Raw genomic sequence first — 57,671 nt, 5'->3', positions numbered from 1 at the left:
TGAGCAGCGCCCCGCCCACGACGGGGCCGACGGCCACGCCCAGGCCGCTGGACGAGCTCCAGATCGCGATGGCCCGGGTGCGTTTCTCCGGCGGAGTGCTCTGCACGATGACCGAGAGGGTCGCGGGCATCAGCAGGGCGCTGCCGGCGCCCATGAAGGCGCGCGCCACGATCAGCCAGGCCGCGTTCCCGGCGAACGCGCCGGCCCCGGAGGCGGCGCCGAACAGCGCCAGACCGGCGAGGAGCGTGGTCCGTGGGCCGAAGCGGTCGGCGAGCGCGCCGCCCGCGAAGAGGGTGCCGGCGAAGACCAGGGTGTAGGCGCTGGCCACCCACTCCAGCTCGGCCGGGGTCGCGCCCAGTCCGTCGGCCGGGTCGGCCAGCGTGGTGACCGCCACGTTGAGGATCGAGGTGTCCAGCCAGATCAGCATCTGGGCGCAGACGACGACCACAAGGACGGGCCAGGAGCGGGGGGCCGTCGCCGGCGGCGTGGTCGGTTCGGCGCGGCTGACGGCGCTCATCGGGCGCTCCCGTCGCGCGTCGGGACGGCGGTGCCGGCATCCCCGTATCTGCGCAGCGCCCGCTCGACGAGGGCGTCGGCCGCGCCTGTGTACCGGACCGGGTCGAGGAGGTTCGCGAGCCGGTCCGGGGGGAGCCCGGCCGACAGGTCGGGATGGGCGGACAGCACCTCGGCGAGGGGGCGTCCGCCGGCCTCGGCCTCGGCCGTGGCGGCGGACAGCAGCTTCTTCGCCCGTGTCCTGCCGAGCGTCGGGGCGAGCGCCACCGTGAGGCGTTCGGTGACGAGGGCGCCGCCGGTCAGTTCCAGGTTGGCGAGCATCCGGTTCGGATGGACGACCAGCCCTTCCGCGAGCTCCACGGCGGTGTGCGCGGCCCCGCCCGTCAGGCGCAGGGCCTCCCGCAGCGGCTGCCACTCGGCGTGCCAAGCCCCGGCGGGCCGCTCGTCCTCGGCGAGCATGCTCTGGGCCAGGACGAGGGCGTGCGCGGGGACCTGTCGGGCGGCCGACACGATGAGCGTGGCGAGCGCGGGATTGCGCTTCTGCGGCATCGCCGAGGAGGCGCCGCGGCCGGCCGCGGCCGGCTCGGACACCTCGCCGATCTCGGTGCGCGACAGCGTCTGCACGTCGAGCGCGAACTTCCCGAGCGCCCCGGTGACCAGTTGGAGCGCCGCCCCCAGGTCCGCGACGGGCGTGCGCGCGGTGTGCCAGGGGAGCACCGGTTCGGCCAGGTCGAGCGCCCGCGCGAACGGCCCCAGCAGGTCCACGGCGTCCTCGCTCTTCCCGCCGTCCAGCGCCGCGTACTCGCCGTACGCGGCGAGGGTGCCGGCCGCGCCTCCGAGCTGGGCCGGCAGTGCGGACGCCAGCGCCCGTACCCGGGCCAGGGCGTCGGCGACCAGCTGGAGCCAGCCGGCGGCCTTCAGGCCCAGGGTGGTGGGCACGGCGTGCTGGGTCAGGGTGCGCCCGGCCAGCACGGTGTGGCGGTGGGTGTCGGCCAGGGCGGCGAGGGCGGCGCGGACGCGTTCGAGGTCGGCGGCGATCAGGGCGAGCACCCGGCGGGCGACCAGCATGGCCGCCGAGTCGAGGATGTCCTGGCTGGTGGATCCGCGGTGCACATACTCGGCCGCGGCCGGGTCCTGCGCGGCGACCACCTCCGTGAAGGCGGTGACCAGGGCGACCACCGGGTTGGCCGCGGCCCGCGCCGCACGGGCCAGGGCGACCGGGTCCAGCCGGTACGTACGGGCCGCTGCGGCGATCGCCTCCACCGCGGCGGCGGGGGTGAGCCCGACGGCGTACTGGGCCCGGGCCAGGGCCACTTCGGCGTCCAGCATGGCCTGCAGCCACGCCTCGTCGGTCGCCTCGGCCGCGGCCGGCGTGTCCGCCCAGGTGGGGGCGAGCAGGCCCGCGTCGGTGCCCACGGACAGCGCGTTCACGCTCATCGACTCCCCAGCTCCCTGTGTTCCTGGTGTTCCCTGCGTTCCTTGTATTCCTTGTGTTCCTTGCATTCCTTGGGGCTTGCTTCGGCCTCCGGGAGTTGCAGTGCCGCGCGGGCGATCGCGTCGGAGTCCTCCAGCGTCACCGAGCCCACGCCGGGCCTGACGCCGACGGCCGTCACCCAGCGCACGCCCTCCGTCGGCACGCCGAACGCGAAGCGACGCGGGTGCGCCCGGCCGGCCGCGTCCACCAGCCGGGGCGGGCCCCCGGTCACGGCCAGCCCGCCCGTCTCATGACCGTCCAAGCGGTAGGGGACGCACCCGCCGGCCGCGAGGAGCGTCCTGAGCAGGGGGTTGGCGCTGCGCCGCAGGTCGATCTCGGGCAGCCGTGCCTCGATCAGCGCGCCGACGCGTACCGGCGGCTCGGACACCCGTTCCGCGTCCACCAGGAACCCGCCCTCGCGCGCGCAGGGCCGTACCCGCATCCCCGGACCGACGACGTGCAGGGTCCCGGCCTCGAGGAGCGCGATCAGCTGCTCGATGCGGAAGGCCGGGGGGCCGATGGAGGTGAAGGCGTTCAACGGCGTGTACCAGCCGTCCAGTTCGCCGGCGTACGACTCCCCGGAGACTCCTCCGTGATCGACCACGAGCCTGATCTCGTTGCGCAGATCCCGCAGGGCGTCCAGTGCCGCCTTCAACGGGCCGCTCACATTGCCCAGCCGGGCCTCGGCGAGATCGCGCCGCAGATACTCCAGCAGCCAGTGCCGGAAGTCCTCGCGGCCGGCGAAGGCACGCTCGCCGTGCGGGCGCTCGATCCGCCGCCAGTCCCACCGCTCGCCGCGCGGCACGGCGTACCGGTCCAGCAGGTCGGTCTCCGGACCGCGGCCCGCGAGCGTGAGCCGTACGAACTCGTCCGCGGCCCAGGCGCCTCGGGCGGCGCGGATCCACGCCTCGTGGTAGACGGTGCGCACCTCGCGGTCGATCAGCGGCCAGATCCCCTCGCGGAAGGTGACGGGCCGTCCGCCGTCCGCGCGCCGCCGCAGCCCGGCGATGACCTCCGGGGTGAGGAAGCGGGGATGGTGGCGGCCGAGCGCGCCCTTCTCGTTCTCACCCCGCGCGTGGTACGGCACTCCGCGCCGCGAACCGGCGTACAGCCTCGGCTCGTTGCCGCTCGGGAGGTATACGAGGCCGGTCTCGCCCTCCTTGAACGTGCCGCCGCGGCCCTCGGTGAGCAGGGCCAGGTGGTCGAAGAAGTTCAGCCCGAGGCCGCGCAGGGCGACCGGTGTGCCCGGCGCGATGCCGTCCAGTGCGGCGTCGGCCGGGTTCCCGGGCCCGACGTAGGTCAGACCGTGCCGGTCCGCGAAGTCGGTCAGCTCGCGTTCCTCCCGGTCGGGTACCAGTTGTCCGTGGCCGAGGGCCAGCACCACGGCGTCCATCCCGGACAGCCGGCCGCCGTCCTGCAGCGTCACCGTCTGCCGTCCGTCGCGGGCGTCGTCCAGCGCGAGGGCGGTCGTCCGGTGCGTGTGGACCGTCACCTCCTCGGGCGCGGTGCGTGACAGGCGCCGGAACACCCACTCGAGGTAGTGACCGTGGAACGCCCGGGTCGGATAGGTGTCCGGGCCGAGCCGCCGGGCCTCGGACACGACCTGTTCCGGGTATCCCTCGGGGAGGGTCCGCGCCCACTCGTGCAAGCTGGGCCCCGGTACGGACGGGCCCGCGCAGTCCACGCTGTCGTCGGTGAACAGGGTCACCTGGGAGGCGACCGTGTTCATCAGCAGCTCGCCCGGCTGCCCGGTGCGCCACACCGCGCCCGGGCCGGGCGGGTACGGATCGACGAGGTGCACCGTGACCGGTCGGCCGGTGCCTGCCGCGTTGGCGCAGATCCGCTCCAGGACGGAGAGCCCGCGCGGACCGGCCCCGATCACGCACACGGCCAGCGGGCCAGGGGGTTCGGTCATTCCCGGCCCAGCCCGTCGCGCCAGTCCGGCCGCTGCGGCTTCCAGCCCAGCGTGGCCCGGGCGCGGTCGCCCGCGGCTCCGCGTGCCGTGGTGAGCTGATGGGTCATGAACCACCCCAGCAGCCGGGGTGCGAGGGCCGCCGGGATGGTGCGCGGGGGCGGGGCGCCGAGGGTGCGGGCATAGTGCGGCAGCCATCGGGCGGCCGGGGCCGGTTCGTCGTCCGTCACATGGAAGACGCCGGTGGCCTGCGACTCGACGGCGGCCACGGCCGCCCCCACGGCGTCCTCCACATGCAGGAAGGACGTGATGCCCGCGCCGCCCTCGGGCAGCGGGAGTTTCCCGGCCAGCACCCGCTGCCCGGTCCCGCCGTCACGGGCGTACGCGGTGCCGGGACCGTAGAGGGCGCCGTACCGCAGCACCACGCCCGCGAGGCCAAAGGCGTCGGACAGGACCAGCCGCTCCAGTTCGGCGACGGCCCGTACGGTGGCGGCCCAGCCCGGGTCCGGGGCGTCCATGTACAGCGGCGCGTCCTCGTCGAGGACCGCGGGCCCGGCGGGGGCGGCGGCGAAGGCGATGGACTGGGCGACCAGCCGCCGGGCGCCGGCCGCGTGGGCCGCCTCGACCAGATGGGCGGTGCCCTCGGTGCGCAGCCGCGCGGTCTGTGCGAAGGCTTCCGGAGGGTCGTCGCGCAGCAGACGCAACGCCGACAGCTGATGGACGACCACCTCGGGCCGGGCGGCCGACACCGCCGTCCGGACGGCGTCGCGGTCGAGGGCGTCGGCGACCAGAACCTCGTCGGCCTCCGGCGCCCGCGCCTCCTCCCGCACCAGCGCGCCGACGTGGTGGCCGCGTGCCCGCAGGGCGTCCACCAGCGGACGTCCGACCACTCCGGTGGCTCCGGCGACGAGTATCCGCACGGCTCAGCCCTCCGTCGTGGACGGGCCGGGGGCAGCGACCCGCATCAGCAGGCGGCACGCCTTGTCGCCGTCGCGCAGACAGCTCTCGGCCCGGTTCTCCGTCAGGGTCACCCCGAGTCCCTCGGACCAGCCGGCGTGGATGTCGGTGCAGGGGCACCGGTAGCCGTCCAGCGAGCCGGACATGCGCACCATGGTGACGGCGAAGTTCCGGCGCAGCGTGAGCACGATCAGGTCGTCGCCCTCCACCTCGGTGGAGGCGTTGCGCAGTTCCGGCGGGAACATCCGATCCCCGCACTGGTCGTAGCGGCGGCGCAGTTCCTCCAGGTCCTTTCCGGTGTCCCCGCTGTCGGGGAGCCCGCCGGAGAGGCGGGTCACGCGCTGGGCCACGTGCAGGGCCACCTTGCGCAGCGCCTCGGCGTTGATCTCGTTCGCGGCCTCCTGTCCGAACCGGGCGGCCACGCCCTGGTACCAGTGGGCGTCGTGCTGCCACCACAGCCGGTACGCCTCCCCCGCCCGGGCCCGGTGGTTGACGCCGTCCGTGTCCGTGTCCGTATTGGTGTTCGTGCTCATGCGTGCTGCTCCTTGGCGGCGAACCTGTCGCGCATCACTCGCTTGAGAACCTTGCCGGTGGCGCCCTTGGCGACGTCGTCCGGCTTCATCCGCAGGGCCCGGGTCACCGGGGGGAATCCGGCGTCCGTCAGGACGGCGTTGACCCGCCGGGTCCACACCTCGTCCCTGCCGTCGCCGTCGCCGTCGTCCGTGCCCTCGCCGCGGCCTTCCTCGTCGGCGAGTTGGAGCAGCGCGTAGGCCTCGGCCTCTCCGTCGCCGTCCCAGTCCGCCCGGACGCCGTCCGGGGCGACGCCGACGACCGTGCAGTCGGCGAGTTCGGGCAGCTCGGCCAGGAGGAGTTCCTCGGTGCGGGTGCTGAAGACGATCCCGTCGCGGGTGCGGACGGCGTCCGGCGCCCGGTCGAGGTGGTAGAAGTTGCCGTCCTCGTCCTGGTGGGCCAGGTCCCCGGTGAGCCAGTAGCCGCCGAGTCGCATCCTGTTCCAGGTCAGCGAGTCGTTCCAGTAACCGGGCGTCAGGGTCGGCGATTTGAGGCCGAGGCGGCCGATCTGTCCCGGCGGCAGCGGGGTGCCGTCCTCGGCGAGCACGGCGGCCTCGGCGAAGCTGATCGGCTTGCCGACGCAGCGCGAGTAGGCCGAGGTGTCCTTGGTGTGCCGGTTGTGGAAGACGGAGTAGCCGGCTTCCGAGGAGCCGAGCCCGTCCACGAACACCGAGCCGTCCACCCGGGCGCGGCTCAGGTCACGCCGGATCTCCAGATGGCTGCCGTGCCGGACGAGCGCCCTGATGTGCGCCTCGTGCGCCGCGTCCCCGGTGTTGAACCACACCTGCACGCTGGACAGGTGACGCCTCGTCAGGTCCTCGGCGGCCATCTCGCCGAACGTGCCGGCGAAGGCCAGCACGGTGGTCGGCCGGAACTCCTCGACGGCGTCGAGCACGTCGGCGCCGCGTTGGCTGGACAGGAGCTTGATGTCGGTGCGCAGCAGCAGGCAGTAGAGCAGCGTGGCCACCATGGCGTTGTGCGCGCCGGGCAGTCCGACGAGGGTGCGCTCCATGTCGGTGCCGGTGGAGTAGCGCAGCCGGTGCAGTTGCGCGTACATCAGCGTGCGGTGGGTGTGCGGGACGCCCTTGGGCATGCCGGTGGTGCCGGAGGAGTGCGAGATGAGCACCGGGTCGGTCGGGTCGTGCCGGTAGGGGTGGGCCGGCGGCAGCGACGCGCGGTGCTCGGGGCGGATGTCGTCGGCGGTGACGCGGAAGCCGAGCCCGGAGTCGGCCAGCGCCTGCCGATGGGCCTGGTCGGTGAACGCGCCGACCGCGCCCTGCCGGCGGACGTACTCGCCGGCGATCTCCGGGGCCAGATTGCCGTTGACGAACGACGGAATCGCGCCGAGGGAGGTCAGCGCCAGGAAGTTCACGGCGAATTCGGCGCTGGAGGCGGAGTGGACGGCGACCGGGTCGCGGGGCCGCACGCCCTGCGCGGCGTACCAGCCCGCGTATGTCTCGACGACCTCCCGCAGCCGGCCGAACGTGAGCACCTCGGGCCGGCTGCCGTCCGGGGCCCGCCAGCCGCCGTCCGTGCGCAGCACGGCTTCGTCGAGCGGACGGCCGTACGCCGTCAGGCGCTCCAGGACGTTGCCGGCGCCCAGTTCGGGGTCGGAGCAGATCCGGGCCCGCTCCTGCCTACTGATGAGCATGGGAGTCGCTCTCGTTTCTGTCGGCGGTGAGAAGGAAGGCGGAGGGCTGGAGGCGGTGGCTGCCGCCGTCCCGCAGCAGCAGCCGGTGGGCGGCGGCCAGCTCGAACAGGCCCTGGATGCTTCCGGGATGCCGGAGGTCGTCGCCGGGCGGGGGCAGCCGGTCGGCGGTGACGGTCACGGGCGCGCCGGCGTCGGCACGGCCGAGCAGCACCGCCGCCGCGAGGCCCGCGGACGCGGGAAGGCCGGGCACGGGACGGCCGCTGCCGGCGGTCAGCTCCCGGTGCACGGCTGCCGTCCGGGCGCCGCCGCCCAGCTCCACGCCCACCGCCAGGACGCGGTCCAGCTCCGGGTCCTCCAGCAACAGGTCGGCCAGGGCGAGGAGTTCGGCCACCGGGTCGTCGAAGGTGGAGACGCTGAACATCTGCCCCGTGATCCCGAACTCCCGACTGGTGTGGCCCAGCACGGAGTTGGGGGTGGCCTGCATGAACAGCAGCGGGTTGTGGACCTTCCCGGAGACCATGCGGCTGCTGGCCAGATCGGCGGTGGTGGTGTCACCGGTCAGGCTCGCCAGCGCCACCGCGGTGCGGGCGCCGTCGCCGGGCCGCTCGGTCAGACACCGGCTGATCACCTCGTACGTCAGCGGGCTGAAGGCGGACTCCACGAAGCCGGGCAGCCTCGGCAGCGCGATGTCGTCGCCGCGGCCGGTGCCGTGGGTGGCGGTGGCCGTGGCGAGGACGCCGAGCGCGGAACGCAACAGGGGCTTGGTCGTCACGGCCGCTCCAGGACGAGTGCGGTGTTGGCGCCCCCGAAGGCGGCGTTGATCGTGAGGGCGCGGCGCAGATCGGCCTGGCGCGGCCGGTTCGGCACGTAGTCGAGGTCGCATTCCGGGTCCGCCGCGGTGTACCCGGCGGTCGGCGGCAGAACGCCGTCCGTCAGGGCCAGCAGCGTGATCACGAACTCCACGACGCCCGCGGCCTCCAGGAGGTGGCCGGTGGTGCTCTTGGTGGAGCTGACCGGGATCGACTCCGCCCGTTCGCGGAACGCGGCCCGCAGCCCGCGGGTCTCGGCCCCGTCGTTGTACTTGGTGCCGGTGCCATGGGCGTTGACGTAGCCGAGGGCCGCTCCCTCCGGGTCACCGGCGAGCCGCATCGCCTGCCGTGCCGCCCGGGCGAGGCCTACGCCCTCCGGGTGGGGCTGGGCGATGTGGTGGGCGTCCGTCGCCGCGCCCCAGCCCACCACGGACGCCAGTGACCGGGCGCCGCGTCGCCGGGCGTGCTCGGCAGACTCGAGCACGACGACCGCGACCCCGTCGCCCAGCAGCAGCCCGCTGCGGTCGGCGCTGAACGGGCGGACCATGCCGTCCCGGGACAGCGCCCGCCCGGAGTCGAACTTCCCGAAGGTCTCCTCCTCCACGAGGTAACCGCCCGCGCAGACCGCCACATCGGTGCGCCCGGAGGAGATCAGCCGACAGGCGTGGATGATCGCGGCGGCGGAGGCGACACAGGCGTTGGTGAAGGTCAGCCGGGGTCCGCTCAGCGCGAAGTCCGCGGCGAGCAGTTCGGCCAGCCGGGCGGGGACGGCGTCGGACAACGGCACCTGCCCGGCGGCCGGCGCACCTGCCTCGGCCCGCCAGTACCGGGTGACGGCGGTGTGGTCGCCGGCGACGCCGAGCAGGACCGCGGCTTCCGTGCCCGGGCGCAGGCCCGCCATGTCGAGGGCCTGCGCGCCGCACCTGGCGAGCGCGTGGCGCAGCGCCCAGTCCTCGACCGCGTCGGGACCGTCGGGGGCGGCGGCCGCCATCGGCGTACGGTACGGGCCGGTGTCGAATCTCGTGGTGGGCGCGAACGAGGGGACTCCCGCGAAGACTTTGCGCCGCAGCGCCTCGGCGCCGTCGCCGAACGCGGTGCGTACGCCGAATCCGGTCACCGTGACCTCACCGCTCATCGCGGTCGCCCCCCTTCGGTCGGGGCCGGCACGGCGGCGCTGAGGTACTGGGTGAGCCGCCGGAGCGAGGTCAGCCCGGCGATGTCCTCGTCGCTGGGCTCCACGACCAGGCCGTGACGTTCCTCCACCACATGGAGCAGCCACACCAACCCGAGGGAGTCCAGGACCAGTTCGGCGTCCTCGTCGAGGTCGTCGGGCAGGCCGGGGAAGACGTTGCGGTCCGACAGCAGTTCCCGGACGCTGTCGGTGGTGAAGGTGCTCGTGCTCATGCCTTCGCACCGCGTCGGACGACCTCGGCGACGAGCCCGCCGAGCGTCAGCGAGGCCAGGGGCTCGATGTCGGTGTCCGGGATCTCCACGCCGAATCGCGACTCCAGCCGCAGCGTGAGCTCGATCAGGCTGAGTGAGTCCACGTCCAGCCCGCCGACGGTCACGGGGCTCTCGTCCGTGATGCCGTCGCGGCTCGTGAGGATGTTCATCTCGTCGATGACCGCGGTCAGGACGAACTCGCGGATCTCGTCTTCCAGGGTCGACGTACTCATGATCGGCGTCTCCATTGAGTGGTTTCAGGGGAAGGTGCAGCACCCCGGGGGCGCGGGGCTGTGACATCGTGCGGCTCCGCCGCGTGGGCGCGACGAACCACGGACGGCCCGCGGACAACCCGTGGACAACGGACGTCCGGCGTCGCCCCGGTTCAACCCGCGGAGCGCAACGCCGCCGCCTGGCGCAGCAGCTTCCCGTTGGACGTGCGGGGCAGGGTCTCCAGCAGCCGGATCACCCGCGGCAGCTTGTAGTCGGCCAGCCGCTGCCGGCACCAGCGCAGCAGTTCCTCCGCGGTCGGCTGTCCGGCCCCGGCGGCCAGCGAGACGTACGCCTCGGTCACGTCCTCGTGGACCAGGACCGCCTGCTCGACGGCCGGATGCTCGCGGAGCACGTTCTCGACCTCGACGAGGTCCACCTTGAGGCCGCCGATCACGACGAGGGAGTCCGCCCGGCCGTGCACCGTCACCGCCCCGGAGCCGTCCACGGTGGCCCGGTCCCGGGTGTGCAGCCAGCCGTCGGTGTACTGGGCGCCGCCGGTGCCGAAGAGGTACGGCGACTCCTCCAGGGCGACGTCGAGTTCGCCCCGGTGCTCCCGGAGCACGACGCCCGGGGCGGCCCGGCCGACCGCCGGCCGCAGGGCGCCGCCGGTGTCCATGGCGACCACGCCGGTCTCGGTGGTCCCGTAGGACTCGCCGACGGGCACCCCGTAGCGGTCGGCGAAGTGCGCCGCGACCGGTGGGGGCATCAGCTCGCCGCCCGAGACCGCGACCCGCAGGTCGCCAGTTGCGGGGGGATCGAGGGCGGCGGCGAGCAGTTCGTAGTGCATCGGCACCCCGAACAGGGCGGTCACGTGATGGTCGGCGGCGGTGCGCAGGATGTCGCGGGCGGAGATCCGGGGGGCGAAGACCACCGAGACCCCGGCCGCGAGGGAGTGCAGCAGCCCCGCGACGAGGCCGAAGCTGTGCGCGGTCGAGCTGAGCAGCAGCAGCCGGTCGCCCGGGCCCGGCATGCCGGGGATCCCGGCGAACCGGTCCACCTCGGCGGCGAGCGACCGGGCGGTCCTGCCGATCACTTTCGGCCGCCCGGTGGATCCCGAGCTGAACTGGACCAGTCGGTGGTCGGTGGCCGCCGGCCGGCCGCCGCTCTGTCGCTCGGTGACGACCTCGTACGCGGACCGGAAGCCGAAGGTGGCCTGGACGTTGATGCCGGCGCTCACCATGAACTGCGGCCGGCAGACGGCGCAGAGCCCGGCGACCTCGGCCGGTTTGAGCCGGAAGTCGAAGAGCAGCACCTGCGCGCCGAGCCGCCACAGCGCGAGCAGCACCTCGACCTGCGTGAAGCTGGGCGGGGTGCGCAGCCCCACCGTGCCGCCGGGGCCGATGCCGTAACCGGCGAAGACCGCGGCCTGTTTGGCCACTCGCTCGCGTAACTCGCCCCGAGTGACGATCTCTTGACGGTGGATCAGGTAGGGAAGGCCCTCGTCCTGCGCCTCGAAGAGACGCCGGACGAGCGGTCTCATCCCGTCGTCGCGGTCGTCCGCGCCGGCCGGTGACAGGTGCTCGCCCATCGGCCCTCAGACCTCCTTGCAGAACTCGCCGATGGGCAGGCCCACATGGCGCTTGTCCGCGGCCAGGTAGCCGAGCAGTTCGTCACCCGCCTGCAGCTCGGTGACGTTGAGGACCTTGCCGCCCGGGCCGAGCACCCGTACGTGCCAGTCGTCCTGCACGGTCAGGCTGACCAGGCGGCCGTCCTCGGCGTGGGTGCGGATCTCGAGGAGCGGGCGGGACTCGAGTTTCGCCCGGCCGACCACCACCCGTCGGGTGCGTCCGTCGGCGCCGACGGCCAGCAGGGCGCTGCCGGAGCCGACCTCGCTGAGGTAGTTGGTGCGGTTGTCGGGCCCGAGCGTGTACGAGTGCAGGGCGCCGGCGTTGACCCGGAACGGCCTGGTCGGCATGTAGGGCAGCGGGTGGGTCTCGCTGCAGCACAGCACGAACCCGGAGGAGTAGGAGCCGACGAGGATGCCCTCGTCCTCCTCGAAGTGCGAGCAGGTGTCCACGCAGACCCGGTCGCCGAGTCCGACGTGCCGGATGCTCTCCACGGTCAGCGTGGACAGCTCCAGCTGGGGCGTGGTGGCCTCCAGCAGCCGGGCCAGCGCGAAGACGTCGTCGGCGCTGCGGGGCGTGAACAGGATGCCGTCCGAGCCGCGTTCGAGCACGTCGAAGACGATCGCGGCCTCTTCCAGACCGTCGACGACGGTCACCAGCTTGCCCTCGGCGGACTCGGCGGCGGCGAGCACGATCTCCAGGGGGATCTTGGTCGGGTCGGCGAAGTGGATGACGGTGTAGGGCAGTGCCATGGCGCCCGAGCACGACAGCCGCAGGGTGCGGTCGTCCCGTACGCCGATGAAGCCGGCGACGGGGGTGGTGGCGGCGCTGCCGCCGGTGGCGCGGTTCGCCGTGGCGAGGGCGTCCAGCTCGTCCTGGGCGGCGAACTTCCGCAGCAGGACGTCGATTCCGGCGGGCTTCGACTCCTTGGCGCCCTTCGTGCCCGCCGCGTCCTTCGTGCTCGTGGCGTCCTTCGTCGCCTTGTCGTCGGGTTTCTTCCCGGCCAGCGTCGTCACCGCCACGACCGGACCGTCGGCGGCCAGGACCCGGGTGATGGTCGGGGGCAGCGTTGCGAGCAGCTCCGCGTCGGCGGAGAGCACACCCGCCATGCGGGCGTGGACGGCGGCGTCCACCACCGCCTGGAGCTGCGGACGGGGGACTTCACGGAGATCGATCCACGCAAACCTCATGCGACACCTGCCACGATCGTCGAGTAGTTGCTGGTTGTGGGGGTCATGCTCATCTCGGCAGCGATCCCTCCCCCGCCGTGCACGACCGCGGAGAGCCGGGACACCAGTGCGTAGGGAGAGGGCGAGGAGAAGATCCGGCGGCCGACGGCCAGTCCGCGGCAGCCGGCGGCCATCACCGCGGCGCCGTACTCGACCAGGTCGGAGTCGTCCGGCGGGCCGCCGGCCGCCAGGACCGGTATGGGGCTGTTGGCCACGACCTCGGCCATCCGCTCCAGCGGCAGCGCGACGGAGGTCTTCACCATGTCCGCGCCCAGGTCAGCGGCGACATTGGCCACATGGGCGAGGAGGGCCGGGTCGCGCGGGTCGTCGATCCGCGGGCCGCGAGGGTAGACCATCGCGATCAGCGGCATGCCCCACGCGTCGCAGGATCCGGCCACCGCCCCCAGGTCGGCGAGCTGCTGGGGCTCGGTGTCCGAGCCGATGTTCACATGGACGCTCACCGCGTCCGCGCCGAGCCGCAGTGCCTCTTCGACGTCGGCGACCAGCACCTTGGCGTGGACGTCGGCGGCACAGGAGGTGCTGGCGCTCAGATGCACCACGAGGGCGCAGCGTTTGAGGATGTCCGGCGCGAAGGCGCGGGCCCGTCCCTTGTGGACGATGATTCCGTCGGCCCCACCGTCCACCAGTGCGCGCATCAGGTCGTCCCACTTGTCGGCGGGGACGATCGGACCGTCCGAAACACTGTGGTCGAGCGGCACGAACAGATGCCGGCCATCCCCCGCCAGCGAAAGTCTTCTTAAGCGCAATAACTTGCCGGTTTTCAGCATGGGTAATACGCCTTCCCAGCCTGGAGACAGCATTTCAGGGAATCCGGACCGGAGCAGCCTGATGCAGTCGCCATGTCTGAAAAACGATGGTCGTAGAACTTTCAAGTTCCCCCGCCGCCAGCATTCCGTGCGTGATCAGCCGTTGGCAAGGTGTGATCGCCTGCAAATATTCATACAAGGTAACGCATGAGTATTTGACAGCGGGTTGACAGGTCAGGCGGGTTGACGCGGTCGGAGGGTGGTGTTCAGGGTAGTTTCTTCGCTTTGTGCCGATGTCACGTGTAAATCAGCTCTCATTTCGATGGAGAAGCCTTCCGGGTCGAAATTGAATTCGCGGAGGAGGGTGACAGGGGCGCTCTTGTTCGTGTTACATGCGAGGCCTTCCCTCCCCATTCGGTCCCGGCCCGTGCGACCGTACGGACCGGGCGTATCGGAAGTGACTCCCCATGCCTGAATTACCGCCCAATACCGCCCTCAAGCCCATTTCCCCGACGGCGCCGCGGACCACCGGGACCGCCGGAAACGCCAAAGTCACCGGGACCGACGCGCCGCGGGTCGCCGTCGCGAGCCTGGTAGGCACGACCATCGAGTACTACGACTTCACGGTGTACGGGACCGCCTCGGCACTCGTCCTCGGTCCCGCCTTCTTCCCCTCCGGCAACGCGGCCCTCTCCTCCCTGGCCGCCTTCCTCACCTTCGCCGCGGCCTTCCTCTCCCGCCCCCTCGGCGTCGTCGTGTTCGGCACGATCGGCGACCGGCTCGGCCGAAGACGAGCCCTGGTCATCTCGCTGCTGATGATGGGCGTGGCGACGGTCGGCGTCGGGCTGCTGCCCACGTACGAGACCGCCGGACTCCTCGCCCCCGTCCTGCTGGTGGCACTGCGTCTGCTCCAGGGCGTCAGCATGGGCGGCGAGTGGGGCGGGGCGGTGCTGCTCGCCGCCGAACACGCGCCGCCCGGCCGCCGCGCGCTGTACGCGTCCATTCCGCAGGCCGGCCCCTCACTCGGCTTCCTGCTCTCCACGGCCGTCATCCTGCCGACCATGAACATCGTGGGCATGGACGGCTTCACCGACTGGGCCTGGCGCATCCCGTTCCTGCTCAGCACCGTCCTGGTCGTGGTCGGCCTGTGGGTGCGCACGACGGTCTCCGAGTCCCCGGTCTTCACGACCACGGCACGGACACCGGAGTCGAAGGCGGCGCCCCGATTCCCGCTGGGCACGATCCTCAGGCAGTACCCCGGCCGGCTGCTGCTCGGCACCGGCGCGGCGCTCGGCGGCTCGGCCGTGTACTACCTGACGATCGTCTACAGCCTCTCCTACGGCCCGCAGGAACTCGGCATCCCCCGGAACACGATGCTCACCGCCGCGAGCATCGGCGCGGCGGCCGGAATCGCCGTCACCCTACCGGCGGCGAGGCTGTCCGACCGGATCGGCCGCCGCCCGCTGATGTTGGCCGGAGCCGTCGGCTGCGTGGTGTGGGCCGTCCCCATGTACGCCTCGCTGAGCTCACGCAACGGCCTGGTGATCACCGGCGCCTACACGGTCGGCCTGATGTTGCTCGCGCTCATGTTCTCCCCCGTGGCGGCCTTCCTGCCGGAACTGTTCCCGGCGCGGCTGCGCTACACCGGCGCCTCCGCGGCCTTCATCCTCGCCAACACCCTCGGCGGCGGCTTCGCCCCGCTCGTCGCCACCTGGCTGAACAGCCACTGGGGGTCGCCGCTCGTCCTCGGGTTCTACACCGGCGGACTCTGCCTGGTGAGCCTCCTGTGCCTGCTGGCCCTGCCGGAGACCCGCGACCACGAGTTCGACGTCTGACGCTCGCGGGCCTCCGTGACGACGCCCTCTTCACCACCGGCCCGGGCGATGCCCGTTCCACCGGGCCATGGGTACAGTCGGCGCTGATCACGCACGCACGGGGATGCCGAGGAGGCCGGGGTCATGGCCGTGGACGAGTTGGACACCCGCATCCTGCGCCTGCTGCTGGAGCAGCCGCGCACGAGCGTGCGGGAGTACGCCCGGCTTCTCGGCGTCGCGCGCGGCACCCTGCAGGCCCGCCTCGACCGGCTGGAGCGGGACGGCGTGATCACCGGCACGGGGCCGTCCCTCTCCCCCGCCGCGCTGGGCCACCCGGTGCTCGCGTTCGTGCACATCGAGGTCACCCAGGGCCATCTGGACGAGGTGGGCGACGCGCTGGCCGCCGTACCGGAGATCGTCGAGGCGTTCTCCATCACCGGTGGCGGCGACCTCGTGACGCGGGTCGTGGCGCGCGACAACGAGCATCTGGAGGACGTGATCCAGAAGCTCATCAGCGTGCCCGGCGTGGTCCGCACCCGCACCGAGGTGGCCCTGCGGGAACGGGTGCCGCACCGGCTGCTGCCGCTGGTGGAGTCGATCGGGCGCGCTGCCGCGAAGTAGCTCCCGGTCCGCAACTCTCAGTCTCGTCAGGACCGTTGACGCACTCCCGTCCCCCCTCTAACGTCTGGTCGACCATCCGCACATTGTTCGCAATGTCGAACAAGCGAGGGGGAGCGACCCCCACGTGGACCGGAGGAGCAGCACATGGCACCGCCCCTCAGCAGACGGATCCTTCTCCAGAGCGCGATGCTCGCGGCGGCCGTCCCCGCACTCTCCGCCACGGCGGCCACCAGAGCCTCCGCGGCCGCCGTCCCGCCGTCGGCGGCCTGGTCCCTGCAGCCCTTCCCGCTCGAGGACGTCGCCCTGGGCCCCGGAGTCTTCGCCGCCAAACGGCAGTTGATGCTCGACCACGCCCGTGGCTACGACGTGAACCGGCTGCTGCAGGTCTTCCGCGCCAACGCCGGCCGCTCCACGCTCGGCGCGGTCGCCCCCGGCGGCTGGGAGGGCCTGGACGGGGAGGCGAACGGCAACCTGCGCGGCCACTACACCGGGCACTTCCTCACCATGCTGTCCCAGGCGTACACGAGCACCGGCGAGAAGGTGTTCGCGGACAAGATCCGCACGGCGATCGGCGCGCTGACGGAGGTGCGCGAGTCGCTGCGGCACGACCCCACCGTGCTGAGCGTCGACGGCAGGTTCGGTACGGCCGTGGAGCACGTGCGCGGCTCCTACCAGTACGTCGAGCTGCCGTCCGGCGTCCTCGGCGGCGCCGCGGAGGTCACCCTCGCCGCCTGGGTGAGGCCCGCCCATGACGCCGGCTGGACCCGGATCTTCGACTTCGGCAACGACACCACCCGCTATCTCTACCTGGCCGCACGCAACGCGAGCGGCGTGCCCCGGTTCGCCGTCACCACCGGCGGGGCGGGCGGGGAGCAGGGCATCAACGGCACCGCCGCGCTGCCCCTGAACCAGTGGAGCCACCTCGCGGTGACGGTCGCCGCGGGCACCGGAACCCTGTACGTCAACGGCACGGCCGTGGCCCGGAACACCGCCATGTCGCTCACCCCGGCCGCCCTCGGCACGCTCGCCCACCACTGGCTCGGCCGGTCCCACTACGCGTCCGACCCCGTCTTCGCGGGCGCCTTCGGCGGCTTCGACGTGTGGTCGCGGGCGCTGACCGCCGACGAGGTGACGCAGTTGCAGAGCGGCCGGACGGCCGGCGACCTCGCCTCCTACGCGTTCGACGAGACCACGGGAAGCACGTTCGCGGACGCCTCCGGGCACGGCCTGACCGCCACCCTGCGCCGCACCTGGGGCGGGCCCAGCCATCCGGGCTTCCTCGCGGCCTACCCGGAGACCCAGTTCATCCAGCTGGAGTCGATGACCGGCAGCGACTACACCAAGGTGTGGGCGCCCTACTACACCGCCCACAAGATCCTCAGAGGGCTGCTGGACGCCTACCTCGCCACCGACGACGACCGCGCGCTCGACCTGGCCTCCGGGATGTGCGACTGGATGTACTCCCGGCTGTCGAAGCTGCCCGGGGCCACGCTCCAGCGCATGTGGGGCATCTTCTCCAGCGGGGAGTTCGGCGGCATCGTCGAGGCGATCTGCGATCTGCACGCGCTCTCCGGCAAGGCCGAACATCTCGCGCTGGCCCGGCTGTTCGACCTCGACAAGCTCATCGACGCCTGCGCCGCGAACACCGACACGCTCGACGGGCTGCACGCCAACCAGCACATCCCGATCTTCACCGGCCTCGTGCGGCTGTACGACGCGACGGGCGAGACGCGCTACCTCACCGCCGCGAAGAACTTCTGGACCATGGTCGTACCGCACCGCATGTACGGCATCGGCGGCACCAGCACGGGCGAGTTCTGGAAGGCGCGGGACGTCATCGCGGGGACGATCGGCGCGACGAACGCCGAGACGTGCTGCGCGTACAACCTGCTGAAGCTGAGCCGGACGCTGTTCTTCCACGAGCAGGACCCGGCCTACATGGACTACTACGAGCGGGCCCTGTACAACCAGGTCCTCGGCTCCAAGCAGGACACCGCCGACGCGGAGAAGCCGCTGGTCACGTACTTCATCGGGCTCACCCCTGGCCATGTGCGCGACTACACGCCCAAGCAGGGCACGACCTGCTGCGAGGGCACCGGCATGGAGAGCGCCACCAAGTACCAGGACTCGGTGTACTTCAAGGCCGCCGACGGCAGCGCGCTCTACGTCAACCTCTACAGTCCGTCCACGCTCACCTGGGCCGAGAAGGGCGTCACTCTCGCGCAGAGCACCGACTTCGCGCGCGAGCAGGGCAGCACGCTGACGGTGCGCGGGCGGACCGCTGCCTTCGCGTTGCGGCTGCGGGTGCCGTCCTGGGCCACGGCCGGGTTCCGGGTGACGGTCAACGGGCGGAAGGTCAACGGGACGCCGACGCCCGGCAGTTACTTCACGGTGTCCCGGACCTGGCGGGACGGGGACGTCGTCCGGGTGGCGATGCCGTTCCGGCTGCGCGTGGAGCAGGCGCTCGACGACCCGTCCCTGCAGACCTTGTTCTACGGCCCGTTCAACCTGGTGGCCCGCGACCCCTCCACGCAGTACCTGGAGTTCGGGCTCTACCGCAACGCGGCCCTCTCCGGCGACCTGCTGCCCTCCCTCACTCCGGTGAGCGGGAAGCCGCTGCACTTCACGCTCGACGGCACCGAGTTCGCCCCCTTCTTCGAGGGCACCGAGGATCCCGCGCACGCGTATGTGCGCAGGACCGAACCCCGGGTGGTGTTCGGGAACAGCGACTCGGGCGTGGCCAACCCGGCGAAGGCGGACGGCACGACCCTGCTCGACGAGGTGTGGGCCGCGGCGCCGTTCCGTGGGAAGCCGGCGCTGGTGACGCGGGTGCGGACCGTGGTGGACGCATGGGTGGCCGCCGGGCTGCTCACGCAGGCCGACGGGGAGACGGTGGTGCGTACGGCACGCGGGGCGACCTTCGTGCCGTAGGACCGGCGGACCGGGGCGCGAGGGCCGGCGGGCCGGGGGTGTGAGGTCCGGCGGGTCGCTACGACCGGCGGCGGGGCTTGCCGCCGCCGGTTCCACGACGGCCGCCACCGCTCTTCGTCCCCCCGCTCTTCGCGCCGCCGCTCTTCATGCCCCCGGCCCGGCCGCCGACGCTCTTACGGGGCGCGCCGCCGCCCGGCTGCGCCTTGCGCGGCTGGCGCTCCTTCGCCGGGGGCTGCTGGGCACGGCCCCGGGTGCTGTTGACCGTGCGGCCGCGGACGATGCCGATGAAGTCCTCGACCAGGTCGGTGGTCGCCTCCTCCGGCCAGGAGAGCGCGACCTCCGACTGCGGGGCGTCGACGACCGTGCGGTAGGTGAGATCGCGGCGGTGGTGCAGGCGCGCCAGGGACTGGGGCACGACCAGGACGCCGATGTTCGCCGCGACCAGCTCGATCGCGTCCTCGGTGGTCGCGGGGCGCTCGAAGGCGGGCTCGCCGGGCGGCTGCTCCCAGCCGAGGACGTCGTCGACGGGGTGCAGGACCACCTCGTCGGCGAGGTCGTCCAGGGTGATCTCCTCGGCCGCCGTGATCACGTGGTCCTTGGGGACCACGACCACGGTCGTCTCGGTGTAGAGGGGGATCGCGCTGAACACCGTACGGTCGACCGGGAGGCGCACGAAGGCCGCGTCGGCGGCACCCTCGCGCAAGACGTCGGAGGCTTCGGCGGGGGTCACCTGGAGGAGGGTGAGGGGCGTGTCGGGCAGGCGCTCCTGCCAGATCCGCGCCCACTTGGCGGGCGTCACTCCGGGGACGTACGCGAGCCGGAACGAGGGGGAATCCGCCGAGTCGGTCATCCCGCCAGGCTACCGGCTGTGGTCGGAGGTCTCGTCAACGGCCGATACCCTGGGATGTATGAGTTCGCAGCAGAGCACCCAGACGATGAAGCCCGCCACCGCGGCGAAGAAGCTGGGTGTGTACCTCCCCGCCACGCCCGCCGAGTTCCAGGAGGGCGTCGTCTCGCGCGCCGAGCTGAACGAGCTCCAGGCGAACCCGCCCGAGTGGCTGCGGACACTGCGCGAGACCGGCCCGCACCCCCGTCCGGTGGTCGCGGCCAAGCTGGGCGTCTCCATCGCGGGTCTGGCCCGCGGCGGGGTGACCGAGGCGCTCACCACCGAGCAGATCGAGGCTCTCAAGGACGCCCGGCCACAGTGGCTGGAGAAGGAGCGCGCCACCCAGGCCGAGGTCCGCAAGGAGACCGTCCGCATCAAGAAGCGCGACGCGGAGCGCACCGAGTCCTGAGGCACCCGGCGTCCTGACGCCCGCGAGTCGCCCTGGGGCAGTCGCTTTGACTACGATCTGGGCAGGTTCACCGACGTGGGTGTTTCGAGGTTGCTGGGGGTTGGGATGGTTGCTGGTCGTGTGGTGCGCTTCGACAGCCAGCGCGGTTACGGGTTCATCGCGCCCGACGACGGCGGGGAGGATGTATTCCTGCACGTCAACGACATGCTGATGCCGGAGTCGCAGGTGCGCCGGGGCATCGTGGTGGAGTTCGAGATCGAGGACGGCGAACGCGGTCCGAAGGCGTCCGGGGTACGGCTCGCGCGCGGCGCGGACGGCAAGCCCCTCGCCGCCGACGACGACGTCCTGTGCGATGTGCTCAGCACGGAGGAGTTCACCCGGGACGTCACGGAGGCGCTGCTGACGTCGGCGCCCTCGCTCACCGGCGAGCAGATCGTCCAGGTGCGGGCCGGGCTGGCGCAGTTCGCGAAGAACCACGGCTGGGTCGAGGGCTGACCTGCCGCCCGGCGCCCGACGCCGGGTCCGAGGCGGCCCGGGCCGGGCCGCCTCCTCCGCCGCCCGCGCCTGTCCCCGGGCCGGTTCCCGGGCGTGTTCCCGGCCCTGTCCCAGCCTCCGAACCGGCGCCTCAGGAAGGGCCTGACCAGTCCTGATCGGCTGTCGGACCCCGTTGTCAGTGGCCTGTTCTACAGTTCCCGTCACTTGATCACTGCGGGTGCGGGAGGCACACATGGGGTGGGTGTCGGCCGGCGACTACGAAGTCGCTCTCGACGACGGCAAGGTGGTGTGCCGCAACGCGGCCGGGCGACGGCTGAAGTCCGTGCCGCCCAAGATCGCCGACGATCCGGCGGTGGTGGGCCTGCGTCAGCTCACCGAGTGGCTGGAGCGGCACGAACGCCAGTGCCTGGCCGACGTGGAGCGCTGGATGGTGCGCTCGCTGCCGGTGCCGCTCGCCGTCCTCGCGCGGGTGTGGCCCGACCCCGCGTGGCAGGCCGCCCTGCGCGACCTCGTGGTCACCGGGGCCGACGGCGAGGTGGCCGGGTTCCTGCGGGACGCCGACGCCGAGCGCGGCCTCGGCCTGGTCGACCTCGACGGCGACACCGTCCGCATCGCCCCGGACCTCGTCCGCCTCCCGCACCCCGTGCTCCTCGAAGACCTGGAGGAGCTGCGGGAGTTCGCCGTGGAACTCGACGTGGAGCAGCGCGCCCAACAGCTCTTCCGCGAGGTGTGGCGGCGGCCCGCCGCGCTCGACGCCGAGAGCACCGCCGTCGAGGAGTACGCCGGCGGGGTGTTCAAGGAACAGCGGTTCCTGCACGGCCGGGTCACCCAGCTCGGCCACCGCGTGCGCGGCGGCCACGCCGTCACCTCCGTCCTGGAGGACGGCCGCACCGTCGAGGCCCGCGTGTGGGTCGGCGACTACGAGGGTTACGAGCAGGCGGAGACCGGCCCCCTGGTGTTCACCGACTCCGCAGGGCGGGTGCTGAAGCTCGGTCAGATCGGGCCGGTGGCCTGGTCGGAGGGCATGCGCATGGCCGCCGCGCTGTACGCCGGGCGGGACGTCGAGGACGAGGAGCGGGCGGCATGACGACCTACGACGAGACCACGGCGGCCACCCTGCTCGACGCGGGCGCCGTCCTGCCCCCGGGCAGCACAGCCCGTGAGGACGCCGACACGCTCACCGTCCGCACGTACCGCCATCCCGCGCTGGACGACCGGCGGATCGTGCGGCTGGTGCCGGCCACCCTGGGCGAGGCCGAGGACCTCGCGCTGGACTTCCTCGGGCTGGCCCGGGAGACGGAGACCCCCGAGGTCGGTCAGGTGCGCCGGGAGACGCTCGGCTTCCCTGCCTGGGCGCTGGTCCACGACCCGGCGAACGGCCATCACGCGCTGGCGCTGGTCAAGGACGTCGAACGGCTCGCCCGGCAGGCCAAGTCCCGCCCCGGCAACGCCAAGGACGGCTTCGAGGAGCTCGGCACCCGGCTCGGCCGGGCCGTGCCGCACTTCCTGCCCACGTTCTACGAGCAGGCCGCCCGCGTCTTCCTCCAGCACGAGAACACGACGTACGCGTCCGCGTTCTTCGGCAAGGCCCGCGAGGCCGAGCGGGTGCACGCGCTGGCGGTGGACGAGGAGCGGCAGCGGGCCGTGTTCCTGGAGTTCGCCTTCGCCGGGGCGCTGACGGTCAAGGCACTCAAGGAACACGTCAGGGCCCTCACCACGCGGCTCGACCCGGCCGCGGCCTGGGCGCAGTTCCGGCAGCTGACCGTGGAGCGCTGCGCCGCCGGGATGCCGCCGTACGCCTCGCTGCCGCAGGACGCGCGCGGGCTGATCAAGGCCGCAGGCCTCGACCGGGTCAGCGAGGAGTGCGCCCTGGTCGCCGATCTGCTCGCGTCGCCCGCCGCGGTCCGGGCCCCCGCGTCCTTCTGGAACTCCTACCGGTCGACGCTGGCCGTCCTCGCGGAGCAGCGACCGGGGGTGCGGGAGCGGCTGTTGGAGATCATGCCGGCCGGCCTGGGCGGTTCCGTCGAGGACGACGAGTTCTGGCTGGCGCTGCTCACGGAGTGCGGTGCGGACCTGCTCCTCACCGGTGAGACGGCCTCCGCGGCGGACCCGGCGGACTGGCTGGGCCGGTGGGCCCTGCACCGCAAGCACGGCGGCAACGTCAGCGACCGTTCCCCGGCCACCCTCGCCCTCGTGGAGCGGATGGCGCCCCGCCTGCGGGAGCGGGGCCGTCCCGTCGACCTGTGCACGGGCCGCTGGCACGCCGGCGCCGACCTCGACCTGCTGGACCTGTGCGTGGCCGAGCGCGTGCCGCTGACGCTGCCCGGCCCCGACCAGGTCGTGTACCTCTCCCTGGACCGCTGGCTGCGCGAGCCCCGGCCCGGCCGGCGCGACCTGACGGCGACCGCCGCCGATCCGCGCTTCCGGCGCCTGCTGTACGCCGACATCGGCACCGTCAGCAGCTTCCGTCCCGCAGCCGAGGTGCTGGAGGGCCTGGCCGCCCACCCCGTGCTCAGTGATGTGCTGCGCGGATGGTTGGACGACGCGGCCGGGGAGCTGGCCTCGGCGGTCGGCCTGCCCGCCGCGCGGGCTGCGCTGGAACGGCTGCGCCCGTTCCGCGCGGTGGCCGCCCGGGTCAGCCCGGCCGCCGTCGCGAAGGTCGCCGCGCACGAGGTCGCGCCCCTGCTCGGGCACACCCTGCGCGCCGGGATCCTGGACGAACTGGGCTGGCCCGCGCTCGAGGAGGCGCTGCGCCGGATCGACGCCGAGACCAAGCCCGGCCGCGACCAGGACAACCCGCTGACCGTCCAGGAGGCGTGGCCCGCGCTGATCGTCTCCCGCAAGCACAAGGTGCTCGTGGTCGGCCCGGAGGAGATCCTGCTGGAGCACGACCTTCGGCTGCCCGTGTCCCCGAGCCGCTGGCAGCTTCCGTCGTTCCGCTACACCGACGGCGAACTGCTGGTGATGTGGCGGGAGGACGGCAAGCAGTTCGGCTACTGGTCCGCCCGCCCCGCCGACGTGTTCCCGCTCACCGGCGACCAGATTCCCCACTACTGGTACGGCGGCAGCGAGGCGGGCACCCCTTCGATCCCGCTGCCCGACGGCGGCCGCGCGGGCGGCGGGCGCACCCTGCACGCGGGCGACACCGTCCTGCCCGCCGGCCGGCGCGTCCTCGGCGACGGCACCTCGTACTGGCGTCAGGGCAGGCAGGGCCGGCTCCACGTCTGGCTGGAGTACGACCCGGCCACCGGCACGCACGGGCGCGCCTCACTGCCCGCGTTCCTGCAGTCCGGCATCCATGAGGACGCGACGCTGCTCCAGCAGCACTGCGAGCTGCTGCCGCTCCAACCGGGCCTGGAACAGAGCCCGTTCGGCACGGACGGCACGGTCCTCGGGCGCTGGGTGCGCACTGAGGGCGAGGGCGCCGAGGCCCGGACGGTCGTCGGTACGCCGGACGGCCGGACCGTCGCCCTGCCATGGGCCGGCGGCCGGGCGCCGGGCGTGCCGCTCGGCTCGCTGCGGCTGCCCGGCGGGGCCGAGCCCGTCGCCGTCCGGCTCCACCGGCAGATCGCCCTGTACGCGCGGGACGACGCATCCGCCGCCGGGGAACTGGGCCGGGTGACGCCGATGGAGCGTGGCAGCGAGTTCGCCGCCGGTACCCGGTTCGTCCCGCCGGTGGAGTTCTGGCACGCCCTTCGCCCGCGCGACGAGCGCGCGTCGGCCGTCCTGCGCGCGCTGACCGACGAGCAGGCGGCCGGACTGCTGCGCACGGCGGCGCAGGCGCTGGATGAGCGCCAGGCGAAGTTGGCGGCGGCCAGGGCGGTCGACGGGACGTCGCAGAGCAAGGCCGTCGTCCCGGCCGCGGACGAGGTGGTCCAGGAGATCGTCTCCCGCGCCCTGCCCGCGCTCGGCGACTCCAGGCTCGTCACGGGTGTCGCCGCGCTCGTGCGCGCGATGCTGCGGCTCACGGAGTCGGCCGCCTCGTTCGTGGCGCCGCCGGTCGAGCGGCCGAAGGCGGAACGCGGCCGCGTCGACGGCATGTTCGCCGACTTCGAGCCCGAGCACGGCGACGACGAGACGCTCCGCGAGGCCACCACCGGCCTCGTCGAGGTGCAGGGCTGGTGGGGCAACGAGACGCGGTGGACCACGCTGCGGCAGATCCGCGCCGTCAACCACGTGCTGTCCGGGAAGCAGGCCGACGGCAAGCCCTTGGCCGAGGCCTCCCGGTCCGCCGGCGTCGCCGACGGCTGGCGCAGCGACGAGTTCACCGTTCCGGGCATCGGCCTGCTGTGGACACCCGTGCTGGACGTGCTGCGCCCACTCGCGTACCGCGCAGCCGGCCCGACGGTGACCGACGCTCGGCGCGAGGCGCTGCTCCTGCTGTTCGAGGCGATCGCCGACGGGCCGCTGGCCGCGCCGGCGGGCGCGCTGCGCGAGGTCGTGCTGAGCGAGCCGCACGAGAAGCAGGAGCGGGTCGGCCAGGTGCTGCGCCGGGACGGCCGTACCGTCGTCGTCCTCGGCTGCCAGCGCCTCGACCCGCAGGCCGGGCGGGTGCACTGGCTCGCCCTGGACCACGACCCGGCCGGCGTGTTCGGCGCGATCGCCCACTTCACGCTGGAACGGGAGACCGCGCACCCGGCGGTGTTCCCCGCCGACGCGCTGGCCGCCGTCACCGGACTCGTCCGGGACAAGGGACCGGCGCCCTGGCAGCCGGAGGCGCCCGCCGCGCTCGCCGCCGCCTCGCGCGGCGGGCTGGGGCCCGTGCAGGCGGCGCTGCTGCTCGCGGCCAGGCCGAAACAGCTCACCGCCGAGGTGATCGCCGCGACCGGGCTGAAGCCTCGTCAGAAAGAGCTCGGCGACGCCCTGTTCTCGTCGGTCGGGCACGACGACCGGGCGGCGCTCGTCGGCGCGCTGCTGCCGCACCGCCCCGGCGACCTGTGGACGGCCGGTCCGGACATCGAGGCGGCGGCCCGGGCGTGGGCCGAGCGGCTCGGCGCGGTCGTCCGGCTGCCCGAGGACCTCGCCGGGGAGCTCTCCCTCGGCGGCCTGCCCACCGGCTCGGCCGAGGAGGTCCTCAACCCCGGGCTCACCCCGTGGATCAGCCGCACCACCGTCCAACGGCCGGACAAGGACGGCAACCTGGTCGCGGAGGACCCGCGGGCGCTGCCCGGCCGGTACGACCTGACGCGTGCCGTGGCCGCCCTGGCCGGGCTCGCCTACTCCCTGCCGTACGGGCACCCGCTGCGGGCCGTCCTGCCGGAGAGCCTGGCCGCGTTGCGCCGCCGCGTCACCGACCCGGGGCTGCTGGTCGACCTGGACGTCGCGTGGACGGACAAGGGCTCCTCGACCGCCGTCGAGCTGCGCAAGGCGTACGGGCTGCCCGCTGCCGGGGGCGCCGGCTCGGACGGTCTGACGCACGTGGGCGAGGCGCTGGTGCTGCGCCCGTGGTACGGCGACCAGGAGACCGTCCTGGTCCGGCCGGGCGCGCTCGGCTCCCCCGACGACCCGGTGTTCGGGCTCCTCGAAGGGCTCGTGGGGCTCGGACGGGGCCATGGCGTGTGGGCGCTGCGGACGATCCTCGACGAGGAACTCGCCCGCGCGCTCGCGGCCGGAACCGACGCCGAGGGGCCCGCCGGGTACGCCCAGGACCCGACCTTCAGCGTGCCGGAACTCGTGGTCGAGGTCGCCGCGGAGCACGGCTTGAGCGAGGACGCGGCGGCGCTCTACCTCCAGTTGCTGGCCCTCCCGGACCCCACGGACCGCAACTGCGTGCGCTGGACCGGCTGGAAGCCCGCCCGGACGAAGAAGGCCCGCGTGGAACTCGCGGCGACCCGCCTGGTCGTCGAGGCCAAGCGGCCGCGTGCCGCGCGCACCCTCTTCCTGCCGGGCGGCTGGCTGGACCTGAAATCTCCCGCGCTGCCGGTGGAGACCTGGAAGGAGAGCCTCTACCCGGTGCGCGCCCAGGCGCGCGCGGTGCCCCTGGTGCCGGTGCCCGAGCTGTTCACACGCGCGTGGGACCGCGTCCGCGCCGGTGACGCCCCGGCCTACGAGCAGCTCACCACTCGGACCACCCGTAAGGGCCGCCGATGACCGCCCTCCCGCCCCGCCTGGAAGAACGCGCGCCGATGACCACCACCGCCCTGTCCGACACCGCCCCCTCCGCCGGCCCCGTCCGCCAGATCGTCCCGCCCGAGGACCGGTACGCCACCGAGCTGGCCTTCCTCGCCGCGTACGACGACGGGCCGCGCCCGCCCGCCTGGCGGCTCACCCCGCGTGCCGTCGTCACGTTCGTCATGGGCAGCGACGGCCGCGCCCTGAAGCTGCCCGACGGCGTCGACGCCCCCGACGGGGTGCCGCGCCGCCTGGCGGTGGAGGGCAAGTTCGTCGGCGACCGGGCGCTGGTGGAGCGGTGCGTGGTCACGCTGGCCGGGGAACGCGGGCTGCTGCTCGTCGGCGAGCCCGGTACCGCCAAGTCGATGCTGTCGGAGCTGCTGTCCACCGCCGTGTGCGGCACCAGCGGCCTGGTCGTGCAGGGCACGGCGGGCACGACGGAGGACCAGCTCAAGTACGGCTGGAACTACGCCCTGTTGCTCGCGCAGGGGCCGAGCCGGCAGGCGCTGGTGCCCTCGCCGGTGCTGACCGCCATGTCCCGGGGCGCCATCGCCCGGGTCGAGGAGGTCACCCGCTGTCTGCCCGAGGTGCAGGACTCGTTGGTCTCGCTGCTGTCGGAGCGGCGCATCGCCGTACCCGAACTGGCGGGCAGCGACGACGCGTTGGCGCATGCCGCGCCGGGCTTCAACCTGATCGCCACGGCCAACCTGCGCGACAAGGGTGTCTCGGAGATGTCCGCGGCCCTCAAACGCCGCTTCAACTTCGAGACGGTCGGCCCGATTCCGGACCTCGACGCGGAGACCGCGCTGGTGCGCAGTCAGGCGCGGGCGTCGGTGGAGCGGGCCGGGGCGCCCTTCCAGGTCGACGACGCCGTGCTGGAGGCTCTGGTCACCGCCTTCCGCGATCTGCGGGAGGGCCGGTCGGCGGAGGGCTGGGAGGTGGAGCGGCCGTCCACGGTGATGAGCACCGCGGAGGCCGTGTCCGTCGCGGGCGCGCTGGCGCTCGCGGCGGCGTACTTCCCGGGGGACCGTGACGTCCTGGGCCTGCTGCCGGGCCATCTGCTCGGCGTCGTCCGCAAGGACGATCCCGCCGACGCGGCCCGGCTGCGCGGCTACTGGGACGGTCCCGTCCGTCGCCGCGCGGAACAGGGCTCGGCCACCTGGCGCACCCTGTGGGATCTGCGCACGGTCCTGGAGGGCTGACGGCGTGTCCCTCCACCCCACCGCACCGGGCGCCCCGGACGAGGCGCTCGCCGCTCTCACCGACCCGGCCGCGCCCTACCTCATCGGCGTACGGCACCACGCGCCCTCGCTGGCCGCCGCCGTGCCCGCGCTGCTGGACGAGGCGAAGCCCGACGTGGTGCTCGTCGAGCTGCCGGCCGAGATGCAGGAGTGGCTGCCCTGGCTCGGGCACGAGGGGACCCGGGCTCCGGTGGCGCTCGCCGCGGCGCCCGGTGACAGCAGGGGCGGCGGGGGCGGCGGGGGTCCGGCGTTCTATCCGTTCGCCGACTTCTCGCCCGAGCTGGCCGCGGTGCGCTGGGCCGCCCGGCGCGGTGTCCCGGTGATCGCCTGCGACCTGCCCCTCACGGACCGGGCGTGGGCCGAGAGCCGCGACGGCGGCACGGCGCCAGGGGGTGCGCGGGGGCTCACCGACGCGCTCCGTGCCCGGCTCACCGGCCGCCCCGGCGACGATCTGTGGGACCGGCTGGTCGAGGCGACCGCTCCGGGCTCCCCGCCCGAGGCCCTGCGCCGGGCGGCCCTGCTGACGGGGTGGGCGCTGCGCGAGGACGCGGCCGCCTGCGGCGGGGTGCCCGAGCTGGATCTGCGGCGCGAACGGTGGATGCGGTCCCGTATCACCGAGGCCACCGCCGACGGCGCCCGGGCCGCGGTGATCATCGGCGCCTTCCACGCCCCGGCGCTGACGGGGTCGGCCCTCGCCGAACGCGGCACCGTCGCCGAACCAAGCATCGTCGCCGAGCGTCCCGGACAGGAGCGGCCCGGGGCCTGCCCCCCTGGCGGTGACGGGCGGGCAGTGACGTCCGGCTCTGCCCTGCCCGAGCAGGGCAGAGCTTCCGTCCCGGCCGGCGGCGAGCGGGCCGAAGCCGGCGCCCCGGGGCGGGGCTCGTGGACCACCTCCCTGATCCCCTACTCCTATGCGCTCCTGGACGAGCGCTCCGGCTATCCGGCCGGGATCCGGGACCCGGAGTGGCAGGACATGGTGTGGCGGGCGGCAGGGGATCCGGCCGCGTTGGAGGAGGCGCTGACGCGGGCGGCCGTGCGGGTCTGCGCGGAGTTGCGGGGGCTCGGGCATCCGTCCGGGCCCGCCGACGCGCGGGAGATCATCCGGCTGGCCTCGGATCTGGCCCGGCTGCGCGGGCTGCCCGCGGCGGGCCGTGGCGAGTTGGCCGAGGCCGTGCAGACGGTCCTCGCGCAGGGCGAGCCGTACGGGAGGGGACGGGCCGTGGCACGGGCGATGGAGCGGGTGCTCGTCGGCACGCGCACCGGCCGGCCCGCGCCGGACACGCCACGCAGTGGTCTCGCCCCGGCGGTCGAGGACGAGGTGGCGGGGCTGCGCCTGCCCGGACCGGAGAGCTCCTTGGGCCCGGCCCGGGAGCTGCGGCTGGACCCGCTGCGCTCGGATCTCGACCGGCGTCGTGAGCTGCTGTTGCGGCGGCTCACCGTGTGCGGGGTGCCGTACGGGGAGGCGAAGGAGGTCGTCGGCGCGGGCGGCGCCGAGGCCCTCACCTCGCGTTGGGAGGTGCGCTGGACGCCGGCGACGGCGGCCATGCTCACCGCGGCCGGCATGCGGGGGGTCACCGCCGCCCAGGCCGCCGAGGGCGTGCTGCGTGAACGGCGGCGCGCGGAGCGGGACGAGGGCGGTTCGACGGCCGCCCAGGTGCTGCAAGGGCTCGTGGAAGCCGCCGAGTGCGGGCTGCCGCTGCTCGCCGACGAGCGGCTCGACGACGTCGCCGAGGTGCTGCCGCACGCCGGCACGCTGCCCGAACTCCTCGCCGCACTGGCCCTGTTGGACCGGCTGCGGGCCGGTCACGTGCCGGGGCTCGGCGCCGACGAGGACCGTACGGCGCGTGCGGCCGGCGTCGCCGAGCTGCTCACCGCGGCGGCGGTGCGGCAGGTGGACGGCCTGACCGGCTCCGAGGACCCCGCCGACGCCCGCGCCCTGCTCGAACTCGCCCACCGGGCCGATCTGTTGGGCGGAATCCGGCTCACCGACGCCCTCGCCCGGCTGGCCGCCGCCGGCTCTCCGCTGATGCGCGGTGCCGCCGGAGCCGTCCGGGTGCTGCTCGGGCAGGAGGACGCCCGGGCCTTCGGCGACCGTGTCGCCTCCTGGGTCGACGGAGCGGTCGACCCCGACGCGCGGTCGGCCCTGACGGCCCGGCTGAGCGGGCTGCTCACCGCCGCGGGCCCGCTGCTGGAAGCCGCCGCGCCCGCGCTGGAGCCCCTGCTCGACCGGATCTCCGAGCTGTCCGACGGGGAGTTCCTCGACCGGCTTCCCGCGCTGCGGGGCGGATTCGACACGCTGAGTCCCGCCGCCCGCGACCGGCTCCTCGCGGCCGTCGAGGAACGCCTCGACACCAGGTACGTCGCCGACACCGACGGCGTCGACCCGGCCGCGCTCGCCGCCTGGACCGGAGCGGACCTCGCGGCCCGTGCCACCCTTCGATCGCTGGGGCTGCTGCCCGCGCCACGCGGCGACGCACAGCCGCCGACCCCCGAGGCCGTCACCCCCGCAACCGCCCCCGACACCGGTACCCGCACCGTCGTGGGCTCCGTCGTGGGCTCTGTCGTGGGCGCTGTCGTGGGCGCTGTCGAGGAGGATCGCCGCCTCGCTCCCGCCGACCGCTGGCGGCTCGTCCTGGGCCGCCGCAGCGACCGGCTCCCTTCGTCCGCCCGCTCGTTGGCGACGGCGCTGGACGAGCTGTACGGCAGCGGGCGCGGCGAGGGCAGCCGTGGGAACCTGACGGGGCCGGGGTCCGGCGGCGGCCGGGACGTACCGTATCCCGGGGTGCGGGAGTGGTCGGAAGAACTGGCGGCGCTGTTCGGGCCGGGCATCCGCGAGGAGGTGCTGGCTGCGGCCGCCGCGTCGGGGCGCAACGACGTGCTCATGGAGCTGGACGCGGACAGCGTGCGCCCCTCGGTCGATCTGCTGCGCACGGTGCTGCGGCACGCGGGCGGGCTGCCCGAGGCGCGGCTGGCCGCGCTGCGTCCGCTCGTCCGGCGGCTGGTCGACGCGCTGACCCGGCAGCTCGCCACCCGGCTGCGGCCCGCTCTGCACGGCACGACGCTGCCGCGCCCCAGCCGGCGTCCGGGCGGCGGGCTCGACCTGCCCCGTACGCTGCGCGCCAACCTGGCGACCGCGCGGCGCGGCCCCGACGGCACGGTGCACGTCATCCCCGAGCGCCCGGTGTTCCGCACGCGGGCGCGACGGGCCGCCGACTGGCGGCTGATCCTCGTCACGGACGTGTCGGGGTCCATGGAGGCGTCCACGGTGTGGGCCGCGCTCACGGCCTCGGTGCTGGCCGGGGTGCCGACGCTGTCCACGCACTTCCTGGCGTTCTCCACGGAGGTCATCGACCTCACCGGCCAGGTCGACGACCCCTTGTCGCTGCTGCTGGAGGTCAGCGTCGGCGGCGGCACGCACATCGCCGCAGGGCTGCGGCACGCGCGTGAGCTGGTCACTGTGCCGTCGCGGACCCTCGTCGTGGTCGTGAGCGACTTCGAGGAGGGCTACCCGCTCGGCGGGCTGCTCGCCGAGGTGCGCGCGCTGGTCGGGGCGGGCTGTCACGTCCTGGGCTGTGCGAGCCTCGACGACACCGGCCGGCCCCGCTACTCCACGGGCGTCGCCGGTCAGCTCGTCGCCGCGGGGATGCCCGTCGCCGCCCTCAGCCCGCTCGAACTCGCCCGCTGGGTAGGGGAGAAGATCGCATGAGCTCGAGTCCGGAGCTGCCTCCGGTCGCCCCGTCCGTCACCGCCGAACTCGTCGAGGCGCTCTCGCCCCGGCTGCGCAAGCGGCTGGACGCGGGCATCGCCAAGCTGACGGCTCGTCCGGTCGTCCGCGAGGGCGACACCGTACGGATCGCCGTCGACGACGACACCGACCTCGAACTGCACGCACCGGGCGGCACGGTGGCCGACGCGGACGCGATCCGCTGCGGCTGTCTGCTCGCCCCCGACTGTCTGCACCGCGCGGCGGCGGCCTCGGCCGCGCCGGTCGCCGACCCCACGCCAGACACGGCACCCACGTCCTCACCGCAAGCGCAGACGCAAGCAAAGAAGAAGGCGGAGGAGGACGCGGCGGCGGCGCAGGAAGAGGCGGCGGCGCAGGGCACGGAGCCGGAGCCGGAGACCGCCGGCCCGGCCCAGCTCGCCGCCGCACAGGCCGTGTACGACGCGTCGGCCGCCGTTCTGGAAGCCGGTACGGACGGGTCCGGCGCCGTGCTCCAGGCGGAGCTCCTGCGCGCCGCGCACACCGCCCGGCTCGCGGGACTCCCCCGTGCCGCCGCCTCGGCGGTCTCCGCGGTCACCGGGATACGCGCGGCCCGCTCCGCCGATCCCGGGTACCGGCAGTCCGACCTCGTGGACGCCCTGCGCACCGTCCTCGGCGTGGCCCACCGGCTGCCCTTCGCGAACGGCCCGGACCTGGCCGAACTGCGCGGCGCCGTACGGCAGCCGTACGCCCCGGACGGCTCGCTGCGCCTGTACGGCGTCTTCTCCGAGCCGGTGTCGACGGCGACCGGGTACGCGGGCGCGGTCACCTGGACCGCCGACGCCGGGGGCCGTCTGTACACGGTGTCCGACGTGGCTCCGGGCGGACCGAGCCGGGCGATCGGCGCCGCCGACCGTGCCGTCCGGATCGGGGACACCGCCCTGACCCACCGTGAGCTGTCGCGGGCGGGGCTCGCGGTCTTGGGGGCGACCGTCTCGCCGACGGGGCGGCTCGGCGCGGGGGCGGGGGTGCGGGCGGTGCGCGCGTCCGGTGCCGCCTGGGACGCGGAGCCGCTGGAGCGGCTGTGGGCGGTGCCCGTGGCCGAGCAGGTCGCCCGTGCTCTGAGCGGCGGCCATGGCCTGCTCTTCCTCGACGTCACCCTGGCGGGCACGGTCCGCGAGGCGGCCGGCGACTGTCTGCTGGCCGACTGCGACGGCCTCCCCGTCCGGCTGGCCACGGCCCACGAGGATCCGGCGCTGCCGTACCGCGACAACCTCCGCCTGCTGGCCGCCGCCCGGGGCAGCCGGCTGCGGGTCGTCGCGCGGCTCGTGCCGGGGCCGCTCCCGCGCGCGCTGCTGCTCGCCGCCGAACATCCCGCCCAGCCGGACGCCCGGGTGGATGTGGGCCTCGACCGCCTCCAACACGCGGACCTGCCCACGTCCAGGGCGGCCTCCGCCCCCGTCCCCGCTCCCGTGGTGGACGAGGCGCCGCTGCATCTCCTGAGCCGCCGTGTGCACCAGGCGGTCTCCGGCGGCCGTCGGGTTCTTGCGTTCCCGGACAGCGGGGCGGGCGACGGCGGGCGGCTGCGGCGCGTCGGTCTCGCCACCGCGGGCGACCTCCTCGACGACCTGCGGGCCGCCGCCGCGGACCGCTCCCGGGACGCCTTCGGCCGGCTGCTCCCCGCCGACACCGGCCGCTTCGCCCGCGCCTGGCTGGCCGCGGCCGTCTACACCGCCGAGGTCGAGCGGACCCTGTGCGCGGCGGCCTGGGGTGCGCGGACGGAGGCGGTGACGGCGATGCTGTGAGGACGCAGGCCGACGCCCGTCCCTTTAGGTCAGGATCTGACCTCTATGGCTTCTAACGTGGTCCTCGACCGCGGAACAGCCTTCACGGCAGTCACGGAAGAAGAGGACCATGAGCGACTCCACCCCCCTCGCCCAGACCGTCACCGGCGAGCGCGCCGACCTGCTGGAGGCGCTCGCCAAGCAGCGGCACTTCCTGCGCTTCACGACCCGCGACCTCACCGACGAGCAGCTCGGGCAGCGGACCACGGCCAGCGAGCTGTGTCTCGGCGGCCTGATCAAACACGTCACGTCGGTCGAACGGTCTTGGGCGGCGTTCATTCTTAAGGGCCCGTCGGCGATGCCCGACTTCAGCAGCATGACCCAGGAGGACTTCGCCAAGCGGGCCGACGAGTTCCGTATGCTCCCGGGCGAGACGCTGGCAGGAGTGTTGAAGGACTACGACGAGGTCGCGCACCGTACCGACGAGCTGGTCGCGACCCTGCCCGACCTCAACGCGGACCACCCCCTGCCGTCGGCCCCGTGGTTCGAGCCGGGCCTGCGCTGGTCGGCCCGCCGGGTCCTGCTGCACATCGTCGCCGAGACCGCGCAGCACGCCGGTCACGCCGACATCATCCGCGAGTCCCTGGACGGGTCGAAGAGCATGGGCTGACCTCAGCCGCTCCCGAAGACCTCCGCGACCTCCAGGACGTGGGTCTGCCAGGGCTCCAGGGCGACGAACAGGCCGGGGTCGGCCAGTTCGTCGCCGTCGCGGTCGTACGACTGTGAGGTGAGCAGGTCGGTCAGGCGGTGCGGGCGACCGCGCAGGTCGTCCCAGGGCAGGGGCAGCCGGGCCTGGGACGGCTGGTCGCAGTCGTTGACGACGACCAGGTGGCGGGCGTCGCCGTCCGTCCAGGTCCAGGCCAGCAGGTTGCGGCGGGTGTCGTTGTCCGGCCAGCCCGTCGGGGCGAGCGGCCGCCATGCGCCCCGTCGGACGGCGGCCGCGGCCGGCAGCAGCCGGCGGTGGAAGTCGCGCAGCGGCTCGTCGACGGGCTCGTGCGGTCTGCGGGCGAGGAACACCGGTGGACGCACCCGGCGTCCCTCGAACTGGCCCTCGTGCCAGAGGGTCGCTCCGGGCAGGGTGGCGACGGCGACGGCCGCCGCCCGTTCCCGCGCGCCGGGCAGGGTGGCGGCGGCCCGTGGCTCGTCGTGGTTCTCCAGGAAGCGGACCAGGCGTCGCTGGTAGGCGAGGTCGGCTCCCAGGTGGGCGCGGACGGAGTCGGCGTCCTCGTGCAGGAGGCGGTCGCGCAGCCGCTTGTCGTAGCAGTGGTCGAAGCCCTGCTGCTGAAGGGCCCATTCCAGGTCCCAGTAGGCCTCCGCGACGAGGAGGAGATCCGGGTGGCGCTCGCGGACGCGCGAGACGACGTACGGCCAGAAGTCCTCGGTGGGAGCCGGTCCCGCCCGGTCGCCCCAGGTCTTCGCGAAGACGTCGTTCATCAGCAGCATCGCCATGTCGCAGCGCACGCCGTCCGCCTGGTCGCCGATCGCCACCAGGGTGTCCACGGTCGCCGCGCGCAGGTGTTCGCTGAAGGCGTTCAACTGGACGACGTCCGGCCAGGACGGGAAGAACGGGTCACGGCCCCGGGCGTAGACCCGGCCGGCGGCCTCGATGTACTCGCCGGGGGCTCGGGCCAGGTCGTCCGCGGTGCCCTGGATCAGGCGGTCGGGGTGCGCGGTGAGCCAGGGGTGGTCGGGGGCGATGTGGTTGGGGACGAAGTCGAGGATCAACCGCAGTCCGCGGGCGGCGAGTTGGGCCCGGGCCGCGGCCAGTGCGTCCGGTCCGCCGAGCGAGGCGTCGACGACGTAGTCCCGTACGCAGTACGGGGATCCGGCGATGTCCGCCTCGGTGAGGTCGGGCAGGGCTTCGCGCAGCGACGTCAGCAGGGCCTCGTCGCGCAGCGCGATCCGCAGACCGGCCGGGCTGCGCTCCCAGACACCCATCAGCCAGACGGTGTCGATACCGGACAGCGCGACCTCGTCCCAGGCCTTGCCGGGCACGTCGCCCAGGGTGACGCGGCGCCCGTACCGCGCACTCAACTCGCCCAGCCAGACAAGGGTGTTGATCTCGTAGAGCACCGTCATGACAGGGGCTCCGCACGGTCGCCGTCGCTCTTCGGGCGCAGGGACTCCCGGCCGCCGCGATGCCACTCGTCGGGGGTGAGGGTGTGGAACAGCGTCGTGGTGGCCGCGACCAGGCCCGTCCAGCCGGTCTGGTGGGAGGCGCCGAGGCCCGTGCCGTCGTCGCCGTGGAAGTACTCGTAGAACAGGATCAGGTCCTTCCAGTGCGGGTCCTTGGCGAACTGGGGCTGTGCGCCGTGCACGGGGCGGTGACCTTCGCCGTCCGGCAGGAAGGTCGAGGTGAGCCGGTCGGAGATCTCCCGGGCGACCTCGTAGAGGTTCATCAGCCGTCCGGAGCCGGTCGGGCACTCCACGCGGAAGTCGGGGCCGTGGTAGCCGTGCAGGTTGAGCAGCGCGCGGATCAGAAGCAGGTTGATCGGGAACCACACCGGCCCGCGCCAGTTGGAGTTGCCGCCGAACATCCCCGAGTCGGACTCAGCCGGCAGATAGCCGACGCCGTACGTCTGGCCGTGGACATCGAAGGTGTACGGATGGTCGGCGTGGTGGCGGGAGAGGGAGCGGATGCCGTGCGGGCCGAGGAACTCGGCCTCGTCGAGCATGCGGGCCAGGATGCGGCGCAGCCGGTCCTCGCCGAACAGGGCGAACAGATAGCGGCCGTCGGCGCCCGGCTCGGCGGTCGCCTGCCGGGAGACGAAGGCCTCGACGGCCGGGTGCCGTTTGATGAACTCCTGGGCTCCCTGGACCAGTTCGGGAAAGCTCTGGTCCGCCCGGCCGCCGATGACGCTGGTCGCCGCCAGCGGGATCAAGCCGACCAGCGAGCGCACCTTCAGCGGGGTGGCGGTGCCGTCGGGCAGGCGCAGGACGTCGTAGAAGAAGCCGTCCTCCTCGTCCCAGAGGCTGGCGTTGTCCTTGCCGACGCGGTTCATGGCGACGGCGATCCACGCGAAGTGCTCGAAGAGCATCTGCGCCTGCTCGACGTAGACGGGGTTGTCGACGGCGAGTTCGATGGCGATGTCGAGGAGGTTCTGGCAGTACAGGGCCATCCATGCGGTGCCGTCGGCCTGGTCGAGGTGGCCGCCGGTGGGCAGCGGGGCGCTGCGGTCGAAGACGCCGATGTTGTCGAGGCCGAGGAAGCCGCCCTGGAAGACGTTGTTGCCGTCGACGTCCTTGCGGTTGAGCCACCAGGTGAAGTTCTTCACCAGCTTCTGGTAGGCGTTCTCCAGGAAGGCGCGGTCGGCGCGTCCGGTGCGATGCTTCTCCAGTTCGTAGACGAAGAGGGTGGCCCAGGCGTGCACGGGCGGGTTGACGTCGCCGAAGTTCCATTCGTACGCGGGGATCTGGCCGTTGGGGTGCAGGTAGAGCCGGTGCAGCAGCAGCTCCAGCTGGCTCTTGGCGAAACCGATGTCGACCATGGCCAGGGCCAGGGTGTGGAAGGCGAGGTCCCAGGCCGCGAACCACGGGTACTCCCAGGTGTCCGGCATCGACATGATCTCGTCGTTGACCATGTGGTACCAGGCGCTGTTGCGGATCCGGGGGTCGGCGGCGAGCGGGTCGACGCCGTGCTCGGCGAGCCAGCGCTCGACGTCCAGGTAGTAGTACTGCTTGCTCCACAGCATGCCGGCCAGCGCCTGCCGGACCAGGCGTCGCTCCTCGTCGCCCATGCCGTCCGGGGTGATGCCGTCGTAGAAGGCGTCGGCCTCGGTTCGGCGCAGGTCCAGCGTGGCGTCGAACTCCCCCCAGGGGTCTGCCGTTTCGGTGTCGGTCAGCCGCAGCCGGACGGTCGCGCTGCCGCCGCCGGGGACGGTGAGGACATGGTGGACGGCCGCCTTGGTGCCGGTGCGTGAAGGGTCGACGGCGCCGGTCTCGCCGTGGACGACGTAGCGGTCGATGCCGTCCTTGACGTAGGGCGTGGCGTTCGGACTGCCGAAGATCCGCTCGTTGTTGGTCTCGTTGCCGGTGAACAGGAGCTCCGCGGTGCCGTCGTGGTACAGCCGGCGGGGGCCGAGTTCGGGGTGGTCGGCGCGGACGGCGCCGTCCGTGGCGCGCAGGCAGGGCACGGCGTCGCCGCCCGCCCAGGACCAGGTGTGCCGGAACCAGAGGGTCGGCAGGAGGTGGAGGGTGGCCTCGTCGGGGCCGCGGTTGTGCGCCGTGATCTCGACCAGCAGGTCCTCGGGCCCGGCCTTCGCGTACTCGACGACCACGTCGAAGTAGCGGTTCTCGTCGAAGACGCCGGTGTCGAGAAGCTCGTACTCGACGTCGCGGCGGCCGCGGGCCCGGTTGGTGTCGACGAGGTCGGCGTAGGGGAACTCGCCCTGCGGATACTTGTAGAGGTACTTCATGTACGAGTGGGTGGGCGTGTTGTCGAGGTGGAAGTAGTACTCCTTGACGTCCTCGCCGTGGTTGCCCTCGGCGTTGGTCAGCCCGAACATCCGTTCCTTGAGGATCGGGTCGCGGCCGTTCCACAGGGCAAGCGCGAAGCACAGCCGCTGTTTGTCGTCGCTGACACCGGCGATGCCGTCCTCGCCCCAGCGGTAGGCGCGCGAGCGGGCCTGGTCGTGGGTGAAGTACGACCAGGCGTCGCCGTCGACGCTGTAGTCCTCCCGGACCGTCCCCCACTGCCGCTCGCTCAGGTACGGCCCCCACCTCCGCCAGGGCGCCACACCTTCGTCGGCCTCCGCCAGCCGCCTCCGCTCGGCATCCGCCGCTCCGTCGCCGTCCCTCATCGCCCGTCCTCCTCGCCACCGCCCCCGCGCTATGTCCACCCTGGGGCGCAGGGCACCGGCCCGCAATGACCTGTCGGTGCCGCGGACCCCACTTACGCCGAACGGCTGACCCGCGATCAACGCCTGTACGGCGCGTCGCCCTCAGCGGGCGGGATGGGGTCGGAGCCGCCCGCCGTCGCCGGGAGGCCGAGTCGATCGGTTCGCGAACTCGTCCTTCCGGACACCGGGAGGCCCGGCGTCCGGAAGAACCGGCGTCCGCGGTCCTCGGCGTTGCCCAGCCCCCGAGCCGGCCGCCAAGGTACGGCTGGACCTGGATCGGGGGTTGGCTCCGATGCGCCAGTTGCCGGCGGGCGGACCGGCGTCGACCGTGTCGTGGCCGATCGTGTCCCGAAACCGGTTCACCTGATCCTTCGCCGCGGCGTCCGTCGCCGGCGACGGACAGGGCGCTGCGGTCGGCGGCCCCCGCGTGCCGGGCGCGCAGCAGCCGCCGACGGAAGTCGAGGCTGCTTGATACGTCTCGACCACCCGCGAGCCGGCCAGATGCCGCTGCACGAGGGCGACGAGGGCGCTGGGAGGTCACGGTCCCCCGCCTCCGGCTCACGGCCCGGCGGCCCCTGTCCACGCTGCTCGCCTTCGCCGGTCCGGGGCACGTCCTCTTCTGCAGTGACCGACCGTTCGCCCCGGACCTCGCCGGGCAGTACGTCGTGGGCGGCCTCGGCGAAGGCGTCGATGCCGCCACCGTGAGAGTCGTGCACTGCGCCGACGCGGAGGCGCGCTTCCCCCGGCCTGGCGGCCGCGCCCCGCGCCGGCTGCCGCTCCCCCGCCGGCGGGTCACGTCCGGCCGGGTCCCGCCTGTGCCGCCCCACTCAACGGGGCCGGAGCCCGCCTCCTCTTCGAACTCCTCCAGTCCCGCGACATCTGAGGCCGCCCGGCGCGGTCGGCCACCGGGCGGTTGCTCACAGGCGGTTCCTCACGGGAGGTTCGCGGGCTGCTGGGTGAGGCGGATCAGCAGGACGGCCGGGGTGCGCGGGAGCGAGATCCGCAGGCCGCTGCCGTCCCAGACCGCCGAGCCGGCGGTCGCGGCGGACGGGTGCAGGATCTCCGCCCGTACTGCGCGTCCCGCCAAGTGCCTTACGGGCAGCTGGAGTTCAAGCTTACCGCCGCGGCGCCAGACGGAGACGTACGACGTCCGGTCGCCGGGTGCCCGCATCCCCAGGGCCAGCCACTCGTCCGTCCATCCGGGCAGGCCGAGCGGCCAGAACGGCGCGGCCTGTGCGAGATCCCCGCGGATCGTCCGGTATGCGCTCACCGCGTCCCGCACCAGGGCGAGTTGACGCTGCGTCATCCGGTCCAGGTGACCGGAGAGATGGATGCGTCCGAGGAGGGCGCCGCCGAGGGTGAAGGCGATCAGGTCGTCGTCGTAGCCGGGCTGCGGGTAGGCCCAGACGGCGCCCTGCTCGGGCGGGGCGGCCGTCGGCGCGGCGGCGGCGATGGGCGGGTAGCGCAACGGGTCCTGCTGGTCGCTGGTCGACTGGAGCTGGGTGACGGCCAGCGTGGCGCCGTCCATCCGCATGCCGCCCGAGGCGCAGTTCTCGACGACCAGACCGGGGTGGCGGTCGAGCACCTCGGACAGCCAGTCCAGGTAGGCGTGGGCGTGGCCGAGCAGTCCGGCCCCCGGTGCGAGGTCGCCGGGTGCGCAGGTGCCCGGGTCGATCACGATGTTGTAGTCGAGCTTGAGATAGCCCACGCCCCAGTCGCCGACGATGCGGTCCACCGTCCGGTCAAGGTGCGCGCGGGCCGCCGGGTGCCGTAGGTCGAGCTGGTGGCGGCCCTGCTCGGTGAGGCGTACGCCGTCGCGCTGGAAGAAGGCGTCCGGTGGCAGCGCGGCGGCGACGGGGCTGCGCACCCCGACGACCTCCGGCTCCAGCCACAGCCCGGGCACCATGCCCCGTTCCCGGATCCGCTCCAGGACCGCCCGGATCCCGCCGCCGGGGAAGCGGCGCGGCGAGGGCAGCCACTCGCCGACGCTGTCCCACCAGCCGTCGGCGTCGTCGTCGTACCAGCCGGAGTCGACGCAGAAGTACTCCGCTCCGGCCTCGGCCGCCGCGTCGATCAGGGGCAGCAGCTTGTCCGTCGTCGGGTCGCCCATCAGCGTGTTCATGTAGTCGTTGAAGACGACGGGGAGCGCCGCGTGATCCGGGTGCGGACGGCGGACGGCGCGGCGGTACGAGGTCAGCGCGCCCATCGCCGCGTCGAACCCGGCGCCGAGGGCCAGGACCCCGGGCACCGTGGTGAACTCCGCGCCGGGGGCGAGGCGGACCCGCCACTGGTGCTCCGCGTCCGTGGGGCCGTTCAGCGCCAGATAGGTACGGCGGGCGCGTTCGCCCAGGTCCCAGCGCCAGCCGGCCGGAGACTCGACCTGCCACAGCCAGGTCCGGCCGCTCCCCCGCTCGGTCAGCGCGCCCATCGGCAGATGCCCGTCGGTGGGCCAGCTACCGCGTCCGGTGAGGGCGAGGGCGGCCCGGCTGTCGTGCTGGTGAGCGCCGACGTTGATGTCGGCGACCGTGTCGCGCAGCGGCTCGGCGTACCAGCGGCACTCCGCGAGCCAGTCGTTACGAGCCCGGTGAACGTCGAGGTCGTCCGGCGAGGGCAGGCCGCCGAGCAGCAGGCTGCTGACGGACTGGACGACGACAGGCTCGGCGCCCTCGTTGCGCAGCCGGACGCGCGAGCACAGGACGGGCAGTCCGGCGGGGGACGTCAGCTCGACGAACGCCGTCAGCCCGGTTGCCTCGTCGTGGAGTTCGACGGTCAGCCACTGCCGGTCGGGGCCGTTGCCGCCGAGGTGGGACCGGTAGCGCAGCCGTGCGCCGAGGGCCGTCCCCGTGAAGCGCGGGCCGGACCAGCCGCTGCCGTGGCCGAGAGCGGTCAACTCGACGAGGGGGAGGGCGGATTCGGGGTCCGGGGCGAAGCCGGGGTCGTCGTCGACCCGGTCCAGCCGGAGCAGACGCAACGTCCCGTCGGGGGCGGTGCCGAACTCGATCTCAAGGGCCGGATGAGCCCAACTGAACCGAACCTGGGGGTAGTTGATGACTCTCCGCATTGCATCCGCCGTACCGGTCAAGGTGCTTCCCCTCCCGACCCCGCCCCTGCCGGTGCGCCGGCGGCGGTCGCGTCACTCGCGTGAATCCCTCGTTACGGTCTCTTGACGACCCCTGTGTGACCGGTCACAATCCTGGCATGAATGTGACCGGTCACACAAGGCGTCCGGCGAGCATCCGGGACGTCGCGACGGCCGCCGGAGTCTCGTACCAGACGGTCTCCCGGGTGATCAACGGGCATCCCAGCGTCAAGCCCGCGACCCGGGAGCGGGTGCTCGCCGCCATCGACGAGCTGGGGTTCCGCCGCAACGCGACCGCGCTCGCGCTGGCCAGCGGGCGCAGCCGGGCCGTGACCGTACTCACCGCCAACACCACTCACTACGGCTACGCCTCCATCCTCCAGGGCATCGAGGAGGCGGCCCGCGCCGCGTCCTACGCGGTGGGCATCGGCGTGCTGGAATCGGCGGACGAGTCAGCCGTCGCCGCCGAGGTACAGCGGGCGGCGGACGCGAGCGGCGGACTGATCGTGATCGCCTACGATCCGGCCGGCGTCCGGGCCCTGACCGCCGTCCCCGCCGGACTGCCCGTGGTCGGGGTGGTCGAGACGCCGGCGAGCCCGCCCGCGGGCGACCGCCCCTGGGTGTGGACCGACGACCGCGAGGCCGCCTACCAGGCGACCCGGCATCTGCTCTCCCTCGGCCACGAGACCGTGCACTACGTGGCCATCCCGTCCAGCACCCGGCGCACCGGCGCCCGCACCACCGGCTGGCGCGAGGCCCTCAAGGAGGCCGGGGCTCCGCAACCCCGTCCCATGCAGGGCAGTTGGGGTCCGGCGGGCGGTCACGCGGCGGGCCGCAGGCTCGCCCGGGATCCGGCCGTCACCGCGATCCTGTGCGGTAACGACGACCTCGCCCTCGGGGTGCTGCGCGCCCTGCACGAGGCAGGCCGGTCCGTGCCCGGCGAGGTCAGTGTGGCCGGGTTCGACGACGCCCCGCACTCCGCCTACCTCACGCCGTCCCTGACGACGGTGCGGCTGGACTTCACCGGCCTCGGCAGGTCCGCCTTCGCCCTGCTGCACGGGGCGCTGGAGGAGTCCGCGCAGATCGCCCCGCACCCCGTCTCCGTACCGGAGCTGGTGGTGCGGGAGAGCTCGGGGGCCGCGCCCGCTCACGACTGACCCCCTCTACGAGCCCCACGGATACGTCCCGCAGAAACGAGTCCTGTCTCCTGCACCACCTGTTCCGGAAAGGCACGTGATGATGAGAAGAGCTCTCCCTGCCCTGGCGCTGGCCTGCGCCCTCGGCCTGGCCGCCACCGCGTGCAGCGACCCCACCGCCGCCCACTCCGGCACGGACGCGAAGAAGTCCGCCGTCGACCCGACCGCCCGCCTGGACGGCGTACGACTGACCATGTGGACGGCGCAGAACACCCTCAACGCGCCCAAGCAGGTCATCGACGCCTTCGAGAAGGCCACCGGCGCGAAGGTGGAGACCCAGGCGATCCCGGACCTCTACGAGCAGAACGTGCCGACCAAACTCGCCTCCGGCGACCGCCCGGACCTGATGTTCTGGCAGCCGTCGATCTCCACCCTGCCGTTCGTCCAGCCACGGCAGAACCTCCTCACCCTGGACGGCGAGGAGTGGGTCTCCAAGCTCGGCGCCACCGAGAGGTCGCTCGGCGTCATCGACGGCAAGCGGTACGCGGCGATCGTCACCAGCCCCGCCATGCTCGGCGTCTACTACAACAAGGACGTCTTCCGGCGGGCCGGGCTGACCGAGAAGGACTTCCCGAAGTCGTACGACGAACTGCTGGCCGTCGGTCACACCGTCAAGGACAAGGCCGGCACGGCCGCCTTCTACGAGGCCGGCGGCGACAAGTGGCCCCTGCAGTGGCAGATGCAGGTCCAGCTCACCGACCTCGACCAGCAGTGGTGGGCCGGCCTGAACGAGAACAAGGAGAAGTGGACCGACCCGGTCGTCGTCGCCGCGATCAAGAAGTACAAGGAGAAGCTGCTCGACGCGGGCCTCGCCCAGAAGAACTACCGCACCGGCACCTTCACGGGGCAGGCCGACGCGCTGTGGAACGGCGACGTCGGCATGGTCCTCAACGTCACCTCCTTCCAGAGCCAGTTGCAGGCCAAGCACTCCACCGCCGAGATCGACTCGAAGATCGGCTGGTTCCCGGTCGCCGAATCCTCCGCGACCGGTCTGTACTCCCCCGACCAGACCAACGGGGTCGTCGCCTTCAGGACGGGTGACGAGAAGCGGCAGAACGCGGCCCGGCAGTTCCTCGCCTTCTGGCTCGGCCCGGACTACCCCGCCTACATCAAGGCGATGAAGATCCCGTCCGTGGAGCCGTCCGTGCCCACCCCCGACGGACTTCCGGGGACGTCGAAGGCCCAGGTCGCGGCCCTGCCCAAGGCCATCGGAGTGTTCCAGGCCAAGGCGATCGTCGCCCCGGACACCCATCTCTACCTCGCCGACATGATCTACGACAAGAAGAGTCCGCAGCAGGTCGCCCAGGCGATCCAGGACCAGTTCGCGCAGGTGGCCAAGGCCCAGGGCGCGCCCGGCTTCTAGACGACACGGGGCTTCCCATGGCGGACACAGCGATACGCACAGACGAGCAGCCGACGACGAGAAGCGGACCGAAGCGGGTGGGACGGCTCCCGCGCGCCGCCGTGCACCACCCCTGGTGGTTCGCGCTCCCCGCGATCGCCGTCTTCGCGGGCTTCTTCCTGGTGCCGAACCTGCTCAACTTCTACTACCCGTTCACCGACTGGTCCTCCTACCACCCGGGCATCTCCTTCACCGGCCTCGACAACTTCCGGACCATCGCCGACGACGGCTCGCTGCTGCGCGCGATCCGCACCACCCTGCTGTACGCCGTGCTGGCCGCGCTGTTCCAGAACGGCTTCGGGCTGGCGCTGGCCCTGCTGCTGGAGGCCGACACCCGCTTCAACCGCTTCTTCCGCGCCGTCTTCTTCCTCCCGGTGCTCATCTCCGCCCTCGCCACCGGTTACGTCTTCCAGGCGCTGCTCGACCAGGACGGCGCCGTCAACTCGGTGCTGGGCACGGACATTCCATGGCTGGGCTCGACCACCTGGACGCTGGTCCTGGTCACCGTCGTGCACGGCTGGAAGTGGATGGGCCTGTCCATGCTGATCTATCTGGCCGGCCTCAAGGGCATCCCCGGCGAGATGCTGGAGGCCGCGAAGTGCGACGGCGCGGGGCCCTGGCGGACCTTTCGGTCGGTGCGCTGGCCGATGCTGGCGCCGGCCCTCACCTTCAACGTGACGACGGCTCTGATCGGGTCGATGAACACCTTCGACATCGTGCAGGCCACCACCGGGGGCGGGCCCGCGGCCTCCACGGAGGTCTTCAACATCTACATGTTCCGGGTCTTCGGACAGGGCCTGTACGCCCAGGCGTCCGCGATGAGCCTCGTGCTGTTCCTGGTCGTGGTCGCCGTCGCGATCCCGCTGGTCGTCGGCCTGCGGCGAAGGGAGCAACTGCTGTGACCGCGCTGCTGTGGCGCTACGGCCGCCCCGTCCTCGTCCTCCTCCTGGCCGGTCTCGCCGTCGGCGTGCCGCTGTGGCTGGTCGTCGTCACCTCGGCCAAGCCGCAGGCGGAGGCGCTCAGGCCGAACCTCGACCTGCCGCGGCACTGGCAGTCCGGCAGCAACTACGCGGACGTCCTCGGCGAGGGCGAGATGCTGCGCGGCTTCGTCAACTCGACGCTGGTCGTGGTGCCTTCGGTGGCCCTCGTGCTGGTCCTCGGGGCGGGCGCCGCCTGGGTCTTCGCCCGCCGCAGGTCCTGGCTCGTCTCGGCGGCGTACGCGCTCTGCGTGAGCGGGCTGCTGCTGCCGCCCGCGGTGATCACCATCGTGATGGAGCTGCGGCAGCTGGGCCTCGCCAACACCCGGCCCGGGATGATCGCCGTCTACACCGCGATGTACCTGTCCACGTCGATCTTCTTCATGACGGGGTTCATCCGCGCCATCCCGCTGGAGCTGGAGGAGGCGGCGCGGATCGACGGGGCACGGCCGCTGCGGATCTTCCTGCGGATCATTCTTCCGCTGCTCAGGCCCGTGATCGCCACCGCGACGATCATGGTGATGCTGTACGCCTGGAGCGACGTCTTCTACTCCTTCTTCGTCCTCGGCGGCGGCGAGCGGGCCACCCTCCCGCTGAACCTCTACAAGGTCGCCTCCGCCCAGCTCTACCTCAACAACTGGCATCTCGTCTTCGCCTACGTCGTGGTGATGAGCCTGCCCATGGTCGCCGTGTTCCTGGTCGGCCAGCGAAAGATCGTGTCCGGAATCACCAGTGGAGCCGTCAAATGACCGGAGGTCCAGCAGCGTGAGCCCCCGCACCGGTACGACACCCCGCATACGTACCCGTACGAGAACAGCCCTTGTCACCGCCGTACTTGGAGTCACCGCCATGGCAGGCACCCTCCCCGCAGCGGGCCCGGCGGCAGCCGCGGCCGACCCGCAGCGCCTCACCGTCGACCTCGCCGCCTCCGAGGGCCCGGTGCTGCGCGGCGCCAACGGCGCGCTGTACGGGCTCAGCGACGACGGTGTGCCCAGCGACGCCGCGCTGGAGCCGCTGAAGATCACCAGCATCTCGCAGAAACCGGAGGGCGGCGCCCAGCATCCCAACGGGGACGCGCTCTCCGTCTCCAGGTCGTTCTTCCGCAACGGCGGCGGCGAGATCAACGTCATGATGCAGGACATCTACGCCAAGTGGCCGTACGAGGACCTCGGCATCGACGACTACCTCCCCAAGGTCGACAAGATCGTCAAGGAGGTGTCGGCCGACCCGAACAGCGACCGCTTCGTCTACATCCCGTTCAACGAGCCCGACTGGATCTGGTACAACATCGGCGTCGCCGACCAGGCGCAGTACGAGGTGAACCGCGACCGGTTCTTCAGGGACTGGAAGACGGTGTACCAGCGGATCCGCGCGATCGACCCCGACGCGAGGATCGCCGGCCCCAACGAGACGGGCTACCACACCCGGCTGATGACCGACTTCCTCACCTTCGCCAAGCGGGAGAACGTCCTGCCCCAGGTGCTGACCTGGCACGAGCTGAGCTCCGGCTCGCTCCGGGACTTCCAGGGGCACTACGACAACTACCGTTCCATCGAACGTGAGTTGGGCATCGCACCGCTGAAGATCAGCATCGACGAGTACGCCAACCGCCGTGATCTGTCCGTGCCGGGCCAACTCGTGCAGTGGGTCTCGATGTTCGAGCGGAACAAGGTGTACGCCAACCAGGCCTACTGGGACGCCGCCGGCAACCTGGACGGCAACGTGGTGCGCACCAACATCCCCAACGGCGGCTGGTGGTTCTTCCGTTGGTATGCCGGGCTGACCGGCGACACCGTGCAGGTCACCCCGCCGCAGGCCGACACCGTCGACACCCTTCAGGGCCTGGCCTCCCTGGACGCCTCGCGCCGCCAGGCCCAGGTGCTGCTCGGCGGCTCCGACGGCGACTCGGACGTCGTGCTGCGCAACGTCCCCCGGTCCGTGTTCGGCCGTACGGTCACCGCGACCGTCGCCGAGGCCGCCTGGTCCGGCTACGAGGGACAGCATGCCGCCCCGCAGGTCCTCGCCCGGACCAGGCTCAAGGTGGCGGACGACGGTTCGGTGACCGTGCCACTGCGCGGCGCCCACAAGATGTCCGCGTACCGGATCGTGCTCACCCCCGGCGGCACCGGTACCCCCTCCCCCGCCACGGTCCCCTGGTCGGCGTCGTACGAGGCCGAGGACGCGGCCATCACCGGCGGCCAGGTCTACACCCAGGGGACGGTGAGCAACGCCAACGGCTACGCGGCCTCCGGCACCAAGGACGTCGGCTCCCTCAACACCCCTGCCAGCAAAGTGGACTTCACAGTGACGGTCCCGGCGGACGGGACGTACGACCTGGCGGTCCTGTACGGCAACCAGTCCGGCGCTCCCTCGACGCAGAAGCTGTCCGTCGACGGCGCGGCCCCGGTGACGGTGACGTATCCCTCCACGGAGAACTGGACGTACCGCGCCAAGAAGGACCTCGGCGTGGAGCTGTCGGCCGGCACCCATGTGCTGACGCTCGCCAAGGGCGACGCCGAGGTCACCCTCGACCGCATCGACCTGACCGCGCGCACGGGCACCCCGTCGGCGTCCTACGAGGCGACGCTCGCGGACATCAGCGGCAGGCCGTCGTACGACTACTCCTCGTCGGCCGGTGTGGGCACGGGCGCCCTCGTCCTGCGCCGGGGCGACAGGGCCGTCTTCGACGTGTACGCCCCGCGCGACGGCTACTACACGGTGGTGCCGCGCTCCTCGGCGCCCGTGCAAGTCGCCCTGCACGGCGAGAAGGTGACGGCGGCGCCGAGCAGGCCGCTGCGGCTCTACCTGGTGGCGGGCAACAACCGTGTGGCGCTGACCGCCGCACACGCGGCCGTCCGGTCCCTCGACGTGTCGGGCACGGGCTCCACGACCGGCGTCCTCTCCTACGAGGCCGCGTCCGCCGCCCTCGCGGGAGGGGCGAGGCTCGTCGACTCCGCCCACGCCTCCGGCGGCTCCTACATCGGCGATCTCGGCAACAGCCCCGCCAACACAGCCCGGTTCACGGTGCGGGCGCCTGAGTCCGGCCGCTACGTCCTGGTCGTGCACTACGCGCACAACGACCGCCGCGACAACGGCCACGCCTACAACACCGACATCATGTCCCGTACGGCGGACATCACGGTCGGTGCCGCGGCGCCGCGGAAGGTCACCTTCAAGAACACCTGGAGCGGGGACGACTACTGGACGCTGGGCGTCCCCGTCGATCTGAAGAAGGGCGCCAACAGCGTGACCTTCGCCAACGCGAACGCCTGGGCCCCGAACATCGACCGCATCGAACTGGGCCGCGTCGTCCGCCAGTCGTAGTCCGATGTGCGCGGCCGGTCCCGGGGCGTTCGCGGCGTCCCGGGATCAGCGACCGACGCCGATGAGTCCCGTCAGATAGCGCCACAGGGAGGAGCGCTGACGGACGGCCGGGTCCGGCAGCAGGGCCTGCGCCGATTCGGCCGGATCCGCTGCCGGCGCGGCCGCCGGCGGCTGCTCCGGCAGCGCGGCCAGTTCGTACCGCACGGGAAGCGAGCGCAGGCCCCGCATGAAGGGCGAGGAACGCCACGGCAGTTGGTCGACGGGGAGGGCGAGCTCCAGGTCGGAGAACCGCTCGAACAGCCGGCCCACGCCGACCGCGGCGACCGTCGAGGCGAGTTCGCGCGCCGGGCACTGGCGGCGGCCCGCACCCCACGACAGGTGCGCCCGGGTGCTGACCGTGGTGCTCGGGCACACGTTGTCGGCGAAGAGCGGGTCGGCGTGCGCCGCCGCGGAGGAGACCCACACCGGATCGCCCGCCCGGATCGTGTAGTTGCCGAGCGGGGTGTCCTCGGCCGCGAACCGCGGTACGAAGTTCACCAGCGGCGGCTTGCGCATCACCACCCGGTTCATGCTCTCCCTGACCATCCCGGCCGACAGACTGGCCCGCACGCCGCCCTCACCGGAGATGACCTCGACCACCGTGTTGGAGATGAGGATGCCGACGTGGTCGGAGGTCATGCCGAGCAGCATGAACAGCTCACGGGCGAGTTCGTCGAGTGAGAGCTCGGGGTGCGCGGCCAGCAGATAGGAGGGGAAGTCGTCGCCCGGCTTCTTCAGCTTCACCGCCGCGAGTTCGGCCAGCGCCGCCAGCAGCCGCTCCAGCGCGGGCTCCGCGTCCGGTCCGGCGTCCAGCACCCGCCACATGTCCATCAGCGCGTCGTCGCCCTGGGAGCCGGGGAAGCCGAGCAGATGGCTGGCCACCATCAGCGGCAGCGGACGGGAGAACTGGGCGGACAGATCCGCCAGACCCGTGCCGCCGGCCTGCCCCACCAGGCTGATCAGTTCGTCGGCGTAGGCGGCGACGGCCGTCTTCAGCCGCTTCGCCTGGGCGTGACGCGGGTCCTGGAACGGTTTGAGAGCCGCGTCCCAGGCCGTCCGCAACGGCCGGTAGCCGGGGCCGCCCTGGATCAGTACGTGGTTGACCTCGAGGGACGGCCCGAGCGGCCAGTCGGCCGGCACCCTGCCCTCCGAGCGGGCCCGCCAGTTCTCCAGCCCCTTCGGCCAGCCGGCGTCGTCCTGGAGCACGTCGAGCGCCTCGCGGTAGCCCAGGACCAACCAGGCGGGCACGCCCAGCAGATCGACCGGCGCGACGGGGCCGTGCCGCTGTCGCAGCCTCTCGTACACGAGGGAGGGCCGCGTCTCGTAGTCCCGGGTCAGCAGCGGTTCGGGAGTCATCGTCTCCAACCGCGCGCCGTCCAGGTCCACGGATGCGCCCTCGCCCACCTGGGATTCCATCTTGCCGCCCCTCCGACACTCCCCGTACCGGCGCGTTTTCATGAGGTAGCCGGAACCGGGGGGACCATATCCCAGACCCCGCCTGCGGTGAACCACGGGGGCAGGGCCCGGCGGACCCGGCGTCGTCGACCTGCGCTGTGTCCCGGCACCCGGTCTGCTTCTACAGTGCGGGTATGGAGATCAGGTGTTCTCAATGCCAGGGGTTCGACCTGGAACCGGGATTCGTCGAGGACTCCGGCGACCACTCCCGGGGATACGCGCGGTGGATCCCCGGCCCGCTGCAGCGAGGGGTCCTGGGCGGAGCCAAGCGCTTCGGCCGGCCGCGCTTCCAGATAGACGCCCACCGCTGCCGCGCCTGCGGCCACTTGGAGCTCTTCGCCCCGCATGAGGTGTGAGGGGAGAGAGGTGCACGGGGAGTGAGGTGTGCGGGTAGTGGGGTGTGCGGGGAGTGAGGTGTGCGGGGCGACACGCGGCGGGGGACTGAGGGGGCTCGTCCCCGCCGCGTGTTCCATGTGCAAAGGCAATGACGGCGGCCTCGGGGTCAGGCGGGTTGTGGCGTGAAGCGTCGGTGTCCCTTGCGGTCGTAGTACGTCGTCATGGCGAAGCCGAAGAGCAGGGCGAGGGCCGCACCGATCGCGATCATGATCCAGGAGCGGGTGAGCCCGGCGTCACCGCGGGCCTCGAAGAAGAGGATGGCGCGCACGCCGTCGCTGAGCTGGCGCATGGGCTCGAAGTGCGACAGGAAGCGGTAGAAGTCGGGGATCGCCTGCAGCGGGACCGTGGCGCCCGAGGACGGCAGGCCGAGGACGATGAACACGAACATGGACACCAGCTGGCCGATCCCGCCGAACGCGGCGTTGATGGCCTGTACGCCCAGGCCGACGGCGAGCGTCGCGCAGTAGGAGAACACCCACAACAGGGGCAGGTGGGACGCGTCCATGCCGAGGACGGCCACGCAGGCGAGCATCACCAGTGAGGCGCTGAGGAGCGAGATGCCCGCGGTCATGCCCATCTTCAACAGCAGCGTCTGGGTGCGGTTGATCGGCACGGTGGGGCGGCGGGTGTGCCAGGGGCCGATCTCGTTGTCGGCGTAGCCGAGGGCGGTGTCGACGCCGTTGCTGATCACGTTGCCGCCCATGAAGCCGGCCAGGACGAGCAGCAGGGTGTAGTAGAAGGCGGTCAGGCCGAGACCGCTGTGGGTGCCGATGGGGTGACCGACCTGGGTGACGACGTTCACCGGGTCGGCGAGCAGCAGCCGCGTGGTGGAATTCGCCCGGGTGCCGACGGCTGTCGTGAGTTGCTTGCCGATGGTCCGCGACGCCTGGTGCGCCGCCTGGGTGGTGATCTGGGAGGCGAGCGAGGAACCCAGGCTGCCCTTGCCGGGGTTGGTGAGCACGGTGAGCAGCGGCTTCTGGGTGGCGCCGGTCGTGCTGAGAGCGGTGACGGAGGCGGTGAAGTCGGCGGGGATGACGAGTGCGCCGTAGACCTTGCCGGAGTCGAGCTGTTCCTGGGCCCGGGCGCGGGTGAGCGTACGCCATTCGGCTTTGCCGCCGGCCGTGTCGGCGGCGATCGCGGCGGCGACCTGGGTGCCCAGGTTCTGCTTCTGTCCGGCGGGCGGTTTGCCGGAGTCGCTGTTGACGAGGGCGATGGGCAGGTCGCGCAGGTCCTGGTTGGGGTTGACGATCCCACCCATGTAGAGCAGGGACAGCAGCAGGGCGAGCAGTCCCGTGAGGATCGTGGGCACCAACCACAGTCTGGGGCGGCGCAGCAGCGCGGCGGCACTGGCCTGAGGGGTGGTGGACTCGGCCATGGTTCTCCGTGAGTTCCGGGCTGTGCGGCTACCGAACAGCAGATGATCGCGGCTGTACGAGCGATCCTGCCGACCGCCGCACGAGTCGCCAGGATGGGGTGCGCACGGCCGCAAGCCGCCGCACGCCCCGCCTTCCTCCCCCCGTTGCAGTACAGGGGGAGGCTACGCTCCTGGGCGCTCCCGCACGCATCCGTTCGAAGGACACCGCATCGCGAGCCTCCGCGACCGGACCCGCGGAGTTCGCAGGGGGTGACGTCGGCTATGCGCCGCGCCGGACCCGGGCGGCCTTGCGTGCCTCGGCCATCTGGCGGGTCTCGGCGGACCGGCGGGACTCGCCGCCGCCGCGACCGGCCTGCCCCGGGCGGGTGCCCAGACCGCGGAAGGGTGCGCCGCCGCGCTTCGGGCGCTCCGCGACCGGACCGCTGCCGTCGACGGGGACACCGGAGGGCGCCTGCGCGCCGGTGATGCGGCTCAGCTCGGCCTCGCCGGAGCGGACCCGCGTGATCTGCGGCCTGATACCCGCGTCGGACAGCAGCCGGGCCATGTCCCGGCGCTGCTCCGGCAGGACCAGCGTGACGACACTGCCGGTCTCCCCGGCTCGGGCGGTACGGCCGCCGCGGTGCAGGTAGTCCTTGTGGTCGCCGGGCGGGTCGACGTTGACGACGAGGTCGAGGGCGTCGACGTGGATGCCTCGGGCCGCGACGTTGGTGGCCACCAGGACCGTGATGTGACCGTCCTTGAACTGGTCCAGGGTGCGGGTGCGCTGCGGCTGAGACTTGCCGCCGTGCAGCGCCGCGGCCCTGACGCCGCTGCTCAGCAGGTGCCTGGTGAACCGGTCGACAGCGTGCTTGGTGTCCAGGAACATCAGCACGCGTCCGTCACGGGCGGCGATCTCGGTGGCGGTGGCGTACTTGTCGGGGCCGTGCACCTCCAGCACGTGGTGCTCCATCGTGGTGACCGCGCCCACCGAGGGATCGACCGAGTGGACCACCGGGTCGTGGAGGTAACGCCGGACCAGGAGGTCGATGTTGCTGTCGAGCGTGGCCGAGAACAGCATGCGCTGACCGTCGGTGCGCACCAGGTCGAGCAGTTCGGTGACCTGGGGCATGAAGCCCATGTCGGCCATCTGATCGGCCTCGTCCAGAACGGTGATGCTCACCCGGTCCAGGCGGCAGTCCTTGCGTTCGACGAGGTCAGCGAGCCGGCCCGGGGTCGCGACGACCACCTCGGCGCCGGCCCGCAACGCGCCGGCCTGCCTGCCGATCGACATGCCGCCGACCACGGTGGCCAGCCGCAACCGCAGCAGCTCGGCGTACGGGGTGAGCGCATCGGTGATCTGCTGGGCGAGCTCGCGCGTGGGGACGAGGACCAGGGCCAGCGGCTTGCGTGACTCGGCGCGTCGCCCGGCCGTGCGCACGAGGAGCGCCAGGCCGAAGGCGAGCGTCTTGCCCGAGCCGGTGCGCCCGCGGCCCAGGACGTCACGCCCGGCGAGGGAGTTCGGCAACGTGGCCGCCTGGATCGGAAAGGGCTCGTGCAGGCCTCGGCCGGTGAGCATCTTCAGCACCTCGGCGGGCATGTCCAGCTCACCGAAGGTCGCAGCCGCGGGGAGGGCCGGAGTGACGGTGACGGGCAGCGCGAACTCTCCCGGCGCCGGGGAACGGTCATTCGTGTGAACTGAACGGCTCATGGAGAACCTTCCTCGACGGGGGCACGCATCGAGGAATTCCCGGCGGAAACGAGCCGGACGAATTGCAAGAACGAGCCGAAAGCAAGACGGAGGGAATTCTGACTGGAATGCAGAACGCAGCAAGCTGGGGCCCGCCCCAAGGGCGGACCCCAGCTACTTCATGCGCTTCGATGTCAGGCGGGAGTGATGTTCTCCGCCTGCGGGCCCTTCTGACCCTGCGTGACGTCGAAGTTCACCTTCTGGCCTTCCTGGAGCTCGCGGAAGCCCTGGGCGGCGATGTTCGAGTAGTGAGCGAAGACGTCGGGGCCGCCGCCGTCCTGCTCGATGAAGCCGAAGCCCTTTTCCGAGTTGAACCACTTGACGGTGCCAGTAGCCATGTCTTATCTCCTTCGGGGCAGTGCCCAGGGGTCCACACCGTGTGGACCCGTGTGTTGCCACAATGACCCCGTCCGGAAAGCACCGGAGATACAAAAATGCCCGACGACATATAGCCGCCGAGGCACTTGAAGTTTCGGGAACCACAACTGCAACTAGCGTCAAGCGTAGCACGGCGCCTACATTCGCACCACCTTTCGCTCGCGCACGAAAGGTTAATTTTTGGATTACACAAGGTGCGGCAATGAAGAATGAGGTCGACCGCGCAACCCCGGCGGCCCGCTAGGCGAGGAAGCTCAATCGGACCTTGCGTTCCGGATTGTCACGGTTCGTGTCCACCAGACACACCGACTGCCACGTCCCCAGTTCGAGCCTGCCACCCACGACCGGCAAGGTCGCGTGGGGCGGGACGAAGGCCGGGAGGACGTGGTCACGACCGTGGCCCGGGCTGCCGTGGCGGTGCTGCCAGCGGTCGTCGGCGGGGAGCAGCGTGTGCAACGCGGCCAGCAGGTCGTCGTCGCTGCCGGCGCCCGTCTCGATGATCGCGATACCGGCCGTGGCATGCGGCACGAAGAGATTCAGAAGGCCGTCGCGGCCGCCTGTCACGTCACGGAGGAACGTCTCGCAGTCCGCGGTGAGATCGACAACCCTCTCCTGCGAACCGGAGGCGACGTGCAGGACTCGGGTGGTGAACGCATCTGACATACCCCCATCCTGACCCATACGCCGCGTTCCACACCCGACCGATCGCCCACTGTGTGATACCAGAGGTCCGATCCGCGAGATGCCCGTTGACCGTGGGCACGCGACCTGACTACGTTCAGCCGCATGTTGCGTTCAGCCCTGCTCACCACGCGCGGTCACATCGACCTGCTGCGGGTGGCCTCTGCCGCGTGTCGCCGCGGCTGCTGACGCCTTTTCAAACCCTCGTTCCACTTCTCGCACCACCCTTCCCCCTCGCTTTCCCCCTCACCTTCGCCCACCCTGCCCGCACGCCCGGTCGCGCCCTGAGCCGAACGTGACGCGGCGGTGGCGAGGTGCGCCCGCCCGTCCCCCACCGGCCGCCGTTCCTCTCCGTGGAGCTCCCATGAGCGTCAACCATGCCCCACCCGACTCCTCCGAGACGGATATTTCCTCTATATCCGATACCTTCTCCGCCTCTTCCGCGTCTGCTGCATCTGCTGCACCGGAACGGAAGGACCCCGAGGTTGACCTCGACCTCGAACCCATCGTCCCCCGCTCCTCCCGCCGCGCCCGCGTACCCCGCTGGCTGCGCCGGACCACCGGCCCGGTCCTGCTCCTCCTGCTGTGGCAACTCCTCAGCAGCACAGGGGTGTTGACCTCCGACGTCCTCGCGTCACCCGGCCGCATCGCTCAGGTCGCCGGTGATCTCGTCTCCGACGGCTCCCTGCCCTCGGCCATGGGCACGTCGCTCCAGCGGGTGGCAGCCGGACTGCTCCTGGGCACCGTCGTCGGCATCGGACTCGCCCTGGTGTCGGGGCTGTTCCGGATCGGCGAGGACCTCGTCGACGCCCCGGTGCAGATGCTGCGGACCGTGCCGTTCGTCGGCCTCATCCCGCTGTTCATCATCTGGTTCGGCATCGGCGAGGCTCCCAAGATCGCCATCATCACGCTCGGGGTGACCTTCCCGCTCTATCTCAACGTCTACGCCGGAATCCGGGGCGTGGACGCGCAGTTGATCGAGGCCGGGGAGTCGCTCGGACTGTCACGCCGGGGCCTGGTACGGCACGTGATCCTTCCCGGCGCGTTGCCGGGCGCGATGACCGGCCTGCGCTACTCGCTCGGTATCGCCTGGCTCGCGCTGGTCTTCGCCGAGCAGATCAACGCCGACTCCGGGATCGGCTTCCTGATGGTGCAGGCGCGGGACTTTCTGCGCACCGACGTGATCGTGGTCTGCCTCATCGTCTACGCCTTCCTCGGCCTCCTCGCCGACTTCGTCGTCCGAACCCTCGAAAGGCTGCTGCTGCAATGGCGACCGACGTTCACCGGCCGGTGACCCCCCAGTCGGGGCCGACGTCACAGACGTCCCGACCGTCCCAGACCTCCGCCTCCCAAACCTCCGAGCCCTCTCCGATCTCCGCGGTCTCTCCGGCGCCCGGCGTCGCGCCCGGCGCCGCACCCGATGCCTTGCCGGTGGCCCGCCCGCCCCGTGCGCCGCAGGCGGTCCGCGTCGAGGGGCTGACCCGTTCCTTCGACGGCCGCGCCGTCATCGACGACCTCCGACTCGACATCCGGCCGGGCGAGTTCGTGGCCCTGCTGGGCCGCAGCGGCTGCGGCAAGTCCACGCTGTTGCGCATTCTCGCCGGACTCGACCGCGACATCGAGGGCACGGTACTGGTGCCGCGTCGCAAGGCCGTCGCCTTCCAGTCGCCTCGGCTCATGCCGTGGAAGAAGGTGTGGCGCAATGTGCTCCTCGGGCTGCCGGGCCGACCCGAGCGCCCCGTCGCCGACAAGGCCCTGGACGAGGTGGGGCTCGGGCACCGGTCCGACGCCTGGCCGAAAACCCTCTCCGGGGGCGAGGCCCAACGCGCCTCCCTGGCCCGGGCCCTGGTGCGCGAACCCGATCTGCTGCTGCTCGACGAGCCGTTCGGCGCGCTCGACGCGCTCACCCGCATCAAGGCCCAGCGCCTGGTGGGCGAGTTGTGGCAGCGCCGGGGCTGCGCCGTGCTGCTCGTCACGCACGACGTCGAGGAGGCGGTGCTGCTGGCCGACCGGGTCCTGGTCATGGACGACGGGATCATCGCGCACGAGCAGGAGATCGACCTCGACCGCCCCCGCGACATCGCCGACCCCCGGTTCGCGGAACTGCGCGCCGGCCTGCTGCGCCGCCTCGGCGTGGACCCGACGGCCGCCGAAGCCGCCTGACACCCCTGCTCACCCTCCAGTCCCCTCCCCTCCTCACCCCGGCCACTCCTTGCTGCGCCGCCAACTCCTCCCCCTCAGCTCCCTCCTCTCCCCCCACTCCTCTCCCCCCACTCCTCACTCCTCGCCCCTCGCTCCTCGCCCCCTCCCTCCTGGTACCGCCGCCCTCGTACTCCCCTCGGAACGGACCTCCATGCGACGACACCTCGTCCCCGCCGCTCTGCTTCTCCCTCTCGCCCTCCTGCTCACCGCCTGCGGTGGGAACTCGTCCGCCAGCACGGGCGCCGGCGGCGGCACCGACGGCAAGGGCTCTCTCACACTCAACGTCGGAGACCAGAAGGGTGGTTCCGAATCCATCCTGCGAGCCGCCGGAGAGCTGAAGAACCTCGACTACAAGATCAAGTGGTCCACGTTCACCTCCGGACCGCCCCTCCTGGAGGCGGTCAACGCCGAGGCGGTCGACATCGGCGGCGTCGGCAACACCCCGCCCGTCTTCGCGGCCGGCGCCGGCTCGAAGATCACGGTCGTGTCCGCCTTCCATGGCACCTCCAGGGGCGATGCCGTGCTGGTGCCGAACGACTCCAAGCTGACGAAGCCGGCGCAGCTCAGGGGCAAGTCGATCGCCGTGGCGCAGGGCTCCTCCGCGCACTACCAGCTGGTGGCCTCCCTCGAGGCGGCCGGCCTGACGCTGAGCGACGTGAAGGTCAAGTACCTCCAGCCGGCCGACGCGCTCGCGGCGTTCAGCTCCGGCAAGGTCGACGCGTGGGCGGTGTGGGATCCGTACACCTCGCAGGTGTTGCAGGCGAAGAAGGGCAGGGTGCTGACCACCGGTGAAGGCGTCACCAACGGGCTCACCTTCCAGGTGGCCGCGCCCTCCGCGCTGAAGGACGGCAAGAAGGCCGCCGCCATCAAGGACTATCTGGACCGGCTGCGGCGTGCCACGGCGTGGGTGTACGACCACCAGGAGGAGTGGGCCAAGGTGTGGGCGAAGGACACCGGGCTGCCGTACGAGGTGGCGCTGGCCTCGGTGAAGCGGACGAACTCCACGCGGATCTCGGTCGCGGTCGACAAGCCGCTGATCGCCTCCGAGCAGCAGATCGCCGACACGTTCACCGAGCTGAAGCTCATCCCTCGCAAGGTGGACTTCGCCGCCTTCGTGGACCCGCGCTACAACGGCGACCTGCCGCCTTCCGCCACTCCCGCGCGCGTGTCCTCGTAATCACACCAGTACACCCGGCATCACGGCCGCTCCGGGAAGATCCACGCCCACCGTTCCGTTGGTAGAAGCGTGAACAACTTGCGTGAGGTCGAGGTGGTCGTCATAGGCGCCGGTCAGGCAGGTCTGGCCGGTGCCTACCATCTGCGGCGCAGCGGTTTCGAGCCGGAGCGCGACTTCGTGGTGCTCGATCACGCGCCGGCTCCCGGCG

Annotated in this window: 44 protein-coding genes (2 of these 44 only partly in view); 22 read left to right on the top strand and 22 right to left on the bottom strand. The window is 72.5% G+C overall.

Annotated features, from left to right (window positions below; translation table 11 throughout):
- The 13 genes from ACZ5SK_RS05080 to ACZ5SK_RS05020 all read right to left on the bottom strand — a co-directional run.
- Positions 1–517: the start of an MFS transporter gene (locus tag ACZ5SK_RS05080; protein ID WP_334582627.1), read on the bottom strand. 1,073 nt of this gene lie to the left of the window's left edge; only the first 517 of its 1,590 coding nucleotides appear in the window; its start codon is at positions 515–517; its stop codon lies off the left edge, out of view.
- Positions 514–1,950, bottom strand: coding sequence for a lyase family protein (locus ACZ5SK_RS05075; protein WP_468575358.1), 1,437 nt, complete (start codon positions 1,948–1,950; stop codon positions 514–516). Before ACZ5SK_RS05075 ends, ACZ5SK_RS05080 begins: the two co-directional genes overlap by 4 nt.
- Positions 1,947–3,902, bottom strand: a complete 1,956-nt coding sequence (locus ACZ5SK_RS05070) for an FAD/NAD(P)-binding protein (RefSeq protein ID WP_334582629.1) — start codon at positions 3,900–3,902, stop codon at positions 1,947–1,949. The genes ACZ5SK_RS05075 and ACZ5SK_RS05070 overlap by 4 nt, the downstream gene beginning before the upstream one ends.
- Positions 3,899–4,819, bottom strand: a complete 921-nt coding sequence (locus ACZ5SK_RS05065; RefSeq protein WP_334582630.1) for an NAD-dependent epimerase/dehydratase family protein — start codon at positions 4,817–4,819, stop codon at positions 3,899–3,901. Before ACZ5SK_RS05065 ends, ACZ5SK_RS05070 begins: the two co-directional genes overlap by 4 nt.
- 3 nt (positions 4,820–4,822) lie before the next feature.
- The gene (locus ACZ5SK_RS05060) at positions 4,823–5,389 is read right to left on the bottom strand and encodes a hypothetical protein (protein WP_334582631.1); all 567 of its coding nucleotides are present in this window, start codon (positions 5,387–5,389) and stop codon (positions 4,823–4,825) included.
- On the bottom strand, positions 5,386–7,077 hold the full coding sequence (locus ACZ5SK_RS05055) for a class I adenylate-forming enzyme family protein (protein WP_468575356.1): 1,692 nt from the start codon (positions 7,075–7,077) through the stop codon (positions 5,386–5,388). The genes ACZ5SK_RS05060 and ACZ5SK_RS05055 overlap by 4 nt, the downstream gene beginning before the upstream one ends.
- A complete protein-coding gene (locus ACZ5SK_RS05050; RefSeq protein WP_334582633.1) occupies positions 7,064–7,849 on the bottom strand; it encodes a hypothetical protein in 786 nt (261 codons plus the stop codon). Before ACZ5SK_RS05050 ends, ACZ5SK_RS05055 begins: the two co-directional genes overlap by 14 nt.
- Entirely contained in the window at positions 7,846–9,021 is a 1,176-nt protein-coding gene (locus ACZ5SK_RS05045) for a beta-ketoacyl-[acyl-carrier-protein] synthase family protein (RefSeq protein ID WP_361706466.1), read from the bottom strand. The genes ACZ5SK_RS05050 and ACZ5SK_RS05045 overlap by 4 nt, the downstream gene beginning before the upstream one ends.
- A complete protein-coding gene (locus ACZ5SK_RS05040) occupies positions 9,018–9,290 on the bottom strand; it encodes a hypothetical protein (protein ID WP_079664134.1) in 273 nt (90 codons plus the stop codon). Before ACZ5SK_RS05040 ends, ACZ5SK_RS05045 begins: the two co-directional genes overlap by 4 nt.
- The gene (locus ACZ5SK_RS05035; protein ID WP_231976156.1) at positions 9,287–9,562 is read right to left on the bottom strand and encodes an acyl carrier protein; all 276 of its coding nucleotides are present in this window, start codon (positions 9,560–9,562) and stop codon (positions 9,287–9,289) included. Before ACZ5SK_RS05035 ends, ACZ5SK_RS05040 begins: the two co-directional genes overlap by 4 nt.
- A gap of 152 nt (positions 9,563–9,714) precedes the next feature.
- Positions 9,715–11,130, bottom strand: a complete 1,416-nt coding sequence (locus ACZ5SK_RS05030; protein ID WP_334582635.1) for a class I adenylate-forming enzyme family protein — start codon at positions 11,128–11,130, stop codon at positions 9,715–9,717.
- Between the two features lie 6 nt (positions 11,131–11,136).
- Entirely contained in the window at positions 11,137–12,357 is a 1,221-nt protein-coding gene (locus tag ACZ5SK_RS05025; protein WP_334582636.1) for a 3-dehydroquinate synthase II family protein, read from the bottom strand.
- A complete protein-coding gene (locus ACZ5SK_RS05020; RefSeq protein ID WP_334582637.1) occupies positions 12,354–13,184 on the bottom strand; it encodes a 2-amino-3,7-dideoxy-D-threo-hept-6-ulosonate synthase in 831 nt (276 codons plus the stop codon). Before ACZ5SK_RS05020 ends, ACZ5SK_RS05025 begins: the two co-directional genes overlap by 4 nt.
- Positions 13,185–13,630: 446 nt before the next feature.
- Between ACZ5SK_RS05020 and ACZ5SK_RS05015 the strand changes: the two genes are divergently transcribed.
- From ACZ5SK_RS05015 to ACZ5SK_RS05005, 3 genes are all read left to right on the top strand, one after another.
- The gene (locus ACZ5SK_RS05015; RefSeq protein ID WP_334582638.1) at positions 13,631–14,998 is read left to right on the top strand and encodes an MFS transporter; all 1,368 of its coding nucleotides are present in this window, start codon (positions 13,631–13,633) and stop codon (positions 14,996–14,998) included.
- A 123-nt stretch (positions 14,999–15,121) separates the two neighbouring features.
- A complete protein-coding gene (locus ACZ5SK_RS05010; protein ID WP_334582639.1) occupies positions 15,122–15,598 on the top strand; it encodes an Lrp/AsnC family transcriptional regulator in 477 nt (158 codons plus the stop codon).
- 144 nt (positions 15,599–15,742) lie between these two features.
- Entirely contained in the window at positions 15,743–18,529 is a 2,787-nt protein-coding gene (locus ACZ5SK_RS05005; protein WP_361706475.1) for a beta-L-arabinofuranosidase domain-containing protein, read from the top strand.
- A gap of 58 nt (positions 18,530–18,587) precedes the next feature.
- Here ACZ5SK_RS05005 and ACZ5SK_RS05000 read toward each other — a convergent pair whose 3' ends face one another.
- Positions 18,588–19,379: a LysR family substrate-binding domain-containing protein gene (locus tag ACZ5SK_RS05000; protein WP_361706478.1), complete on the bottom strand. Its 792-nt coding sequence runs from the start codon at positions 19,377–19,379 to the stop codon at positions 18,588–18,590.
- Between the two features lie 58 nt (positions 19,380–19,437).
- Here ACZ5SK_RS05000 and ACZ5SK_RS04995 point away from each other — a divergent pair, with 58 nt between their 5' ends.
- From ACZ5SK_RS04995 to ACZ5SK_RS04960, 8 genes are all read left to right on the top strand, one after another.
- Positions 19,438–19,824 (top strand): DUF5997 family protein, encoded by a 387-nt coding sequence (locus ACZ5SK_RS04995; protein ID WP_334582642.1) that lies wholly within the window; start codon positions 19,438–19,440, stop codon positions 19,822–19,824.
- A gap of 105 nt (positions 19,825–19,929) precedes the next feature.
- A complete protein-coding gene (locus ACZ5SK_RS04990; RefSeq protein WP_079664124.1) occupies positions 19,930–20,319 on the top strand; it encodes a cold-shock protein in 390 nt (129 codons plus the stop codon).
- A gap of 232 nt (positions 20,320–20,551) precedes the next feature.
- Complete coding sequence (locus ACZ5SK_RS04985; protein ID WP_334582643.1) at positions 20,552–21,406, top strand: DUF4132 domain-containing protein; 855 nt, start codon at positions 20,552–20,554, stop codon at positions 21,404–21,406.
- Positions 21,403–26,409, top strand: coding sequence for a hypothetical protein (locus tag ACZ5SK_RS04980; RefSeq protein WP_457493854.1), 5,007 nt, complete (start codon positions 21,403–21,405; stop codon positions 26,407–26,409). Before ACZ5SK_RS04985 ends, ACZ5SK_RS04980 begins: the two co-directional genes overlap by 4 nt.
- 35 nt (positions 26,410–26,444) lie before the next feature.
- Positions 26,445–27,632: an ATP-binding protein gene (locus ACZ5SK_RS04975; RefSeq protein WP_361706568.1), complete on the top strand. Its 1,188-nt coding sequence runs from the start codon at positions 26,445–26,447 to the stop codon at positions 27,630–27,632.
- 4 nt (positions 27,633–27,636) lie between these two features.
- Positions 27,637–31,377 carry a vWA domain-containing protein gene (locus ACZ5SK_RS04970; protein WP_468575352.1) on the top strand — a complete coding sequence of 1,247 codons (3,741 nt, stop codon included), beginning with the start codon at positions 27,637–27,639 and terminating at the stop codon, positions 31,375–31,377.
- Positions 31,374–33,179: a hypothetical protein gene (locus tag ACZ5SK_RS04965; protein ID WP_334582646.1), complete on the top strand. Its 1,806-nt coding sequence runs from the start codon at positions 31,374–31,376 to the stop codon at positions 33,177–33,179. The genes ACZ5SK_RS04970 and ACZ5SK_RS04965 overlap by 4 nt, the downstream gene beginning before the upstream one ends.
- A 109-nt stretch (positions 33,180–33,288) precedes the next feature.
- Positions 33,289–33,828 (top strand): DinB family protein, encoded by a 540-nt coding sequence (locus ACZ5SK_RS04960; protein WP_334582647.1) that lies wholly within the window; start codon positions 33,289–33,291, stop codon positions 33,826–33,828.
- Between the two features lie 2 nt (positions 33,829–33,830).
- On the opposite strand, the gene ACZ5SK_RS04955 is transcribed toward ACZ5SK_RS04960, so the two are convergent.
- From ACZ5SK_RS04955 to ACZ5SK_RS04945, 3 genes are all read right to left on the bottom strand, one after another.
- The gene (locus tag ACZ5SK_RS04955) at positions 33,831–35,297 is read right to left on the bottom strand and encodes an alpha-amylase family glycosyl hydrolase (protein ID WP_334582648.1); all 1,467 of its coding nucleotides are present in this window, start codon (positions 35,295–35,297) and stop codon (positions 33,831–33,833) included.
- Positions 35,294–38,017 carry an MGH1-like glycoside hydrolase domain-containing protein gene (locus ACZ5SK_RS04950; protein WP_361706489.1) on the bottom strand — a complete coding sequence of 908 codons (2,724 nt, stop codon included), beginning with the start codon at positions 38,015–38,017 and terminating at the stop codon, positions 35,294–35,296. Before ACZ5SK_RS04950 ends, ACZ5SK_RS04955 begins: the two co-directional genes overlap by 4 nt.
- A gap of 970 nt (positions 38,018–38,987) precedes the next feature.
- On the bottom strand, positions 38,988–41,117 hold the full coding sequence (locus ACZ5SK_RS04945) for an alpha-galactosidase (RefSeq protein WP_468575349.1): 2,130 nt from the start codon (positions 41,115–41,117) through the stop codon (positions 38,988–38,990).
- Between the two features lie 137 nt (positions 41,118–41,254).
- Here ACZ5SK_RS04945 and ACZ5SK_RS04940 point away from each other — a divergent pair, with 137 nt between their 5' ends.
- The 5 genes from ACZ5SK_RS04940 to ACZ5SK_RS04920 all read left to right on the top strand — a co-directional run bounded on the left by ACZ5SK_RS04940 (position 41,255) and on the right by ACZ5SK_RS04920 (position 48,034).
- Entirely contained in the window at positions 41,255–42,292 is a 1,038-nt protein-coding gene (locus tag ACZ5SK_RS04940; RefSeq protein ID WP_319674374.1) for a LacI family DNA-binding transcriptional regulator, read from the top strand.
- A 79-nt stretch (positions 42,293–42,371) separates the two neighbouring features.
- Complete coding sequence (locus ACZ5SK_RS04935) at positions 42,372–43,694, top strand: ABC transporter substrate-binding protein (protein WP_334583795.1); 1,323 nt, start codon at positions 42,372–42,374, stop codon at positions 43,692–43,694.
- A gap of 17 nt (positions 43,695–43,711) precedes the next feature.
- The gene (locus ACZ5SK_RS04930; RefSeq protein ID WP_334582651.1) at positions 43,712–44,635 is read left to right on the top strand and encodes a carbohydrate ABC transporter permease; all 924 of its coding nucleotides are present in this window, start codon (positions 43,712–43,714) and stop codon (positions 44,633–44,635) included.
- A complete protein-coding gene (locus tag ACZ5SK_RS04925; protein WP_361706493.1) occupies positions 44,632–45,459 on the top strand; it encodes a carbohydrate ABC transporter permease in 828 nt (275 codons plus the stop codon). The genes ACZ5SK_RS04930 and ACZ5SK_RS04925 overlap by 4 nt, the downstream gene beginning before the upstream one ends.
- Before the next feature lie 100 nt (positions 45,460–45,559).
- Complete coding sequence (locus ACZ5SK_RS04920) at positions 45,560–48,034, top strand: CBM35 domain-containing protein (protein WP_334582653.1); 2,475 nt, start codon at positions 45,560–45,562, stop codon at positions 48,032–48,034.
- Positions 48,035–48,079: 45 nt separating this feature from the next.
- Here ACZ5SK_RS04920 and ACZ5SK_RS04915 read toward each other — a convergent pair whose 3' ends face one another.
- Entirely contained in the window at positions 48,080–49,489 is a 1,410-nt protein-coding gene (locus ACZ5SK_RS04915; protein WP_334582654.1) for a cytochrome P450, read from the bottom strand.
- 173 nt (positions 49,490–49,662) lie between these two features.
- Here ACZ5SK_RS04915 and ACZ5SK_RS04910 point away from each other — a divergent pair, with 173 nt between their 5' ends.
- A complete protein-coding gene (locus ACZ5SK_RS04910; RefSeq protein ID WP_327312951.1) occupies positions 49,663–49,884 on the top strand; it encodes a hypothetical protein in 222 nt (73 codons plus the stop codon).
- A 146-nt stretch (positions 49,885–50,030) separates the two neighbouring features.
- Here the strand turns inward: ACZ5SK_RS04910 and ACZ5SK_RS04905 are convergent, their stop codons facing one another.
- From ACZ5SK_RS04905 to ACZ5SK_RS04890, 4 genes are all read right to left on the bottom strand, one after another.
- Positions 50,031–51,299: a DUF3533 domain-containing protein gene (locus ACZ5SK_RS04905; protein ID WP_334582655.1), complete on the bottom strand. Its 1,269-nt coding sequence runs from the start codon at positions 51,297–51,299 to the stop codon at positions 50,031–50,033.
- 259 nt (positions 51,300–51,558) lie between these two features.
- A complete protein-coding gene (locus tag ACZ5SK_RS04900) occupies positions 51,559–52,986 on the bottom strand; it encodes a DEAD/DEAH box helicase (RefSeq protein ID WP_334582656.1) in 1,428 nt (475 codons plus the stop codon).
- Between the two features lie 173 nt (positions 52,987–53,159).
- Entirely contained in the window at positions 53,160–53,363 is a 204-nt protein-coding gene (locus ACZ5SK_RS04895; RefSeq protein WP_079664111.1) for a cold-shock protein, read from the bottom strand.
- Between the two features lie 280 nt (positions 53,364–53,643).
- A complete protein-coding gene (locus ACZ5SK_RS04890; RefSeq protein ID WP_334582657.1) occupies positions 53,644–54,066 on the bottom strand; it encodes a YjbQ family protein in 423 nt (140 codons plus the stop codon).
- Between the two features lie 123 nt (positions 54,067–54,189).
- Between ACZ5SK_RS04890 and ACZ5SK_RS04885 the strand changes: the two genes are divergently transcribed.
- The 5 genes from ACZ5SK_RS04885 to ACZ5SK_RS04865 all read left to right on the top strand — a co-directional run.
- The gene (locus ACZ5SK_RS04885; protein WP_349817350.1) at positions 54,190–54,273 is read left to right on the top strand and encodes a putative leader peptide; all 84 of its coding nucleotides are present in this window, start codon (positions 54,190–54,192) and stop codon (positions 54,271–54,273) included.
- Positions 54,274–54,448: 175 nt separating this feature from the next.
- A complete protein-coding gene (locus ACZ5SK_RS04880; protein ID WP_334582658.1) occupies positions 54,449–55,378 on the top strand; it encodes an ABC transporter permease in 930 nt (309 codons plus the stop codon).
- Complete coding sequence (locus ACZ5SK_RS04875) at positions 55,351–56,247, top strand: ATP-binding cassette domain-containing protein (RefSeq protein WP_334582659.1); 897 nt, start codon at positions 55,351–55,353, stop codon at positions 56,245–56,247. The genes ACZ5SK_RS04880 and ACZ5SK_RS04875 overlap by 28 nt, the downstream gene beginning before the upstream one ends.
- A 190-nt stretch (positions 56,248–56,437) precedes the next feature.
- Positions 56,438–57,463, top strand: a complete 1,026-nt coding sequence (locus ACZ5SK_RS04870) for an ABC transporter substrate-binding protein (RefSeq protein ID WP_457493850.1) — start codon at positions 56,438–56,440, stop codon at positions 57,461–57,463.
- 69 nt (positions 57,464–57,532) lie between these two features.
- Positions 57,533–57,671, top strand: partial view of an NAD(P)-binding domain-containing protein gene (locus tag ACZ5SK_RS04865; RefSeq protein ID WP_457493849.1) — the 5' portion only. It continues 938 nt past the right edge of the window; the window shows 139 of its 1,077 coding nt (coding positions 1–139); the start codon lies at positions 57,533–57,535; its stop codon lies off the right edge, out of view.

The organism is Streptomyces sp. NPDC031474 (assembly GCF_055581185.1).
The sequence above is the reverse complement of the archived record's forward strand: the minus strand, read 5'-3'. Positions and strand labels throughout refer to the sequence as shown.

Excerpts from the sequence above, each read along its gene's own strand:
- ACZ5SK_RS04960 (WP_334582647.1), top strand. The coding sequence starts at position 33,289 with ATGAGCGACTCCACCCCCCTCGCCCAGACCGTCACCGGCGAGCGCGCC.
- ACZ5SK_RS04995 (WP_334582642.1), top strand. The coding sequence starts at position 19,438 with ATGAGTTCGCAGCAGAGCACCCAGACGATGAAGCCCGCCACCGCGGCG.
- ACZ5SK_RS04910 (WP_327312951.1), top strand. The coding sequence starts at position 49,663 with ATGGAGATCAGGTGTTCTCAATGCCAGGGGTTCGACCTGGAACCGGGA.
- ACZ5SK_RS04975 (WP_361706568.1), top strand. The coding sequence starts at position 26,445 with ATGACCACCACCGCCCTGTCCGACACCGCCCCCTCCGCCGGCCCCGTC.
- ACZ5SK_RS05070 (WP_334582629.1), bottom strand. The coding sequence starts at position 3,902 with ATGACCGAACCCCCTGGCCCGCTGGCCGTGTGCGTGATCGGGGCCGGT.
- ACZ5SK_RS05010 (WP_334582639.1), top strand. The coding sequence starts at position 15,122 with ATGGCCGTGGACGAGTTGGACACCCGCATCCTGCGCCTGCTGCTGGAG.
- ACZ5SK_RS04940 (WP_319674374.1), top strand. The coding sequence starts at position 41,255 with ATGAATGTGACCGGTCACACAAGGCGTCCGGCGAGCATCCGGGACGTC.
- ACZ5SK_RS04885 (WP_349817350.1), top strand. The coding sequence starts at position 54,190 with ATGTTGCGTTCAGCCCTGCTCACCACGCGCGGTCACATCGACCTGCTG.
- ACZ5SK_RS05020 (WP_334582637.1), bottom strand. The coding sequence starts at position 13,184 with ATGCTGAAAACCGGCAAGTTATTGCGCTTAAGAAGACTTTCGCTGGCG.
- ACZ5SK_RS04900 (WP_334582656.1), bottom strand. The coding sequence starts at position 52,986 with ATGAGCCGTTCAGTTCACACGAATGACCGTTCCCCGGCGCCGGGAGAG.
- ACZ5SK_RS05005 (WP_361706475.1), top strand. The coding sequence starts at position 15,743 with ATGGCACCGCCCCTCAGCAGACGGATCCTTCTCCAGAGCGCGATGCTC.
- ACZ5SK_RS04985 (WP_334582643.1), top strand. The coding sequence starts at position 20,552 with ATGGGGTGGGTGTCGGCCGGCGACTACGAAGTCGCTCTCGACGACGGC.
- ACZ5SK_RS04875 (WP_334582659.1), top strand. The coding sequence starts at position 55,351 with ATGGCGACCGACGTTCACCGGCCGGTGACCCCCCAGTCGGGGCCGACG.
- ACZ5SK_RS04890 (WP_334582657.1), bottom strand. The coding sequence starts at position 54,066 with ATGTCAGATGCGTTCACCACCCGAGTCCTGCACGTCGCCTCCGGTTCG.
- ACZ5SK_RS04930 (WP_334582651.1), top strand. The coding sequence starts at position 43,712 with ATGGCGGACACAGCGATACGCACAGACGAGCAGCCGACGACGAGAAGC.
- ACZ5SK_RS04935 (WP_334583795.1), top strand. The coding sequence starts at position 42,372 with ATGATGAGAAGAGCTCTCCCTGCCCTGGCGCTGGCCTGCGCCCTCGGC.
- ACZ5SK_RS05040 (WP_079664134.1), bottom strand. The coding sequence starts at position 9,290 with ATGAGCACGAGCACCTTCACCACCGACAGCGTCCGGGAACTGCTGTCG.
- ACZ5SK_RS05025 (WP_334582636.1), bottom strand. The coding sequence starts at position 12,357 with ATGAGGTTTGCGTGGATCGATCTCCGTGAAGTCCCCCGTCCGCAGCTC.
- ACZ5SK_RS05045 (WP_361706466.1), bottom strand. The coding sequence starts at position 9,021 with ATGAGCGGTGAGGTCACGGTGACCGGATTCGGCGTACGCACCGCGTTC.
- ACZ5SK_RS04895 (WP_079664111.1), bottom strand. The coding sequence starts at position 53,363 with ATGGCTACTGGCACCGTCAAGTGGTTCAACTCGGAAAAGGGCTTCGGC.
- ACZ5SK_RS04950 (WP_361706489.1), bottom strand. The coding sequence starts at position 38,017 with ATGAGGGACGGCGACGGAGCGGCGGATGCCGAGCGGAGGCGGCTGGCG.
- ACZ5SK_RS04905 (WP_334582655.1), bottom strand. The coding sequence starts at position 51,299 with ATGGCCGAGTCCACCACCCCTCAGGCCAGTGCCGCCGCGCTGCTGCGC.
- ACZ5SK_RS04870 (WP_457493850.1), top strand. The coding sequence starts at position 56,438 with ATGCGACGACACCTCGTCCCCGCCGCTCTGCTTCTCCCTCTCGCCCTC.
- ACZ5SK_RS05035 (WP_231976156.1), bottom strand. The coding sequence starts at position 9,562 with ATGAGTACGTCGACCCTGGAAGACGAGATCCGCGAGTTCGTCCTGACC.
- ACZ5SK_RS05055 (WP_468575356.1), bottom strand. The coding sequence starts at position 7,077 with ATGCTCATCAGTAGGCAGGAGCGGGCCCGGATCTGCTCCGACCCCGAA.
- ACZ5SK_RS04990 (WP_079664124.1), top strand. The coding sequence starts at position 19,930 with ATGGTTGCTGGTCGTGTGGTGCGCTTCGACAGCCAGCGCGGTTACGGG.
- ACZ5SK_RS04880 (WP_334582658.1), top strand. The coding sequence starts at position 54,449 with ATGAGCGTCAACCATGCCCCACCCGACTCCTCCGAGACGGATATTTCC.
- ACZ5SK_RS04955 (WP_334582648.1), bottom strand. The coding sequence starts at position 35,297 with ATGACGGTGCTCTACGAGATCAACACCCTTGTCTGGCTGGGCGAGTTG.
- ACZ5SK_RS04965 (WP_334582646.1), top strand. The coding sequence starts at position 31,374 with ATGAGCTCGAGTCCGGAGCTGCCTCCGGTCGCCCCGTCCGTCACCGCC.
- ACZ5SK_RS04920 (WP_334582653.1), top strand. The coding sequence starts at position 45,560 with ATGGCAGGCACCCTCCCCGCAGCGGGCCCGGCGGCAGCCGCGGCCGAC.
- ACZ5SK_RS05015 (WP_334582638.1), top strand. The coding sequence starts at position 13,631 with ATGCCTGAATTACCGCCCAATACCGCCCTCAAGCCCATTTCCCCGACG.
- ACZ5SK_RS05000 (WP_361706478.1), bottom strand. The coding sequence starts at position 19,379 with ATGACCGACTCGGCGGATTCCCCCTCGTTCCGGCTCGCGTACGTCCCC.
- ACZ5SK_RS05075 (WP_468575358.1), bottom strand. The coding sequence starts at position 1,950 with ATGAGCGTGAACGCGCTGTCCGTGGGCACCGACGCGGGCCTGCTCGCC.
- ACZ5SK_RS04945 (WP_468575349.1), bottom strand. The coding sequence starts at position 41,117 with ATGCGGAGAGTCATCAACTACCCCCAGGTTCGGTTCAGTTGGGCTCAT.
- ACZ5SK_RS04915 (WP_334582654.1), bottom strand. The coding sequence starts at position 49,489 with ATGGAATCCCAGGTGGGCGAGGGCGCATCCGTGGACCTGGACGGCGCG.
- ACZ5SK_RS04980 (WP_457493854.1), top strand. The coding sequence starts at position 21,403 with ATGACGACCTACGACGAGACCACGGCGGCCACCCTGCTCGACGCGGGC.
- ACZ5SK_RS05060 (WP_334582631.1), bottom strand. The coding sequence starts at position 5,389 with ATGAGCACGAACACCAATACGGACACGGACACGGACGGCGTCAACCAC.
- ACZ5SK_RS05030 (WP_334582635.1), bottom strand. The coding sequence starts at position 11,130 with ATGGGCGAGCACCTGTCACCGGCCGGCGCGGACGACCGCGACGACGGG.